The organism is Pseudomonas sp. GD03862 (genome assembly GCF_029840855.1).
In the GTDB taxonomy this organism is placed as follows: Bacteria; Pseudomonadota; Gammaproteobacteria; order Pseudomonadales; family Pseudomonadaceae; genus Aquipseudomonas; species Aquipseudomonas alloputida.
Map to the genome: position 1 here is coordinate 1 of NZ_JAOCDI010000008.1, position 57,671 is coordinate 57,671.

A 57,671-nucleotide genomic window follows, 5' to 3' on the forward strand; every position below is an offset into this window, starting at 1 on the left:
GCCTGCGGGATTCGCGCGCGAACGCCTTGGTGCCTGTCTCGATATCGCGTCGTACCAACAAGGCGGTCGCGCGCGCCTGGCACAGGAGGGACTGGCCAGAAACAAACGTAGGAGCGGGTTTACCCGCGAAGCGCCGCGCGGGCGGCGCTCGGTCTCACAGGCGCTGCAGGGGTTGTGGCGGACACATCTCACAGCCAACACCCTCTCAAACCAGTTCCTCCCCAACAGCAACAACCAACCCCAAAAATAAAGCGGGGAGGCCTGACGGCCTCCCCGCTTCATCTACTTCCCTTACAGGCTAGGGAATGCAAACTGCGACGCTTCATGGCTGGCCCGCTGCGGCCAACGCTGGGTAATGGCCTTGCGACGGGTATAGAAGCGCACACCATCCGGGCCATAGGCATGCAGATCACCAAACAGCGAACGCTTCCAGCCACCAAAGCTGTGGTAGGCCACCGGCACCGGCAGCGGTACGTTCACACCCACCATACCCACTTCGATCTCGTCGCAGAACAGACGGGCCGCTTCACCGTCACGGGTAAAGATGCAGGTGCCGTTGCCATACTCGTGATCGTTGATCAGCTGCATGGCCTGCTCCAGGCTATTCACCCGAACCACGCACAGTACCGGGCCAAAGATCTCCTCTTTATAGATGCGCATCTCTGGGGTCACATTGTCGAACAGGGTGCCACCTACAAAGTAGCCATCTTCATTACCCGCCACACGGAAGCCACGGCCATCCACCACCAGCTTGGCGCCAGCAGCAACACCGTCATCGATGTAACCCACGACCTTGTCACGCGCTGCCGCAGTCACCAGCGGGCCCATGTCCAGGCCGCACGAGGTGCCGGCACCAATCTTCAGCGCCTTGATCTGTGGCTCCAGCTTGGCAATCAGGGCATCGGCCACTTGGTCGCCCACGCAAACGGCTACCGAAATGGCCATGCAACGCTCGCCACACGAACCGTAAGCCGCGCCCATCAGTGCACTGACTGCGTTGTCCAGGTCGGCATCCGGCATCAGCACCGCGTGGTTCTTCGCGCCCCCCAGGGCTTGTACACGCTTGCCACGCTTGGTGCCTTCGGCATAGATGTACTCGGCGATCGGGGTCGAACCCACGAAGCTCAGTGCTTTGACTTCCGGCGCTTCGATCAGCGCATCCACCGCTTCCTTGTCACCGTGCACGACGTTGAGAATGCCCTTCGGCAGGCCGGCTTCCAGCAGCAACTGGGCAATGTACAGGGTCGAGCTCGGGTCACGCTCGGAAGGCTTGAGGATGAAAGCGTTGCCGCAGGCGATGGCCAGCGGGTACATCCACAGCGGCACCATGGCCGGGAAGTTGAATGGGGTGATACCGGCAACCACGCCCAGCGGCTGGAAGTCGGACCAGGCGTCGATGTTCGGACCGACGTTACGGCTGTACTCCCCCTTCAGCACTTCTGGGGCTGCACACGCAAACTCGACGTTCTCGATACCACGCTTCAGTTCGCCGGCGGCGTCTTCCAGGGTCTTGCCGTGCTCTTCGCTGATCATCTGCGAAATCTTGGCTTCGTTCTGCTCCAGCAGTTGCTTGAAGCGGAACATCACCTGGGCGCGCTTGGCCGGAGGGGTGTTGCGCCAGGCCGGGAAGGCTGCCTTGGCCGAGTCGATCGCTTCCTGCACGGTTGCGCGGCTGGCCAGTTCGACCTTGCGAACGGCCTGGCCAGTGGACGGGTTGAAGACATCGGCGGTGCGCTCACCCTTGGTAACCAGTTCGCCGTGAATCAGGTGCTGAACAATGCTCATGCAAAACTCCAGATAAACAAAGGAGAGCCAGGCGCGCGCTGCGGGCATACGCCTGGCATCAAAATCGGAAAGATCAGTCGATCAGGTTCAGGGTTTCGCCAACAGCATCGAACAAGCGGTCCAGTTCCTGCGGCTTGGTATTGAAGGTTGGGCCGAACTGCAGGGTGTCGCCACCAAAGCGTACATAGAAGCCCGCTTTCCACAGCTTCATGGCCGCTTCGTAAGGGCGAACGATGGCATCACCGTCACGGGCGGCGATCTGGATGGCGCCGGCCAGGCCGTAGTTACGGATATCGACGATATTCTTGGTGCCCTTCACGCCGTGCAGCAGCTTCTCGAAATGCGGCGCCAGTTCAGCCGCGGACTGCACCAGGTTTTCCTTCTGCAGCAGGTCCAGCGCGGCGAGACCGGCGGCACAGGCTACCGGGTGCGCCGAGTAGGTGTAGCCGTGTGGGAATTCCACGGCGTATTCCGGGGTCGGCTGGTTCATGAAGGTCTGGTAGATCTCGCTGCTGGCAATCACTGCGCCCATCGGGATGGCGCCGTTGGTCACCTGCTTGGCGATGCACATCAGGTCCGGGGTAACGCCGAAGGCTTCCGAGCCGGTCATCGCCCCCATGCGGCCGAAGCCTGTGATCACTTCGTCGAAGATCAGCAGAATGTTGTGCTGGGTGCAGATTTCACGCAGGCGCTTCAGGTAACCCTTTGGCGGCGGCAGCACACCGGCCGAACCGGCCAGCGGCTCGACGATGACTGCTGCGATGTTGGAGGCATCGTGCAGCTCGATCAGCTTGAGCATTTCGTCAGCCAGCGCGATACCGCCCTCTTCCGGCAAGCCTTTCGAGAAGGCGTTCACCGGCAATACAGTGTGAGGCAGGTGGTCGACGTCCAGCAGTTGGCCAAACATCTTGCGGTTACCGTTGACGCCACCCAGGCTGGTACCGGCGATGTTCACGCCATGGTAACCACGGGCACGGCCGATGATCTTGGTCTTGGTTGCCTGGCCTTTCAGGCGCCAGTAGGCACGCACCATCTTCAGTGCGGTATCGGCGCACTCGGAACCGGAGTTGGTATAGAAGACGTGATTCAGATTGCCCGGAACCAGCTCGGCGATCTTTTCCGCCAACTGGAACGACAGCGGGTGGCCGAACTGGAACGCTGGGGAGTAGTCCAGCGTACTCAGTTGACGGGTCACCGCGTCAGCGATTTCCTTGCGAGTGTGCCCTGCGCCGCAGGTCCACAGGCCAGACAGGGCGTCGAAGATCTTGCGCCCGTGGTCATCGACCAGGTAGTTGCCTTCGGCCGCCACGATCAGGCGTGGATCGCGCTGGAAGTTGCGGTTGGCGGTGTAGGGCATCCAGTGGGCGTCCAGCTTGAGCTGGCTGGCGATACCGGCAGGACCAGTTTCGGGCATGTTCATCGGCGGTTCCTCGGAAGACGATTAGGCAACGATGGATGTTGTTGCAGCTAAATTGGCACGGCGATAGAGTCTGAAAAAGCCTACATTTCTAACCTTCAGACAGGCCGTGACTAAACTAATGAGCCGACGCCCCGATCCACTCGCCCAAGTCAGCGATTTCGACATCCGCCTGCTGAAGATCTATCGCAGCGTCGTCGAGTGCGGTGGCTTCTCGGCTGCCGAAAACGTACTGGGCATTGGTCGCTCGGCCATCAGCCAGCAGATGAACGACCTCGAGCAACGCCTCGGCCTGCGCCTGTGTCAGCGCGGCCGCGCCGGTTTCTCGCTGACGGAGGAAGGCCGCGAGGTCTACCATTCAGCCCTGCAACTGCTCAGCGCGCTGGAAAGCTTCCGCACCGAGGTCAACGGCCTGCACCAGCATTTGCGCGGCGAGCTGAACATCGGCCTGACCGACAACCTGGTGACGTTGCCACACATGCGTATCACCCACGCCCTGGCGGAACTCAAGGATCGGGGCCCTGATGTGCGCATCCAGATCCGCATGATCGCCCCCAGCCAGGTCGAGCACGGCGTGCTCGACGGCAGCCTGCACGTTGGCGTCGTACCACAGACCAGCCCGTTATCGGGGCTTGAGTATCAACCGTTGTACAGCGAACGCTCGCTGCTGTACTGCGCGGTTGGCCACCCGCTGTTCTACGCCGACGACCAGCAGATAGACGACGAGCGCCTCAACAGCCAGGAAGCCATCACCCCCACCTTCCGCCTGCCGGCCGACATCCAGGCGCACTACCAGGCGCTGAATTGCACAGCCAGTGCTTCTGACCGCGAGGGCATGGCGTTTCTCATCCTTACCGGGCGCTATATCGGCTACCTGCCCGACCACTACGCCATGTTCTGGGTGCAGCAAGGCCGTTTGCGTGCGCTCAAACCCAAGGAGCGTTTTTATGACCTGAGCCTGAGCTGGGTTACCCGCAAAGGCCGGCGCCCCAACCTGGTGTTGGAAAGCTTCCTCGAAAGCCTGGCTGCGACACGTTGATGCCTGTCTGTGCCGCAAACGCTTGTCACTTCGGCACAGGCAGGTAATCTTGTCCCACAGCCGCAGCCACTGCACCGTACGGAATCGTCCATGACCCTAGAAGTCCCTGCGCATCGCCTCTCCGCCTCGGGCAAGCCCGCGGGCCGTATCCGCCAGAAGAACGAACAGGCCATTATCCAGGCCGCCGAAGATGAATTCGCCCGCCATGGTTTCAAGGGCACCAGCATGAACACCATCGCCCTCAAGGCGGGGTTGCCCAAGGCTAACCTGCATTACTACTTCACCAACAAGCTGGGCCTGTACATCGCCGTGCTCAGCAACATCATCGAGTTGTGGGACAGCACCTTCAACGCCTTGAGCGTCGATGACGACCCCGGTGAAGCCCTGAGCCAGTACATCCGCACCAAGATGGAGTTCTCCCGGCGCAACCCGCAAGCTTCGCGCATTTTCGCCATGGAAGTGATCAGCGGTGGCACCTGCCTGACCGAATACTTCAGTGCCGACTACCGCGAATGGTTCCGCGGCCGTGCTGCGGTATTCCAGGCCTGGATCGAAGCAGGCAAGATGGACCCGGTCGACCCCGTACACCTGATCTTCCTGCTCTGGGGCAGCACCCAGCACTACGCTGACTTCGCCACCCAGATTTGCCAGGTGACTGGCCGCAGCCGCCTGACCAAGCAGGACATGGAAGACGCGAGCAACAACCTTATCCACATCATTCTGAAGGGCTGCGGCATCAAGCCGGCTGCCTGACTGTCCTTTATGCCTTCTACCCTGCTCGACCTCTGCGAATACCGCGAGGAAATCCGCAAAAGCCGCTTCATCACCCTCGCCGGGCCGATCAGCAGCGCCGCCGAAGCGATGAGTTTCATCGAACGTCACAGCGACGTGGCCGCTACCCACAACTGCTGGGCCTGGAAACTCGGCGCGCAGTACCGCAGCAGTGACGACGGCGAACCCGGCGGCACCGCAGGGCGGCCGATCCTGGCAGCCATCGAAGCGCAGGACTGCGATCAGGTGGTGGTGCTGGTGATCCGTTGGTACGGCGGTATCCAGCTGGGTACCGGCGGCCTGGCCAGGGCTTATGGCGGCGGCGCCAACAAGTGCCTGCAACAGGCGCCCAAGCGCCTGCTGGTGCAGCGCAGCCATTTCAGCTGCAGTTGCAGTTTCAGCGAGCTGGCGCTGGTGAAGCTGCGCCTGGCCGAGGTTGACGGCCTGGTCCTGGATGAACAGTTCACCGCCAATGGTGTGGACCTGGTGATTGCCCTCGGTGACGCCCACCTGGCGCCATTGCAACAGCAACTGGCGGACCTGAGCCGCGGGCGTATTTTGCTCGAAGCACGCTGAACATTGCCCACAACAACTGTGGGCCTGCCTGTGGATAAGCTTGGGGCACTCTCTTGCAGGCTAGTGATTTCGAGGCCCCCAGAGCTTTGATCATATTTTGATCACTATTTGATGACAGTCGTAAACTGCTGAATGTGCGCGACTTATCCCCAGCGAACCGCCCATCCAAGCCGCACCCCTCTTGCTCACCTTGCACACAATAACTGTGGACCAGCTTGTGGATAACCCGTGCGCCAACGGGCGAAGCGCCCGGCCCCGCAAGGCCCAGACAAAACTGACCATTTTTTAACCAGACGCAAACCAGGCACGCGTATTCGCCGTGACGTATGCTCAATTCCTTTCTCCTACACCGATAAAGGAATGTTCCTATGGCTAATTCAAGAACTGCCCTCATCATCGGCGCCTCGCGCGGGCTTGGCCTGGGTTTGGTACAACGCCTGCACGAAGACGGCTGGCACATCACTGCCACCGTCCGTAACCCGCAGCAGCCCGGCGGCCTGGCGAACGTCCCCGGCGTGCACATCGAGCAGCTGGAAATGAACGACACCGTTCAGCTCGACAGCCTGCAGCAACGCCTGCAAGGCCAGGTGTTCGACCTGATATTCGTCAACGCCGGGGTCATGGGCCCCCTGCCGCAAGACCTGGAGGCAGTACACAACAGCGACATTGGCGATCTGTTCATGACCAACGCCGTGGCGCCGATACGCGTGGCTCGCCGCCTGGTGGGTCAAATACGCGAAGGCAGTGGTGTGCTGGCCTTCATGAGCTCGATCCTGGGAAGCGTCACTATCCCCGACGGTGGCGAAATCTGCCTGTACAAGGCCAGCAAGGCGGCACTGAACTCGATGATCAACAGCTTCTTCGTTGAGCAGCAGCGCCCGGACCTGTGCGTGCTGGCCATGCACCCGGGCTGGGTGAAAACCGACATGGGTGGCGAAAACGCCGAAATCGATGTGCTCACCAGCACCCGCGGCATGATCGAACAGATCAAGGCCCAAAGCGGCAAGGGCGGCCTGCGCTTCATCAACTACAAGGGCGAGCCCTTGGTCTGGTGATTCACCAGGTCGCAGCCCGGCTGGGCGCATTGCCCGGCCGGCCCCTGTAGAATGGCCGCAACCGTACCTGATTGAGATGAACCACTATGTATGACTGGTTGAACGCCTTGCCCAAGGCCGAACTGCACCTGCACCTGGAAGGCTCGCTGGAGCCCGAGTTGCTGTTCGCCCTGGCCGAGCGCAACAAGATCGCCTTGCCCTGGGCCGATGTGGAGACCTTGCGCGGTGCCTATGCCTTCAACAACCTGCAGGAGTTCCTCGACCTGTATTACCAGGGCGCCGACGTGCTGCGCACCGAGCAGGACTTCTACGACCTGACCTGGGCCTACCTGCAACGCTGCAAGGCCCAGAACGTGATCCACACCGAACCCTTCTTCGACCCGCAGACCCACACCGACCGCGGCATTGCTTTCGAAGTGGTGCTCAACGGCATCAGCCAGGCGCTCAAGGATGGCCGCGAGCAACTGGGCATCAGCAGCGGCCTGATCCTCAGCTTCCTGCGCCACCTCAGCGAGGATGAAGCGCAAAAAACCCTCGATCAGGCATTGCCGTTCCGCGATGCGTTCATTGCCGTAGGCCTGGACAGCTCGGAGATGGGCCACCCACCCAGCAAGTTCCAGCGGGTGTTCGACCGCGCCCGTAGCGAAGGCTTCGTCGCCGTTGCCCATGCTGGCGAAGAAGGCCCGCCCGAGTACATCTGGGAAGCCCTCGACCTGCTGAAGATCAAACGTATCGACCATGGCGTGCGCGCCATCGAGGACGAGCGCCTGATGCAGCGCATCATCGACGAGCAGATCCCGCTCACGGTGTGCCCGCTTTCCAACACCAAGCTCTGCGTGTTCGACCACATGAGCCAGCACAACATCCTCGACATGCTCGAGCGTGGTGTGAAAGTCACGGTCAACTCGGACGACCCGGCCTACTTCGGTGGCTACGTCACGGAGAACTTCCACGCTCTGCATACCCACTTGGGCATGACCGAAGACCAGGCACGTCGCCTGGCGCAGAACAGCCTGGACGCAAGGCTGGTTTGAGTAGCATGACGACGTTGCGCTCAACCGACCTGCAACGTCGCCACGCGGGCTATGCGATTGATCTGCTGGATACCCAGCGCCGAAATATGCAATGCCCGCGAGTCCTCCAACTCACGCATCCAGCCAGATTGCAGGAACAACCTGAACAAGGCCTGGCCCAGTACGCCACCCAGATGCGGGCCCTGGTCATTCCATTCGGTGCAGCGGCAGATCACGCAACCTCGTTGCTGGTGTGGCGCCAGGGCATCGATGTACACCCCGACCAAGGCCAACTGCGCCCGCCCCTCGTCACTGACCCTCAAGTGCCGTCCGCTGCCTTCCAACCAGCCAGCCACCACCATGCGATGGTACAGCTCACTGGCCAACTCCCCACCCAGGTGATCGCCACAACGGCGCGCCCGGCGCATCGACAGCGGCAGCGATGATACCGGCGTTTCGGCACGCTCTCCCCTGGCGCTTTCCAGCTGTACGCTGGCCAAGGCCTCTACCGCTGCTCCGACCTGCGGGGTAGCCAGACAGAAGTAACGTTTGCGGCCCCTGGCTTCATGCCTGAGCAAACCGGCCGACGACAGCAGCGAAAGGTGTGCGCAGGCTGACGATGAAGTCAGGCCAGTCATTATCGCGAGCTCATTGGCCAACCGTGGTGTGCCATCGATCAATGCCCACAACATGGCACTGCGCTTGGGGTCGGCCATCAGGCTGGCAATTTGACTGATACTGCTGGCTGCGTTCATGTCCTTGTAACTCCCTGCAAGTTCACGGTGGGGATGCGATGGCCAACCCTGCCAGGGAAGCGCCTCTCGCTGGCACTGGCCTGGCTCGCCAGTATAAGCCGCAGAAAAACGCCGGCCAGACGGCCAGGTGCCGTCGTACTCATGACGAAAAACCACTGGGTATGCCTACCCATTGCAAGCAGCGAAGCGGCTTCGAAAACGCCCCGGAACCAAGTCAAACAAGGCACCGGTACGCCCATACAAACGCGCTGAAACATCTTGATGAAAACAAACTTGCAGCCATTTCAGATGTGGCCCACAGCAACCTTCCACAAATAGCGCGAAACAAAGCGAAGGTTCTGCGGGTTTGCGGGCATTGCGCCCAAAGTAGGAAACACCGCCAGGGAAATGCACACACTTACCGTCAGTCAGGACGCTGAAGCCGTGTCATGGCAGGCTGGCGGGCCAGCGCTACACTTGAGCGGCTCCCCTTCCTGGAGGTATGCCGCGATGAAAATTATCGTAAGTGCGTCGAGCCGAAACCCCGCCTGCCCCTGGCAAGTCCAGCTCGATCAGCATGTGGTCAGTTTCCGCAGCGAGGCTGAGGCGCGCGCCTTCGTCGCCACGCTGGAAACCCGGCTGCAGGCACCTCACCCGCTCATGCGGGAGCCTTGGCCTGCAAACGCCGGGTCAACAGCGCAACACTGACCACCAGCGCCCCGCACAGGCTGATCACGATTGCCATGGGCACCGCACTGCCATCATGCAGCAGCCCGACCAGCGCCGCAGCACCCGCAGCTACGCTGAACTGCACACAGCCCATCAGTGCCGAGGCGCTGCCGGCACGCGCGCCCTGTCCACTCATGGCGCAGGCCGAAGCATTGGGAATGATGCAACCAAGGCTGGCGATACAGATGAACAGCGGCACCAGTAGCGGCCACAGTTGCGCAGGGCGCAACGCCGCCACGCCCAGCAGCACCAGGCCCGCAACCAGATACAGCCACACCGCACGGCCCAGCAGGAAGGCCGGCCCGCGTTTGGCCAGCAGGCGGGCGTTCACCTGCGCCACCAGAATAAAACCTGCGGCGTTGGTGCCGAACAGCCAGCCGTAGTGCTCAGCGGGCACGCCATACAGTTTGATGAACACGAAAGGTGAACCGGCGATATAGGCGAACATGCCGGCAATGGCGATACCGCCGGTCAGGGCATGTCCGAGGAAAACCCGATCAGCCAGCAGCCGCAGGTACTGGCGCAAGGCGCCAGATAGCGGTTGGCGGGGTATGTGCTCGGGCAGGCTTTCCGGCAGGCCCAGGCTTACCGCCAGCAGGCAGCCGGCACTGAACAGGCTCAGCGCAAGGAAGATCGACTGCCAGCCGGCCAGGTTCACCAGCACCCCACCCAGCATCGGTGCCAGGATTGGCGCCAAGCCCATGACCAGCATCAGTTGCGAAAACACTTTGGCTGAAGCTACCGGGTCGCACTTGTCGCTGACGATGGCCCGCGAAAGCACCATGCCGGCACAACCACCCAGTGCCTGGATGAAACGCGCCACCACCAAGGTATCGAGGTTGGGGGCGTAGGCACAGGCCAGTGATGCCAGGGTGAACAGCGTAACGCCGAACATCAGCGGTTTGCGTCGGCCAAAGCGGTCGGCAACCGGCCCATAGGCCAACTGCCCGATAGACAGGCCCAGGAAGTAGGCGGCCAACGTGGCCTGGACGTGTTTTTCATCGGTGGCGAACGCTTGCGCCATGGCCGGAAAGGCTGGCAGGTAGAAGTCGATCGCCAAGGGCCCGAACGCACTGAGTGCGCCCAGGATGAGCACCATTCGCAGGTTCATCAGGAATCCATAGCAGGCTAAGCAAGTGACTGATTCTACCTGCTGTGGACCCTGTCAATGTGAAAAGATTTGCAACACTGTTAGCGCCGGAGGGAGCAATCAGGTCTTCAGGCGAGTTCGGCCTGATACCCCTCATCCCGAATCGCAGTGAGGATCTGCTCCTGCGCCAACTCGCTCTGCACACGCACCTGTTTGCCTGCCAGATCAACTTCCACCCTGGCTGCCGCATCCTGCTCCTGCACCGCGCGGGTCACGGCTTTCACGCAATGGCCGCAGGTCATGCCTTGTACATTGAACACTTGCATGGGGGTTACCTCCTTCAGGTTTTTCACAAGTCTCAAGCTTGCCATCAGGGCAAGGTCAAGCCCTGCCTGCAACACCCGGGGTGGAAATCCGCGTCCGCGTCGGCCAAGCTGCGCCTTTGACGATCAGGCAAGCAGGAGATTTTTCATGTTCAGGGCAGCATTGGGCGTTGTCGGGCTCTTGGGCGCGCTGGCTGTGGTGCCACCGGCATTCGCCGAGGGCAACTCGGCCTACAGCGTACTGATCATTTCCCGGGAGCGCCTGGAAGTGGCCACCAGTTGCGAAATCGGCGTGTACCTCAACGACCAGCTTTCCGGGCGCGTTTTCCAGGAGCAGTCCACCTCGTTCAACCTGCCGCCTGGCCCGGTGGATGTGCGCCTGCGCCTGCTGCCTGGGCAAATGCCGGGTTGCGCCGCAGGTATAGAGGACCAGCGCAGCACGCGTTTGAATCTGCAGGCGGGCCAGATCAACAAATACCGCATCGCCATGGGGCAATATGGGCTGGAGTTGAAACGAGCCGACCTGGGCTATTGACCTTGCCTGCGTGGCAAGGTTGATGCTGGAGGCCTGTCCAAGGAGGAGAGCCATGCCCGCATCCACCACATACGACCTGCCGATCTCCGGCATGACCTGCGCCAGCTGTGCTGGCCGGGTCGAGCGCGCCCTGCGCAAGGTCACCGGCGCTGAACAGGTCAGCGTAAACCTCACCACTGAAAAAGCTCGGGTTCTGGCCCCGCCTGCCAGCCTGCCAGCCTTGGTCGAAGCCGTTCGCGAGGCCGGTTACGGGGTACCAACCCGCACCCTCGAACTGCAGATAGGCGGCATGACCTGTGCCAGTTGTGTCGGCCGAGTAGAGCGCGCCCTGGGCAAATTGGCCGGGGTCAAGCAGGTCAGCGTCAACTTGGCCAGCGAACGCGCGCACCTCGAAGTGCTTGCGGCCCTTGATGACAACCTGCTGATCGACGCTGTGCAAAAGGCAGGCTACAGCGCCAGCCTGCCGCAATCGACCAAGGACGACCAAAGCGCTGTCCAGCGCCGCCTGCGCAACGAGCGCCTGGCAGTCGGTGCAGCCTTGCTGTTGGCCCTGCCGCTGGTATTACCCATGCTGGTACAACCGTTCGGCTTGCACTGGATGCTACCCGCCTGGGCGCAGTTCCTGCTGGCCACACCCGTGCAGTTCATTCTCGGTGCCCGCTTCTACATTGCAGCCTGGAAGGCCGTGCGCGCCGGTGCCGGCAACATGGACCTGCTGGTGGCCCTGGGCACCAGCGCTGGTTATGGCCTGAGCCTGTACCAATGGGCACAGGCTCCCGCCGGTATGGCCCCGCACCTGTACTTCGAAGCCTCAGCCGTGGTGATTGCCCTGGTATTGCTGGGCAAGTACCTGGAAAGCCGCGCCAAACGCCAGACCGCCAGTGCCATCCGAGCCCTCGAAGCCCTGCGCCCGGAACGCGCCCTGCGCGTGGTCGACGGCGTGGAAGAGGACGTGGCCATCGCCCAGTTGCGCGTGGGCGACCTGGTACTGGTCAAGCCCGGCGAACGCTTCCCGGTCGACGGCGTGGTCGAAGACGGCAGCAGCCATGCCGATGAGGCCCTGATCAGCGGCGAGAGCCTGCCAGTGCCCAAGCAACCCGGCGACAGCGTCACCGGTGGCGCCATCAATGGCGAAGGCCGGCTGCTGGTGCGTACCCAGGCGCTGGGCACCGAGACCGTGCTGGCGCGCATCATCCGCCTGGTGGAAGACGCCCAGGCCGCCAAAGCGCCGATCCAGAAGCTGGTCGACCGTGTCAGCCAGGTGTTCGTCCCGGCCGTGCTGGTACTGGCGCTGATCACCCTGATTGGCTGGTGGCTGGCTGGGGTACCGCTGGAAACCGCGCTGATCAACGCCGTCGCCGTGCTGGTCATCGCCTGCCCCTGCGCCCTCGGCCTGGCCACGCCCGCCGCGATCATGGCCGGTACCGGGGTCGCCGCCCGCCACGGCATCCTGATCAAGGATGCCGAAGCCCTGGAGCGTGCCCATGCGGTCAACCGCGTAGTGTTCGACAAAACCGGCACCCTCACCTCCGGCAGCCCGCGGGTGGTTCACAGCCAGGCGCTGGACGGCAACAGCGCCGACCTTTACCGCCTGGCCGGCGCCCTGCAGCGTGGGAGTGAACACCCGCTGGCCAAGGCGGTGCTGGTGGCCTGTGCAGAGCAAGGGCTGGACGTGCCAACCGTTGCCGACAGCCAGTCGCTGACCGGGCGCGGCATTGCCGGTCGCGTTGAAGGCCGTGAACTGGCGTTGGGCAACCGCCGACTGCTTGACGAAAGCGGTCTGCAGCCCGGCGAGTTGGCCGCCCAGGCCCAGGCCTGGGAAGCTGAAGGGCGCACACTGTCGTGGCTGATCGAGCGCGGCAAGCAACCGAGAGTGGTGGGCCTGTTCGCCTTTGGTGACAGCCTCAAGCCTGGCGCCGCGCAGGCCATCGAAACCCTGCACGCCCAACACATCAGCAGCTACCTGCTGACCGGTGACAACCGTGGCAGCGCCAACGTGGTTGCCGAGGCACTGGGCATCGACGATGTGCACGCCGAAGTGCTACCGGCCGACAAGGCCGCGACCGTGGCCGCGCTCAAGCAGGATGGAGTGGTCGCCATGGTTGGCGATGGCATCAACGATGCACCGGCGCTGGCCGCGGCCGACATCGGCATTGCCATGGGTGGCGGTACCGACGTGGCCATGCAGGCCGCCGGCATCACCCTGATGCGTGGCGACCCGCGCCTGGTGCCCGCCGCGCTGGAAATCAGCCGCAAGACCTACGCGAAGATCCGCCAGAACCTGTTCTGGGCCTTCATCTACAACCTGATCGGCATTCCACTCGCCGCGCTGGGTTACCTCAACCCGGTCCTGGCAGGTGCCGCCATGGCCCTGTCCAGTGTCAGCGTCGTCAGCAATGCACTGTGGCTTAAAACGTGGAAACCCACCAGCAGCACCCAGGAGGCGCCATGAACATCGGCCAGGCCGCCCGCCGCAGCGGGCTCAGCACCAAGATGATCCGTTACTACGAGTCCATCGGCCTGCTCAAACCCGCCACTCGCAGCGACAGCGGCTACCGCCTGTACCAGGCGGAAGACTTGCACAACCTGGCCTTCATCAAACGCTCCCGCGACCTGGGCTTTTCCCTCGAAGAGGTCGGCAAGTTGCTGACCTTGTGGCAGGACCGCCAACGTGCCAGCGCCGATGTGAAGGCACTGGCCATGCACCACATCGATGAACTGAACCGGCGCATCGAGGAGCTGGTGAGCCTGCGCGACACCCTCGGCGAGCTGGTTTCGCACTGTCAGGGTGACGACCGCCCGGACTGCCCGATCCTCAAAGACCTGGCCAATGGTGCTGCAGGCAGCTGCTGTCACTGAGCTGCCACGAGCGTTTGGCATGCCATAAATGTCCAAACACGACCGATTAGTCACCAACCACGACTTTATCCAATAAATACGGGCGTTTCGGCTTCATAAAACCCGGATGCTGCCGATGTAGATGCTACCTGCCTCGTGTGTCGAAAATAACAATTCCGGGAGCGTCGATGAGCATCAAACAGAAATTGACCTGGGCATTCGCGGTCATCGCCGGCTTGCCCATCGTTCTGGTGGCCACCCTGGTGGTCATCAACCTGCGCGGCGAAGCCCGCGACGGATTCCTCGACAGCAGCAGCCGGGAAATCCGCCAGGTCAGCAACGCGATGAACATCTTCTTCCAGGGGATCAACCAGAACGTCGAGTACATGGCTTCCCAGCCAATGGTTGCCGCCACGGGCAGCGAGCTGAACAAGTACATGAGCGCAACCCCGTCCTACGAACTGGGCGAGCAGGCCAGCAAAATTCTCGACTTCATGACCCGCCTGGCCAACTCACATCCCGCCTACGCCTACCTGTCCTACGGGGTGAATGACGGCGGCTACACCGGCTGGCCGGCCGGCCAGAAGTTTGTCAATTATGACCCACGCACGCGCCCCTGGTACCAACTTGCCATGGCCAACCCTGGCAAGACACTGCGTACGGGTGCCTACTACTGGGCCGCCGACGATGCGGTGCTGGTCAGCACCGTGCGCACCGTGGCCAACCAGCTGGGCAACCCCGGCGGCGTGGTCAACATCGACGTGTCGCTCAAGGGCCTGACCGAGATCGTCAAGCAGATCAAACTGGGCGAAAGCGGCTACCTGATGCTGGTGGAAAGCAACGGCAACGTGATGGTCGACCCGCGCGACGCCACCCACAATTTCAAGCCGCTGGGAAGCTTTGGCGACGGTTATGCCAAGCTGGCCAAAGCCGGCAAAGGCCTGGTCGAGGTCGAACTCAATGGCGTGCACTACATGGCCAACGTCTACCCCGACCAGCAGCTGGGCTGGACCTTCATCGGCCTGATCGAACAAAGCGAAGTGATGCAGACCACCACCCGGCTCACCTGGCTGATCGGTGTCATCGCTGTGGTGTTGGCCGCGCTGTTCGCGGTGGTCGGTGCGGCCTTCGCCAAACTGATCGTGCGCCCGATCAACAGCGTCACCAATGGCCTGGAAGACATTGCCCAAGGTGAGGGTGACCTGACCCGCAACCTGGAAATCCGCGGCCGCGACGAAACCGCGCAACTGGCCAACTGGTTCAACCAGTTCCTCGGTGCCATTCGCAGCCTGATCCAGCACATCGGTGCTGCCGCCAGCAAGATCCTCAGCACTTCCAGCAGCTCGACCCGCGTCTCCAGCGACATGGCCGAGGCGGCCGGCCGCCAGCGCGAAGCCGTAGACATGGTTTCCACCGCATTCCACGAAATGGTCGCCACCGCCAATGAAGTGGCACGGTCCTGCAGCCAGGCGGCGCAGTCGGCCGACAGCGGTCAGCAGCAGGCCCGCGAAGGGCAGCAGCAGATCGATGCGGCGGTACACAGCGTTGATCGCCTGAGCCACGAAATCGAGCAATCGGCCCAGTCGATCCAACAGCTGGAGCGTGACAGCAACGCCATTCAGTCGATCCTCGGCACCATCCGTTCGATTGCCGAACAAACCAACCTGCTGGCCCTCAACGCCGCCATCGAGGCGGCCCGTGCCGGTGAGCAGGGCCGTGGCTTTGCCGTGGTGGCCGACGAAGTGCGGGCGCTGGCCAAGCGTACTGCCGACTCCACCGCCGAAATCGACGGTTTGCTGGGCAACCTGGCCAGCCGTACCGCCGAAGTGGCCGAGCAGATGCACGCCAGCCTGGAAGTGTCGCAGCAGTCGGTCAGCCGCATTGGTCTGGCCCGCGACAGCTTCGGGCAGATCCGTGAGTCGGTGGATGTGATCCGCGACATGAACACCCAGATCGCCACGGCAGCCGAAGAGCAGCATCAGGTGGCTGAGGACATCAACCGGCACATCAGCCAGATTCACGGGGATGCGCAGTTGGTGGCCGAGCTGGCCCAGGCGGCGCGCCAGGACTCCGAGAGCCTGGCTGGGCTGTCCAATGAGCTGGATATGCTGGTGCGCAGGTTCCGCACCTGATGATGCATGGCCTGTGCCGGCCCTTTCGCGGGTGGTAACGCGCCCTCCGTAGGCGCGGGTTTACCGCGAAGAGGCCGGCACAAGTAACCCTGAACTAAAGCTTCAACTCCCCCGGTGTCGCGCCAAATAGCTGCTTGAATGCCGCAATGTAGGCCGAGGTGGAGTCATACCCACACCCCAGCGCCGCCTCGGTCACATTCTCCCCCGCCTCCAGCAACGCCAGCGACGACAACAGCCGCATGCGCTGGCGCCAATTACGAAAGCTCAACCCGGTCTCCCGTTGAAACAACCGCATCAGCGTCTTTTCCGAACACCCCAGCTCCCGCGCCCACTGCTGCAAGGTCTGCGGCTGGTCTGGTGCAGCGATCAAGCCATTGCACAGCGCCAGCAAACCAGGGTGGCGGGGCAACGGCAGCGAAAAACCGACTTCCGGCAAGGTGCGCAACTGATCGAGCAGCACCGCTACCAGTCGCGCCTCGGCGCTGTCGTCCTCTGGGTAATCCGCCGGGAACAGGCAGAACTGCTTGATCAGCTCGCGCGCCAGCGGCGTCACTTCCAGCACCCGGCATTGTTCCGGCGCCCATGGGCAGGCATCGCGGCGCACATACAGGCTGCGCATCTCGGCTTGCATCGAGGTGACCACTTCATGCTCGGCATCGGCGGGGATCCACACCCCCCACTGCGGTGGGGCAAAGTAACTGCCGTCGCGTGTGTACACGCCGAGTACGCCGCTGATGGCGTAGGAAAACTGTACCCAGTCGTGCTGGTGGCGAGTCGTCCAGGAACCGGCGCCAAGGCTTTCGGCACGGGCGTAGAGCGGTCTGGGCAGGTGTTCCAGCGCGGGGATAGCGCGGGGGTGTCCGATGATCGGCATGGTATTTTCTTTTAGTTCTGACCAGACAAGCCTAACAGCTGGATCATGATCGAGGCACTCGCCCCCTCTGCCGTTACCCTGGAGGTACTTCAGCGCTCGACGATAACGGTCACCCCCTGCCCGCCTGCCGCACAGATCGAAATCAGCCCGCGCCCCTTACCCGCCGACGCCAGCAGCTTGGCGAGGTTGGCCAATATCCGCCCACCGGTCGCCGCGAACGGGTGCCCGGCCGCCAGCGAACTGCCCTTGACATTGAGTTTGCTGCGGTCGATCGCGCCAAGCGGCGCCTCCAGGCCCAACCGCTCACGGCAGTAATCGGCATCCTCCCAGGCCTTGAGCGTGCACAGCACCTGGGCCGCAAAGGCTTCGTGGATTTCGTAGTAGTCAAAGTCCTGCAGCGTCAGGCCATTGCGTGCCAGCAAGCGCGGCACGGCATACACCGGCGCCATCAACAACCCTTCGCGCCCCGTGACAAAATCCACCGCAGCAGTTTCGCCATCGACCAGATAGGCAAGCACCTGCAACCCCTGCTGCTGCGCCCACGCCTCGCTGCCCAACAGCACCAGCGAAGCACCATCGGTCAACGGCGTAGAATTACCCGCCGTCAACGTGCCCTGCCCGCTGCGGTCAAAGGCTGGTTTGAGTCTGGCCAACTGTTCAAGACTCAGGTCGGGGCGCAGGTTGTTGTCCCGTGCCAGCGAAAGAAACGGCGTCAACAGGTCGTCCTGCCAACCCTCGGCATAGGCAGCGGCCAGCTTCTGGTGGCTAAGCAGCGCCAATTCGTCCTGCTCGGCGCGGCCAACGCGCCAGGTGTGGGCCATGCGCTCGCAATGCTCACCCATCGACAACCCCGTACGCGGCTCGCTATTGCGTGGCAGCTCGGGTTTCAGGTGATGAGGCCGCAGCTTGAGGAAGGGCTTTAACCGTTCGCCAAGGCTTTTGCCACGGTTGGCCTGCAGCAATATGTGGCGCAAGCCTTCGTTGACGGCGATTGGCGCATCGGAGGTGCTATCGACACCGCCTGCAATACCGCAGTCGATCTGCCCCAGGGCAATCTTGTTGGCTACCAGCAGCGCAGCCTCCAGCCCGGTACCGCAGGCCTGCTGGATGTCATAGGCCGGGGTCTGCGGTGACAGGCGCGAACCCAACACGCACTCGCGGGTCAGGTTCATGTCGCGCGAGTGCTTGAGCACGGCACCGGCCACCACCTCGCCCAACCGCAGCCCGTGCAGGCGATAGCGTTCGATCAAGCCTTCAAGCGCGGCCGTGAGCATCGCCTGGTTGCTGGCCGTAGCGTAGGCGCCATTGGAGCGGGCGAAAGGGATCCGGTTGCCGCCCAGGATCGCGACCCGGCGAGTTGAACGCATGCGCGTGTTCCTCCTGAAACAATTTGTTCGGTACAGCCTAGGTGTTTTTACCGCATTCGAACGACCCTGCCGCAAAGTTGGTCCACACTTTCAAGCTTGCCTTTCGGGAGACCACTCATGAGCGATCGCTACCTCGGTTTTGCCAACTCCAATCTCGGCCGCCGCCTCGTGGATGCCCTTGGCCTGCCACGCCCGGCGCCACTGGAGCGCTGGCAGGCTGGCCGCCTGCGGCCGGTGGAAGGTGCCCTGGTACTGGGTGGCGGGCCACTGGCGACGCAGGTCGAAGCCATCGCCCCGCGCCTCACGGACGAGGTATACAGCTTCAATGCCGACAACCTGCAGGCTGAAGCCTGGGTGGCCGGCCTGGGGCCGAAAATCAAGGCCGTGGTATTCGATGCCAGTCACTTGTCCGACAGCGATGCACTGAAGCAGTTGCGTGAATTTTTCCAGCCGATGTTACGCAGCCTGGCCCCATGCGCCCATGTACTGGTGCTGGGCCGTGCACCGGAAGGCCTCGACGACCCACTGGCCAGCGTTGCACAGCGTGCCCTTGAGGGCTTCAGCCGCTCACTGGCCAAGGAACTGCGCAATGGCGCGACTGCCCAGCTGCTGTATGTCGCCCCCGGTGCCGAAGATCAGCTGGAAGGCGCCCTGCGCTTCTTCCTCTCGCCAAAGAGTGCCTTCATCTCTGGCCAGGTACTGCGCCTGCAAGCCTGCACCAGCCAGGTGGAGGACTGGACCCGCCCACTCGGCGGCCGCCGTGCGCTGGTCACGGGGGCTGCGCGCGGCATCGGCGCCGCCATTGCGGAAACCTTGGCACGGGACGGCGCCGATGTGCTGCTGCTGGATGTACCGCAGGCCAGCCAGGACCTCGACGCCCTCGCAGCACGCCTCGGCGGCAAGGCACTGCCACTGGACATATGCGCGAGCGATGCGGCAACGCAACTGCTCGCGGCCCTGCCCGACGGCATCGATATCGTGGTGCACAACGCCGGTATCACCCGCGACAAGACGCTGGCCAACATGACGCCGGAATACTGGGACGCCGTGCTGGCCGTGAACCTCAAGGCACCGCAAGTGCTCACCCAGGCGTTGTATGACAACGGCGCGCTGGGGGAAAACGCGCGCATCACCCTGCTGGCCTCGGTCAGCGGCATTGCCGGCAACCGCGGGCAGGCCAACTATGCCGCGAGCAAGGCCGGGCTGATCGGCCTGGCCCAGGCCTGGGCGCCACGGCTCGCCGAGCGTGGTGGCAGCATCAACGCCATCGCCCCCGGTTTCATCGAAACCCACATGACTGCAGCCATGCCCATGGGCCTGCGCGAGGCGGGCCGGCGCCTGAGTTCGCTGGGCCAGGGTGGGCGCCCGCAGGATGTCGCCGAAGCCATTGCGTGGCTCAGCCAGCCAGGCTCCGGGTCGGTCAACGGCCAGGTGCTGCGGGTGTGCGGCCAGGCACTGATGGGGGCTTGAACATGAGCCGACAATGGCACGACCTGCACAACCCTGCCGCCCGCGCCAGCCTGTACCTGCGCGCAGCCAGCAAACGCTCCATCAGCGGCGAACGGCTGCCGGACGATGGCCTGCGCTGTTTCATTCGGGTCCAGCCGGGCAATCTGGGTGCCTACCGAAGGCTTTGCCACTTTCCCGATGATGGCCGCCTGCCGGGGACCTATCCACATGTGATGGCGTTTGCCCTGCAATTGCAGCTGATGACGGCCGATGATTTCCCCTTCCCGCTGCTTGGCCTGGTACACCTGCACAACCGCATCGAAGTGCTGCGCCCGCTTGGTGCTGTCGAAGGTCTGCGCTTTGCGGTGTACGCGCACAACCTGCGGCGCCATGCCAAAGGTGGCACCTTCGACCTGGTCACCGAGGCTGAAGATGGTATCGGCCTGCTCTGGCGCGAGACCAGCCGCATGTTGGTGCGAGGCTTGGCCCTGGAAGGCGAGGCAAGTGAGCCCGCCGACCCTGAGCCTGATCCGTTGCCCGAGGCCACCCGCTGGTACGCCGACAGTGATATCGGCCGGCGTTATGCCAAGGTGTGCGGGGATTACAACCCTATCCACCTCAGTGCCGTCAGTGCGCGGTTGTTCGGCTTTCCCACGGCCATTGCCCATGGCATGTGGACCAAGGCCATGGCCTTGGCCGCGCTGCGCGGGCACTTGCCGCACAGTGGCTATGCCTTTGAGGTGGACTTCCGCAAGCCGGTCAGGTTGCCTTCGGAGGTGGTGCTCAGTGCCAGTGAAGCGGGCCCTTCGGGCCAACTGCGCCTGGACGGGCACGGGGACGTGCTGCATATGGTCGGCCGTTGGGAGAGCCTGTAAGGCCGGGCCTGTCCTGGCGGTATACGCTTGCTTTGCATCGGGCCTGGGCAGAAGCTATGCAGCAATAGGAGACCCCCGATGAACCTGCAAGAACTCACCCAACGCCTGCATCAGATCCGCGATACCAACGACTGGCGCGGCTTCCACAGCCCGAAGAACCTGGCCATGGCCGCCAGCGTCGAAATGGCCGAACTGGTAGAAATCTTCCAGTGGCTGAGCGAGGACGAATCGCGCCAGCTGCCTGCCGACAAACTGGCCCACGCCGGCCAGGAAATCGGTGACGTGGTGCTCTACCTGTTGCTGCTGTGCAGCGAACTGGGTCTGGACATGGACCAGGTGGTGCGTGCCAAGCTGGCCGACAGCGAGAGGCGCTTCGCCCGATGAACGACCGTCATTTCGATGAGCTGGCCACCCGCTTTGCCGAAAAGATCTATGGCGGCGCCAAGGGTGCGATCCGCCTGGCCGTGCTGCAGGCCGACCTGGCCGAAGCGCTACCCGACCGCCCGCTACGCATCCTCGACATCGGCGCCGGGTTGGGCCACATGGCCTTGTGGCTGGCCGAGCGCGGCCACCAGCTGACCCTGGCCGAACCTGCGGCGCCCATGCTCGACGGCGCCAGGGCACGCTTTGCCGAAGCCGGCCAGACCGCGATCTTCATCCAGGCGCCCTGGCAAGACCTGCTCGGCCAACTGACCGAGCGCTACGACCTGGTGCTCTGCCACGCCGTGCTCGAATGGCTGGCCGAACCCGAGAGCATCCTGCCGGTGCTGCATCAGCTCACGGCCCCCGACGGCTGGTTATCGCTGGCCTTCTACAACCGCGACGCCCTGGTCTATCGCAACCTGCTCAAGGGCCATTTCCGCAAGTTGCGCAGCAACCGGCTGGAAGGTGAAAAGCAGAGCCTGACCCCTCAGAAACCGCTTGATCCACGCGAACTCAAGGCGCAACTTGAGCCTATGTGGCTGGTTGAAAGCGAAAGCGGCGTGCGGGTGTTTCACGACTATATGCCCAAGGAATTCCAGGGCAAGGCCGAGCTGCTCGACCTGCTGGAAATGGAACTGGCCCACCGTCGCCACCCCACCTTCGCCGGGCTTGGCCGCTACCTGCACTGGGTTTGCCGCCCCCGCTAATCCGCCGCGCCGGGAGGAACACATGCCGTACCGTCTGTTGTGCCTGGCCCTGCTGCCCATTGCCCTGGCTGGCTGCCAGGGCAGCAACCCGTATGTGGCCAGCAGCCGCCCGTTACCACCGGCCCCCGCCCAGGCGGCCACCACCTTCGACGCCAGTGCTTACCCTGCGCCCGCTCGTGATTATGGGCACTACCGCAGCTGGAGCTGGCGCAACGGCCAGTTGCCCAGCGGCACTGTCGATGCCGACCCGGCGCAACTGGCCGATGCCGTCAGCGGTGCGCTCGACCAGCATGGCCTGCGCCCCTCTCGCGCAGGCCCTGGCGACTTGCTGGTGAGCGCCGATATGCGCCTGGAAAAACGCTTGCGCCAAGTGCGTGACTACGACACCTATGACCCCTACTACGGGCCGTACCCCTATGGAGGTGTCGGCTATGGCGGCTACCGCCACGGTTATGGAGGCTATGCCAGCGTGCCCATCGTGCGTACCTACGAGGTCGAAGTACTGGTGGTGCGCATCGACCTGTACGACGCCCGCAGCGGCCAGCCGGTCTGGAGCGCCAGTGCCGAAAGCAGCAGCAACAAGGACTCGCCCCGCGAACGCGAAAGTGCCTTGCGCGACTCTGTGCACAAGGCACTCAGCGGCTATCCTCCCAGTTAATAGCTAACGGAGAACCATCATGTTGCGCCGTCTCGTTCTACTGTCATTCGCGTTGTTGCTCGCAGCCTGCTCCAGCAACAACGTCCAGCAGGATTTCGATGCCAGCCGCGATTTTGCCGCCTACCGTAGCTGGGCATGGCAGGAGCCAGGCCTGCAGTACCGCCCGGATGACCCACGGATCAAGAGCGACCTCACCGAGCAGCGCATTCGCCAGGCGGTGGCAGACCAACTCGACCAGCGCGGCCTGCGCCCGGTACAAGGCGGAGCGCGGCCCGACCTGACAGTACGCACATACCTGATCGTGGAGCAGCGCCAACAACAGATCACCACCAACTACGGCGGTGGCTGGGGTGGCTACTGGGGCGGCTACTGGGGTGGCCCGATGTACAACGAAACCCGCAGTGTCGACTACAAGGTCGCCACTATCCAGGTCGACATGTTCGATGGGCGTGACGGCAAGCTGGTATGGCGCGGCAGTGCCGAGCAGATCATGAACAACTACCCGCCAAGCCCGGAAGAACGCAACAGCGCAATCCGCAACACCGTGGCCAAGGTGCTGGGCAACTACCCACCGGGCAGCAAAAAATAGCGTTGGAACGCGGCTTTTGCATGCACCGTGGCCCGGCGGGAGCGGGTTTACCCGCGAAGCAATTGGCCCGGTGCATGGCACCGGCTTCGCGGATGTTCGCGGCTGACCCCACGCCTACATAGATGGCGATTCCGAGTACGACTGCGTCACCGGCCTGGCCTGTGTCAGCTACGACAAAATCCATTCCACGCACGCCTTTTTTCCGATGCCAACCGCACTCCCCCGCACGTTCCCGTCTATCTTCTTTTAAGGAAACCTGACTGACCGGGTAGAAGTGTTCAACATTTGGGAAAGGCGACCTGCCAATGCAAAGCATTGTTCTCCTGCTGTGGCTTGCCTTGTGCTCCGAACAGGATGTGCGTCAACGCCAGATCTCCAACGTGCTGACCCTGGGGGCGGCTGGCTGCGCCCTGGCCTGGCTGTTCAGCACCGGTCACAGCTGGATAGGCGCCGAAGCCAGCGAGGCCGGTTGGGCGCTGGCCATCGTCATGCTGCTGACCCTGCCAGGCTACATGCTCGGCCGCTTCGGCGCCGACGACGTCAAGCTCATGGGCGCCCTGGCCTTGGCCACCAGCCCGCAATATGTGCTCGGCACCTTCATTGGCGCGGGTGTCACTGTACTGGTCTGGCTACTGACCCGCCGCCGCCTGTGGACTCTGCTCAACCCCAAGGTAAAGAAGCGTTTGCAGGCCCTGACCGAAGAAATGGGCGACAAGCAGGCATTCGTCCCCTATGTGTTATCAGGTTTTCTTCTAACGGCCGTATGGATCCAATAACCCTTCCAGTGGTCCGATGACTTGTACAGACCTTGTACATATTCGCTGAGTGCGACTACTTTTAAGCTGCCAGAGCGTCTGGCACGGGAGCAGGGCCGTATAAGAACAGGGAGTTGATCGTGTCCAGATCAGTGAGTGAAGTAAAGGTGTTGGTGGTTGATGACCAACCGGTCATTGTCGAACAGCTGAGTGAATTCCTTCAAACCAAGGGCTATGCCTGCGTTACAGCCCTCTCAACCGACGAAGCCATCGAGCACTATGTGGCAGACCCGACCATCGGCTTGCTCATCTGTGACCTGCACATGCCAGATCGGGATGGCATCGAGCTGGTGCGCGCCTTGAAGGAAATCAACGGCAGCCAGCGCACGTTCGAAGCCATCATGTTGACAGGGCGTGCCGAGAAACAGGACTTGATCCGGGCAATACGCGAAGGTTTTGCCGATTACTACCAGAAGCCGATGGACCTTGATGAACTGCTGGCAGGCGTCCGTCGGCAAGAAGCGGCTTTGCTGGAGCGCCAGCGCAACCTTCGTGATCTGGGTGGACTGAACCAGCGCTTGCAGGAACTGGCCGAGTCGGTGGACGAACTGTATCAGGACCTGGAAAAAGCCCGTGGCCAAGGCACCCACCGGCGTGCCAGTGATGCAGAAGAAAGCGAAAGCGAGCTGCCAGCAGCGTTCGAGAAACTGTCACCACGCCAGCTGGAAGTAGCGCGCCTGGTAGGCAAGGGCAAGACCAATTACCAGATCGCCTGCGAACTGGGCATTACCGAAAACACCGTGAAGCTGTATGTGTCTCAGGTATTGCGTTTGACGCATATGCACAACCGCACCCAGCTGGCTCTGGCGCTGACCCCCAGCTCGTCGCCCGTTCACCAGCGGTTCACGACCCATTGAGTGAATGCTCGGCTTACCATCTGGAGCGGCCTCGTGCTGCAAAGGCTGCTCCTGCAAGCCCATAGTTGCCTGCTACAACTGGATCGCCAGGTTCAACGACAGCCGAGGCCCACGGTCCAGGCTATCCAGCGCCACATCCGCCAACGGCTTGGCCACTTCCAGCGCCACATTGAACACATGCCCACCCCCTAACCGCACACCCAGCGCCACCGAAGCCAGATGGGCGTCCTCCACCGGTCCCCGGTTGTGCCAGGCCTGAGCGGTATCCATCACCGCATAGGGCTGAACCTGCGCAAGCCAGCTACTGCGCACGCTGTAGTTGAGCTCGTAAGCCACACCCCAGCCCTTGTCACCGTCCGCCTGATCGCGCGGGTAACCGCGCCCGAAATTCTGCCCGCCAAACCCCGCCCGCTCGCTGTCGGGCAAGCGATCATCACTCCAGTACAACGCCCCGGACACCACCCCCTGCCAGTTATCCAACAGGGTGTCGCTCTGCAAACCGGAAAGCCGCACGCGCAGGAAGTCGAGATCGTAGTCAGCATCGCTGCGTGCCCCCAGGTAGTCCAGCCCCTGATGGACCCCGGCACTGACGATACGCAAACGCCCCTGCTCCACCTTGCGCCAGTCACCTTCGAATGACAGCGCCCGCACATAGGTGTCGTATTTGCGAGACGTTGGCTGCTCGGCCATCCGGTCTTCATCATGCTCACTGACCGAGTACAGGTGGCCCTGCACCGCCAGCCACTCATTCGGCCTGACAACCACCGGCTGACGCAGGCCGATCGCATAGCGCTCACTGTCGTGCTCGCGGGTGATATCGCGGCCATCGTCCAAACGTATTCGCGTGCCGGGCTCGCTGCGGTAGCGCGACGCCGACAGCAGCAGTTGGCTACCGGCGGCGTCCAGGTACTGGCTGTAATCGAGACGCTGGTAATAGACCCGGTCATTGCCAGGGGGCAGCAGCCAGCTGGCCGTGACGCGTTCGCCATGGCGGGTCTGGGCATCGCTGGCTACGGTGATCAGGGCCTGTGCAGCATCACGGCTGGAGTCGGCCACGGTCACAGCGGCGCTGAACGGCTTGCGCCGCGCATGCACCGTCAGCCGGGCGACACCATCGGCAGCCCGTGCCATTGCCAGTTCGGCCTCTACCACGACCCCTGGCATGCGCGTAGCCAGGCCCAGATAGCGCTCCAGCGTTTCGCGGCTCAGTGGGCGCTCGGCCTCAATACGCGCCAGCAACTGCTGCAAATACTCATTGGCCGGTCCAATATCGCCGTCCACGTGGTAATCACGTACGTAACCTTCGACCAGCACCACGTCGACCCTGCCATCGGCCACATCCTGAGGAGGCAGGTAGGCATACGACAGCAAGTAGCCCTTCTGCCGGTAGCGTTGGGTCAGGCGCTGGGTGTATTGCTGCAATTCACCCAACGTGGTTTCGCGCCCGATCAGCGGCTGATAGTGTTCGCGCAGGTCGCCCAAGGGGAACACCGTGCCGCCCTCGAAGCGCACTTTTTGCAGCACCAGCCGGGTGTTGGCCGGGGCCCAGTCGGGGTTGTCGATAGCCGCCCCTGCCAACCGTATGCGGGGGCTCACAGGGGCGTAGTCCGTCATCGGCAGGTTGGCGCTGGGCAGACGCCGCTCGTACTCATGGCTGTCGAGAAACCCCGGCAACGGGTCGGCGTGGGCAGCAAGTGCCCAAAGCAGCAACATCAGGGGCACGACCAGAGGACGCATAGGGCACTCCATGTTCCCATGGGTTGCGGGGCACCAGCCGGTCACACCCGTCACTTGCAAGCGTAGGTGCTGGCCCGGCTGTCGTCGAACACCTACTCACTGACCTGGAACGCCACCCGCGCCGTCTGACCGCTTTCGTCCAGCGCGCTGAGTTCGGCCTGCCCGACCTGTGGCAAACGCAGCAACAAGCTGTCCTGCCCCTGGGTTTCACCCAACGGCTGGCCGTCGAGGAACCACCAGCGCCGTCCACCACCACCCAAGGCAGATACCTGCAATTGCAACGGCTCAGTGCTGGTGGCCGGGCGGCGCAGATTGTCGCCTGGGCGCACGCCGACGATCGACAGCGGTGGTGCACTGGCCGGCGCCTGCGGCGGGCAGGCCGGGTCGATGGCCGGCAAACGCGCCATGCGCCGCTCGACACGGGGTAGCCAAGGCTCCAGCGGCGCCGGCCACAGGGCGATGTCACGCGCCTTGGCGCCCGGGCAGCTGCCATCGACCCGCAAGCCCTGCTCGTTGACCCATACTTTTTCGCGCAAACCCAGGCCCAGCGGCTGGTCGGCTGCCTGCAAGGTTGGCGGCGTGGTGCCGTCCAGGGTCCATGCAAAGCGCTGACGCCGACAGTTGGTGTCCTGCTTGCTCATCGGCTGGCCCAGCGGCCAACAGATCGCCGCAACGTCGATATTCGCAGGTACCGGCGCTATCGGGACGCTGATGCCGCGTTGGCTGTCGCGATTGCTCAACAGATCGTGCACCTGCAACATCAGCGGCGCCGCCGACGCCAGGCCGAACTGCCCAGGCACCGGTGTACCGTCGGGGCGGCCAATCCATACGCCGATCAGGTAGCGCGGCCCCACGCCAATCGACCAGGCATCGCGGAAGCCGTAGCTGGTGCCGGTTTTCCAGGCCAGTAGCGGGCGCTGCACCAGTTCGGCGTGCGGGTCGCGGTCCGGGCGCGCCTGGCCGCTGAGGATACGCCGGATGATCCACGCCGCCCCCGGTGACAGCAACCGGTGCTCCACCAGAGGGGCCTGTGGCTGCAAGCGCACCTGCGCACTGTTGCCACCCCGCGCCAGTGCCGCGTAGCCCCCGACCAGGTCCTCCAGCCGGCTGCCGGCACCGCCCAGGATCAACGACAGGTTGGGCTCGGCAAGGGGGGGCAGTATCAACGGCATGCCCGCCATGCGCAGTTGCGCGGCAAAACGTTTCGGGCCGTAGGCCTCCAGCAATTGCACGGCGGGCAGGTTGAGCGACAGGGCCAACGCCGAGCTGGCCGACACCGGCCCGCTGAACCCCATGGAGAAGTTGCCAGGGCGATAGTCGCCATAGCGTCGCGGAACATCCTGCAACAGCGATTCGGAATGGATCAGGCCATCGTCCAGCGCCATGCCGTAAAGAAACGGTTTGAGGGTGGAGCCGGGCGAACGTAGCGAGCGCACCATATCGACATGGCCAAAGCGGCGCTCATCAGACAAATCTATCGAGCCCAGGTACGCGCGCACCGCCATGCTCTGCGCTTCGACCACCAGAATGGCGGCCGAGGTACGCTCCGGCAGCCGTGCGCGCCAGCCCAGCAGCAAGTCTTCGAGGCGCCGCTGAAGCGCGGCGTCAAGCGTGGTACGGATCAGCGGCGGGCTGTCAGCGCTGTTCAGGCGCCGGGCCAGCAATGGCGCCAGGGCCGGCTCCTGGCGTGGCGCCAACACCAGCGGCTCCTCGGCCGCCTCGCGAATTTGCTGGGCCGGCCACACCTGGTATTCAGCCAGGCGCTGCAGCACCTTGTCCCGGGCACGCTGGGCACGCTCGGGGTGGCGGTCCGGGCGCAGCCGGCTGGGTGCCTGGGGCAGCACGGCCAGCAGTGCCGCTTCGGCAGGTGTCAAGTGCAGGGGCGACTTGCCCAGGTACGCCCAGCTGGCTGCCGCCACGCCCTGAAGCGTGCCGCCGAACGGTGCGCGGTTCAGGTAGATCTGCAGGATGTCGCGCTTGGACAAGTGCCATTCCAGCTGCAAGGTGCGCCATAGCTGGCGCAGTTTGCCGACCAGGGTACGGTCGTGCGGGTCGAGCAGGCGTGCCACCTGCATCGACAATGTGCTGCCGCCCGACACGACACGCCCCCCGCGCAGGTTCAGCCAGGCCGCCCGGGCCAATGCCAGCGGGTTGACCCCTGGGTGGTTGTAGAACCAACGGTCCTCGTAAGTCAGCAAAGCCTGCAGGTAAAGCGGCGAAACCTCTTCAGGGCTTACGGGGTAGCGCCACACGCCATCAGCATCGGCAAAGCGCCACAACGGCGTGCCGTCTTCGGCCAGCACTACCCGGGCCAGGTCGTCACCCGGCAGCGGCAACGGCCAGACACGGTCAGCCAGCCAGAACAGGCCGCCGAGCACCAGCAGACTGATCAGCGTGGCACGCAACAACCTGCCCGCTCGGCAGCGTGGTCGCGCTAAGCTTGGCATCGGGAACCGACCTGGCCAGGTAATGGCCAAAGGCTTTGGGACGACAACCTCGCCGATTTTTTCATCAGGAAGCAACTATGCATGTAGAAGGTTTTTTCGAGTGGCTGGGCCAGGCACTGGGGTCGTTGATCCGCTTCATCGTCGACGCATTGAGCGGGCTGTTCAACCTGCTGGCCAATGCCGGTGGCAACTTCATCGATGGCCTGTCGCGCACCTTGGGCATGGACACCTCGCTGCTGAGCATCCTGGCCCTGATCATCGGCCTGATGCTGCTGTACTCGGCAATCCGCGCATTCATGCGCGCCTCGATCATCCTCGGGATCATCTGGCTGGTGCTGGGGCTGTGGGTGATGAGCTGGGTGATCCACTGATCTGCGCGGTCTTTGTGGGAGCGGCCTTGCGTCGCGATAGGGCTGCACAGCAGCCCCAGGATTTCAGCTTCGCCGCTTGAATTGTCGGGGCCGCTTTGCGGCCCGATCGCGACGCAAGGCCGCTCCCACATTGTCCGCGTAGAGCGGGTCTCTAGCGGGCTTTCACGGTCATCTCCCCTTGCCCATCGCCCACGGCCTGCAGGTTCGGCCGGTACATCGATTCGACCTGCGGCGGCGGCACGCGATAAGTGCCCGGGGTCACTGCTCGCGCCAGGTACAGCAGGTGGGTGGTGCCATAGCCGTCAAGCTTGAGCGCGGCAACATAACGGTCATCACGGTACTCCTGATGCACCACGCTGGCGTTCTGCATCGACTCGCGCCACGCCTTCACTGCACTGCTGGCGTTGTCCAGGCTGGCGGCGCTTTGAGCCAGGTTCTGGTTTTCCAGCTCCAGGCCTGCCGGCAGCAGGTCCACCACCAACGCATCCGGCACGCGGTCCTCAGCCTTGAGCGCCAGGTGCACGAGCACAAGGTCGCCACTGCGCAGGTTGTGCAGGTCCAGCGGCTGGCCATTCATACCCAGGTACTCTCTGCGAATCTGCAGGCCGTTGCCGCCAGCAGCAGGCGCCTGCCGTGGGTAGCCCGACAAGGTCAGCTGCTGGTACAGCGTCTCGTTGCCTTCATTCTGCACGCTCAGTGGCGAGGCCAGTAACGGACCTTCCAGCTTCATACCGGCGTCGGCATTGTTCAACTCGCGCACTTCACCCGCGCTGTCCAGGCGTGCCTGCCACTGGCCTTCCGGCTTGCCCAGCAGGCCACGGCCAGCGAGGAACAGTGCATTGCGCTCTTGGGTCGACAGCCAACGGTTGGCTGCCAGTTCATCCGACAAGGCGAACAGGCGCTGATCGACCTGGCTGCTGGCCAGGTTGCTTTCCTGCAGCAGCGCCAGGATCAGCGCCTGGTCACGCAGGGCGCTGCCGTAATCGGCCAGCCAGCCTTTGCCACGGCTGATGCCCAGGCCCGCCTGCAAGGCTTGCTCGGCACGCGGTTTGTCGCCCATTTTGTCCAGCGCCACTGCCAGTTGTACCAGCGGCAGACCGGAGCGGGCATCGGCGCGACGTTCGAACAGCCCGCGCAGGGCACCCAACGGCGCCTGCTGGCTGCGCGACAGCACCAGCGCCGCATAGGCCTGCACGGCAAAGCGCGTATGGTCGGCATTTTCGCTGTAGTCGACTTCGATCAGGTTGCGCTCCTGCAGGTAACGCAGCAGGCGCTCACTGGCCTTCTTCAGTGCCTCGGCGGGCACGCCGTAACCTTGGTCACGGGCACGCAGCAGGAAGTCGGTCACATAGGCGGTCAACCAGTACTCTTCCTCACTGTCCGAACTCCACAGGCCAAAGCTGCCGTTGTAGCGCTGCATCCCCAGCAAGTGCTCGATGCCCATTTCGATCTTGCGCTTGCGCACATCCGCCGGCTCGCCCTTGATGCCCAGGCGCTTGAGGCTGTCGGCATCGGCGTACAGCGAGGGGTACAGGCCACTGGTGGTCTGTTCGAGGCAGCCGTAGGGGTAGGCTTGCAGCGCGCGAATCTGCTCGGCAAGGTTCAGCGGCGGCCGGCTCGACAAGGCCAGGCTGGCTTCCAGGCCAGCGGGCTCGAAGGCGGCCAGGTCTGCTTCGGGCAGGGTCCACGGCTGGTCCTTCAAGGCCACGCGGTAGTGCTTGAGCATTGCCGGGTAGGCCGGGCGCACGCCCAGCGTCCACTCACGTTCGAACGCCTTGACCGGCTCGTTCGGCAGTTGCAGGCCCGTCACCCGGACATGCACCTTGCCCTGCCCCAGGCCTCCCTGGGCCTGCACCGGAATCATCAGCGTCGAGCGCTGCCCTTCGGCCAGGTTAATGCTCTGCACGGCGTTGGCCGCCAGGCTCAGTTGCCCATCCGTGGTGATTTCGACGCTCAGTTGCTGGGCGCGGCCGGACAGGTTGGCCAGGTCCAGTGCCAGGCTGGTACGGTCGCCACCGGCCAGGAAGCGCGGGGCCGAAAGCTCGGCAATCAACGGCGCGGCGACCACGGTCTTGCCTTCGGCCATGCCGAAGTGCTCTTCGGTCCAGGCCTGGGCCATCAGCCGCAGTTCACCGTTGAAGTCGGGGATGTCGACCGTGGCCTGGCCCTCACCCTTGTCGTCCAGTGTCACCGGCAGGCTCTGCTGGGCGACGATGGTTACCGTAGTGTTGGGGCGCTTGCCCCCCTTGGCCATCGCTGCGTCACCACCGAACGCCAAGCTGGCCAGGCGGCCTTGGCCGGCCTCTATCAACTGGCCGTAGATGTCCAGTTGATCGGCACCATAGGCCTTGCGCCCGAACAGGCTGGCGAACGGGTCGGGAGTTTTGAAATCGGTGATGTTGAGGATGCCCACGTCCACCGCCGACAACAGCACATGCACCTGCTTGGGCACACTGCCATCAGCGTTGGCGGCCTTTACCTTCACTGTCAACGGCTGTTTCGGGCGCATTTTTTCCGGTGCCTGCAGGCTCAGCGCAAGCTTGCGCTCGGCGCGGTCCAGCGGCAGGTGCAGCACGCCCACGGCGCGCTTGGGCGTGGCATTGGCCTTGCGCTCACCAGGGCGGATAACCAACGCGCTGATGTACAGGTCGTGACGGGCCCAGGCCTTGTCCAGTTGCACGTCAAAGGTCTTGCCCTCGGCGGGCACATCGATCTCCTGCCACCACAGCGGGCCATCGCTGGACTCGATCATCAGGTAACCGCTGCCCGCAGCGGGCGGAGTGACGGTGACCTTGGCGGTAGAGCCATCGGCGTAGGAGGGTTTGTCCAGCGCCAGCTTGACCTGGTCCGGCCGTACCGCGCCGCCCTCAGCGTTGTCCTGGGCACGATAGCCGGCCCAGAAGCGCTCACTGGATACCAGACCGGTCTGCGGGTCTTCGACTTCGACGCGGTACGGGCCCCATTCAACCTGGAAGCTGAGCTTGGCGGTGGAACCTGCCTTGACGCTGATCGTCTCTTCGTTCTGGGTCAGGAACTTCTCGTTGTAGGCGTAGCTCCAGCCGTCGCTTTGCGAGTAATTCCAGTAGTAATCGCGGCGTTCGCGAACAAGGCGCACCTTGAGCGCGTCGGCCGCCAGTTTGTTACCGTCGCGGTCGGCCACCAGGAACTCGAATTCCACCGGCCCGTTGCTATCAGTTTCCTCACCTTCGAACAGGCCTCGCAGGCCCGGCAGGCGCTCAGCAGGCCAGATAGGCTGCTCCAGGCGCCGGGTGATCGGCCGGCCACCCGACTCCTGCAGACTGGCCTGCACGGTAAGTTGCAGCGGAGAGCGGGCCTCGGCCCAACGGCTTTCGATATCGACCACCGCCTTGCCGGCCTGGTCAAGGGTGACTTCGTCCAGTTCCAGGTCCTGGTTCAGATCGGTTTCGGTGACCGAGCCGAACTGGTAGCCAGGCAACGCCGGTACGGCCTCGCGCAGCGGGCGTACATAGGCCTGACCGCTCAGGCGGTTGCCGGCGGCCGGCGCACCATAGAGGTAACGGCCATTGACCTGGATACGCGCATCTTCATCCGGCGAAAGCGGTGTGCTGCTGCCCTTGAGCTCCAGCGCCAGGCGCTCGGGCAGGAAGTCTTCAACGAGGAATTCATAGACCTGCTTGCGCCCGCCACCCAGGTCGAGCAGCAGTTGCCAACGGCCAGTCGGGGCCTCGGTGGCCAGTTGCAACTGGTATTGGTACAAGCCATTGCTGTCGGCTTCCCAGACGAACTTGCGGCTCACCTGTTCATCCGGGCGACGCACTTCCACGCTCACCGGCTGGGCTTTGACCGGCTTGCCGTCCTGGTCGCGCAGCAGGCCGTTGAGCAGCACCGTCTCACCCGGGCGGTACAGGTCACGCGGGCCGAAGATGAAGAACTGCAGCGGGTTGGCCTGAGGCCCGGTGATGTCGAATTCGGCCAGGTCCAGGGCTGCGGTGTTCAGGCGCAGCAGCGTGGTATGCACGCCCTGGGTGGCAATCAGGGTATCGGCCTTGGGCGTGATCGGCAGCTGGGCATGCCCCTTGCCATCGCTGGTGGCCTGGGCCAGCAGCTTGCCCTTTTCGTCATGGATTTCCAGGTTGACGCCGCTCAGCGCCTTGCCGCCTTCCAGGGCTTGAGCAAACACGTCGATGCGATCGCGGTAGCGGTGGGCCGACACGCCGATGTCGCTAAGGGTGAACAGGGTTGCCGGCTGAGAATAATCGTAGGTACCCGAGGCGCGCATCACTGCCAGGTACACGCCTGGCGCCTGCAACGGCTTGATGCCGGCAATCGGCAGCAACACGGTCTCGCGCGTGTTGCGCGCCGGGTTTAGATCGAAGCGGCCGCTGTAGACCAGCTCGGCCATGTCCAGGGTTTCCTTGGACTGGTAGTAGTACAGGCTGCTGTTGCGTCCCCAGTTGGCCAGGAAGGTCGAGAGCATGTCTGGCTTGACGCGGAAGAACTCGACATCCACTTTGTCGACGTTCAGGGCAATCACCGGCAGGCCTTCGGCCAGGCGCGTAGGCAGCAAAGAGCCGCGGCTGGCAAAGCCGATGGTCGGCTGCATGTCGCGGGTTTCCAGGCGGGTGATCGACTCGCTGTCCAGCTGCTTGCCGTTGACTGCCAGCAGGCCCTTGTCGACGGTCAGCACCAGCTTGCGCTGCGGCTCCAGGTGGCGCAAGCGCAGCTCCATCTGGTTGTCGGAGAGTTCCCAGGCACCGTCGAGCTTGCCTTTGACGGTGTCTACCAGGTGCACCTTGGTGGTGAAGTCCTGCTTGGCATCCAGCGGTACGGAGAAGCTGATCGACAGCGTTGCCGCGCCATCGAGCTGCACTTCCGATACGTCCAGCACCGTGAGTTCGCGGCCCTCGTAGCGCTTGGCGAGCACGGTCGGGTCCTCACGCTTGGGGGCGGAGGCTTCGGCGGGCGCGGGTGCCACTGACTTCTCGACCGGTGCTGGTTTACCCGGCGTGGAAGAGTCACAGGCACTGAGCAACGCCAGCGCGCAGGCCAGCAACAATCCTTTGTTGAACATGAGATAGGAACTCTTGGGCAGCGTGTACGTGAGGGCAGCAACTATAGCGCAACGTCAGGTGCAGCACCCGGCGTTGCGCGCCAGGTCAGACCATGGTCGCGCTAAATGGTTGCCTGGTCGGTACACTGTGGCCATTCGTTAAAAGGGGGCCGCGTTGCGCCCCTTCGCGGGCTCGCCCGCTCCCACGGGTTTGGCGCCGGCCACCAGAGCAACACTTTCCTGTGGGGGCGGAAGCCCGCGAAGGGGCACACAGCGGCCCCAAAATCTCATGGAATGCACATGCCCCAACTCGCTGCCGACTGGCGCCACCGCCCCACCCACCGCAAGGTCTGGGCGTTGGCCGCGCCGATGATCCTGTCCAACATCTCGGTACCGCTGGTGGCGCTGGTCGACAGCACGGTCATCGGTCATCTCCCGCACGCCCACCAACTGGGCGCGGTAGCTGTGGGCGCCACCTTGTTCACCTTCATGGTCGGCCTGATGGGCTTCCTGCGCATGGGTTCCACCGGCTTCGCTGCTCAGGCCGCCGGCCGGGGCGACGGTGCAGCGCTACGCCAGGTCCTGGTGCAAGGGCTGCTGCTGGCGGTCGGCTTCGCCCTGTTGATCGGCCTGCTGGCCCTGCCCTTCAGCCAGCTGGCACTCCATGCGATGCAACCCAGCGCAGCCCTGCAGCAATCCACCGAAGACTTCTTCCACACCCGCCTGCTTGGCCTGCCTGCGGCGCTGGCCAGTTACGCGCTGGTCGGCTGGTTCCTCGGCACGCAGAACGCCAGGGCTCCACTGGCCATCCTGCTGACCACCAACCTGCTGAACATCGCCTTGAACCTGTGGTTCGTGCTGGGCCTGGACTGGGGTGTACTGGGCTCGGCGCGGGCGTCGGTGATTGCCGAATGGACTGCCGCCCTGCTCGGCCTGGCCCTGACCCGCCCGGCCCTGCGGGCCTACCCGGGGCAGATCGTGTGGGCAGCGCTCAAGCGCTGGCAGGCCTGGAGGCCACTGCTGGCGGTGAACCGCGACATCTTCCTGCGTAGCCTGGCGCTGCAACTGGTGTTCCTGCTGATTACCGTGCAAGGCGCACGCCTGGGCGAAGCGACCGTGGCGGCCAACGCCCTGTTGCTCAATGGCCTGCTGCTGACGGCCTATGCGCTGGATGGGCTGGCCCATGCGGTGGAGGCCTTGTGCGGCCATGCCATTGGTGCCCGTGACCGCGACACCTTGCGCCGCTCGCTGGTGGTCGCTTGTGCTTGGTCACTGATCACCAGCCTGGGCTTTGCCGGGCTGTTCCTGCTGGGTGGGCACCTGTTCATCGACTTGCAGACCGACATCGACAGTGTGCGGGCGGCGGCTTATCCGTATTTGCCCTACCTGGCGTTGCTGCCGCTGATCGCGGTGTGGAGTTACTTGCTGGATGGCTTGTTCATCGGCGCGACCCGGGCGCGGGAAATGCGAAATGCAATGCTGGTTTCGGTGTTGATTGCGCTGCCGGTGGCAGTGGCCATGAGCGGGTTGGGCAACCATGGGTTGTGGATGGCGTTTCTTGGGTTCATGGGGTTGCGGGCGGTGACGTTGGGGTGGGTTGGATGGAAACTGAAACTGGAGGGCAAGTGGGTCACAGGGCCCGGAAACACAATATGAAAAATATGCTCGATTGACTGCTTCCAAGCCTCTGGCCGATAAAAGCAGAACCCATGGAGGGGGCTCACACCAACGGCCTATGAGCAAGGAGCCATCATGTACCCTCCAGCCGCGCCATCAGGTGTCTCAGTACTTAGCAACATGCACGCTGCAAGCAAAGAGCGTAACTACTTTAAAAATGGCGGCAGTGCTTTTCTAGTGTCGTGGTTCTATTCGAAGGTTCGTAATCGAGGCGAGTGGGATTACAAGCAACAGGGAAGGCAATATGAGGCTTTAGGTAATTTCAATTATGGCGCAACTGGAACTGCTGCTGGCCTTTCGGAGGAATTCCTGTTGAGGGGGGGCGGGATGGGCACAGAGCCGCGCGGGGACCAGTAATTCAGCACTTGGATCATGGTGGGGCAGTTCCCCTTATGGCGACGACCCCGAGGATCAGGAATGGATCAAGAAAGGGATCGAATATGCCAAGTCATACGGGTATTAGATGGCTGATTGCTTGCCTGCTTCTGCTTATCCTCGGTCAAACCCTATGGATCTTCTCCAGAGATGCAAGGCCTGTGTTGACCAAGATTGTTTCTGAAACTCCAATTGGCAAGCAGAGTGCCATTTATGAGGTGCTCAGCGATGCTGGTGGGGCGACAGTGCCGCTGATCTACTTGTACTTTGTGGCTGAAAAACAACAGCACGATGATCAGGTCTTGAAGGGCCTTGAAAGGCTGACGCCTTTCCTGGTCACTCGACAATCGGGCGCCGTGCTGCACGTGGAGGGCCTGAAAATAACGGCGCGGACTGAGGAGCAGGTCTACAGCTATTCGAGTACCACTCTTCTCGAAGAGGGTGGCGCAGTATTGCCTATTACAATCGAACTCACCGCGACGTCTCACCGAGAGTGATAGTCAAAGGGGCCGCGCAACGGCCCCTTTGCATTTCAGGAGGACAGGTACGAAGACCGGGTCAAGCCCAGGCGCAAGGCATCCAGATACTGGGTCCGCTCACGCGCAGTGATCTTGGCGCTGGCAACCTTGTCGCGGTAATGCGTCATCAACTCTTCCGGCGACAGGTGCACGTAGCGCAGCATGTCTTCGATGGTGTCGTGGGTTTCGATACCGGCGTGGTACACGCTGCCGTCGGCATTCTGGTAGATGTTCACCGAATCGGTGTCACCGAACAGGTTGTGCATGTCACCCAGGATTTCCTGGTAGGCACCCACCAGGAACACGCCCAGCAGGTAATCCTCACCCTCCTTCACCGCATGCACCGGCATGCTGGTTTCGATGCTCTGCTCGTCAACGTACTGGTTGATCTTGCCGTCGGAATCGCAAGTCAGGTCCTGCAATACCGCACGCCGCATCGGCTCTTCGTCCAGGCGGTGCAGCGGGATGATCGGCAGGACCTGGCCGATGGCCCAGGTGTCTGGCAGGCTCTGGAACACCGAGAAGTTGCAGATGTACTTGTCGGCCAGCTTGTCGTTCAGCTCGTCCAGCACCTGGCGGTGCGAGCGCTGGCGGGCTTTCAGCGAGTTGTGCAGGCGGCGGCACACGGCGAAATAGCACTGCTCGGCCAGGGCCTTCTCGCCCAGGCTCAGCTTGCCATCGGCGTACTGCGCGGCCACATCACCCATGTAGTGGGTGGCGCGCCAGTAGGTCTCGGTGACCATCTCGATGTCGGTCGGGCCAAGCAGGTCGACCAGCCACTGCACGGTCTCGGGCAGGGCTTCCTTGTTCTCGATGGTCGGTACGTCGTCGTTGTGTTTCTCGACGTCGGTTACCTGGATCACCAGCATGGCGTGGTGCGCGGTCAGCGAACGGCCACTCTCGGAGAAGATGTGCGGGTGCGGCAAGCCCTGCGCGTCGCAGAACTCCTTGAGCATGCCCACCACCACGCCGGCGTAGTCGTCCATGTCGTAGTTGATCGAGCTGGCATTGCGCGAGTGGGTACCGTCGTAGTCCACACCCAGGCCGCCACCCACGTCGATGTGGTCGACCGGCAGGCCCAGCGCACGCAGTTCGCCGTAATAACGGATGGCTTCCTTGAAACCGTGCTGGTAGTCGGCCAGGTTGGCAATCTGCGAACCCATGTGGAAGTGCAGCAGGCGGATGCCCTGATCCAGGCCCGCATCGCGGAAGCGCTGCACCACCGAAAGCAACTGGGCGGCGGACAAACCGAACTTGGACTTCTCGCCACCGGTGTCGGCCCACTTGCTCGAGGCCAACGACGACAGGCGAACGCGCAGGCCAACCTGTGGTTTCACCTTGAGCTCGGCGGCCTCTTCGATCACCAGGGCCACTTCCGACTCTTTCTCGATGACGATGAACACATTGTGGCCAAGCTTCTGACCCATCAGCGCCAGGCGAATGAACTCACGGTCCTTGTAGCCGTTGCAGACGATGGTACCGCCCTTCGGCGCCAGCGCCAGCACTGCCAGCAACTCGGGTTTGGAGCCGGCTTCCAGGCCGATGGAAACGTTTTGCGTGGCGATGATGTTTTCCACCACCGCTTCCTGCTGGTTGACCTTGATCGGGTACAGCGCGGTGTACTGGCTCTGGTATTCCAGGCGCGCGATGTTGGCGTCGAAGGCACCGGTCAGCTGGCGCACACGGTCCTGCAAAATGTCAGGGAAGCGCACCAGCAAGGGCAGCGACAAGCCGCTCTGGCGCAGTTCGTCGACCTGTTCGAACAGGTCGATCGGAGCGCTTTGAGGGCCGTTGGGGCGTACTTCGACGCGCCCGGCTTCATTGATGGCGAAATAGCCAGCGCCCCAATGGCGGATACCATAAACACTGCGGCTGTCGGCCACGGTCCATTGGCTACCATCGTCTTTGCGTGTGCGTCGTACGGACATTCAAGTCCCCTATAGATAAGTCGAAGACACTGCCCGCAGGCAGCGGGGCGAGTGTAAAAGCTGAAAATGACGATTCATCCGTGCTCAGGCATAGACTCTGACCACGGGAACGAGTTTAGAAAGCGCTGGGCAAAAAATCGCGCGATGGCCTCAGCCGCCGGACTTTTTCGCCTTGAAACCCTGTTTGGTCAGCTCGCCGATCAACAGCTCGACATGGTCGCCCTGGATCTCGATAACCCCGTCCTTCAAGGCGCCGCCGGTACCGCAGCGGCGCTTGAGCGTGGTCGCCAGCTCTTTGAGCTGGTCGGGCGGCAGCGGCACGCCGGTGACAGTGGTCACGGTCTTGCCGCCACGGCCTTTGCTTTCGCGGCGCACGCGGGCAATGCCGTCGCCTTCGGGGATGATTTGCTGCTTGCAGGTGCAGGCGTCCACCGGCTGGCCACAGTCGGGGCAGTGCCGACCGGCGTCGGTGGAGTACACGAGACCGCCAAGGGCGGAAAAGGAAGAAGCTTTCTTGGCCACTTTTGTTCCTCGGTGCTGAGGACAAAAACTGGTCGTGCCTTGGGGTTGAGGCCGACCGCGAAGCCCCACTCTGGCAGGGGCGGCGCTACTGCTGCAAGAATTGCGGCAGCCCGAAAAGGGCGCGCAGTGTAACGATAAATACGCCGGTTGTGTAGGAGCGGGTTTACCCGCGAACAAGGGCAAAGCCCTTGCCCTGCGAAACGGGTGTCTGGGCCGGTATTTCGCTGGCAAACCCGAGCCTACAAAGTGGCCTTGTAGCGCTGCAACGCCGCCAACGAGTCCGGGCAATAAGGCTTGCTCAGGCTTTCCTGCTCAGCCTGTTCCAGACCGATGAAGCGCGCTTCAATAACCTCTTCCGGCTGCAACCGCAACGGCGCATCCGACACCGCCGAATACACCGCGCACCACAAGCGGTTATCCGGCTGGTCGAAATAGAACCGCTCGTGAAAGCGCAGCTCGGCGCCCTCGATGCCCAGCTCTTCGGCCAGCTCGCGCGCGGCCGACTCGGCATACGCTTCCCCAGCCGTGACCATGCCGCCCGCCGCCACATCCCAATACCCGGGGTACAGCGCCTTGCTCAAGGTACGCCGGTGTACACACAATTCACCGGCACTGTTGAACAGCAGAATGAACGTGCAGCGACCAATCAGGCCACGCTCGCGCAGCTCGGCACGGGGCAAGGCGCCCAGTACCTGGTCGGTTTCGTCCACCCAGGTGACCAGCTCGCGGTCGGAAGCCGCCCGATGGGCGGCCTCGGTTGGGCTGATAGCCATCATCAACCCTGCGACAGCAGCTGACGCAGATCGATAACCGCAGCGTTGGCCCGGGAAATATAGTTGGCCATGACCAACGAGTGGTTGGCCCACATGCCGAAGCCACTGCCGTTGAGCACCATCGGGCTCCACAGCGGCTCTTGCGAGGCCTCCAGCTCACGGATGATCTGACGCACGCTGACGGTGGCATTCTTCTTCGCCAGCACGTCGGCGAAGTCCACCTCGATGGCACGCAGCAGGTGCGACAGCGCCCAGGCTTGGCCACGGGCTTCATAGAACACGTTGTCGATCTGCAGCCATGGGGTTTCCACCAGCTCCTCATCCACCTGCGGCGCCTGGCCGGCAACGACCGACTCGGTCTTCAGCGTGGTGTTGAGCTTGACCCGGCCAACGCTGGCCGACAGGCGCTGCGACAGCGAGCCCAGGCGGGTGGCGACGTCACCCAGCCAGTTGTTCAGGTTGTCGGCGCGGGTATAGAAGATAGCGCCCTTGTCGCCGGCAGCCAGACGGGTCTGGTAGCGGGTCAGCGACTTGATGCCCTCTTCGAACTCCGACTCGCTCGATGGCAGGATCCAGCTCTTGTTGTCGAAGTTGAAGCGCGGCTCGGCCTTGGCCAGGTCGGCGTCTTCGGTGGACTGCGACTGCGAACGGGCGAAGTCTTTACGCAGGGCACGGGACAGGTCGCGGACCTGGACCAGCACGCCATATTCCCAGCTTGGCATGTTGTCCATCCACAGCCCTGGCGGGAAGCGGTCGTTGGAAATGTAGCCGCCCGGCTTGTTCAGCAAGGTGCCGGCCACGGTCTTGAGGGTTTCGACGGTGGTATAGCCCACCACCATCTGCTGGCCAGTACGTTCGGCTGCGGCCTGGGCGTTTTGCTGCACCGGGAACAGAGCAGGCTCCTGGCTCCAGTACCAGCCCAGGCCGATACACACCAGCAGGTACAACCCGATCAGGGTCCCCAGGGCACGGCTCCAAAGGCCGCCAAGGTAGCTACGGGCGGCAGCGCCGCGCCCGTCGACACGCTCACGGGGCTCGGCTTTGGCCTCGCGGTTTTTCCAGTCCAGCATGGCTTTGTCCTTATCAGTCACGACGGTTCAGGGGCTTTGACCACAGGCCTGCGCTAGCGTGCCACGGGAAGCCCGAATGGCTGCACTATAAAGCAGACACCACCGTACGCATAAGCGACCATTCAGTCAGCAACTGAATATTCGTTCTGCCCGCTTTGTTGACGCAGGGCACTCACGCACGTGAAAAGAGCTGCTAGCATAGAGCCATCATTGCCCCTGCACATCCCAACCTATAAGTAGCCAGGACATGAGCCAAGCAGTCGAGCCGAGCCCGCAGTGCCCCGTCCAACAGTTGACGCGTAACGGCCTGCGCAAGGACGACCCGCTCGACCAACTGCTGCTGCCCGTGCGCAAACCGGTGTACATCCTGCTGCAGGACCACGAGCGCGCCCAGCGCCTGGCCCAGCAACTGGAATTCTTTGGTCTGGTGGTGCAGGCGTTGCCCAGCGCCGCAGCGTTTCTCGCCTCGATCAGCGAGTACCCGCCGTCGGCCATCATCATGGATGTCGACTTCACCGGCGCCGGCCTGGGCTTGCTGCTGGCCGCTCAGGTGCAGCAGGGCCTGGCACGCTCCATTCCGTTGCTGTTCTTCAGCCATCACGAAGCCGACACCCCTACCCGCCTTGCCGCAGTGCGCGCCGGCGGTCAGGACTTTCTCACCGGCAGCCTGGAAGCTTCCAGCTTGCTGGAAAAGGTCGAACTGCTGACCAACACCGCCCCGCACGACCCGTTGCGCGTGCTGATCATCGACGATTCGCGCACACAGGCCATGTACACCGAGCGTGTACTGGCCGGCGCCGGCATGCTCACCCGCAGCCTGACCGACCCGATCCGCACCATGGCCGAGCTTGCCGACTTCCAGCCCGACCTGATCATCCTCGACCTGTACATGCCGGCCTGCACCGGCCCGGAGCTGGCCAAGGTAATCCGCCACAGTGACCGTTATGTGAGTGTGCCGATCATCTACCTGTCTGCCGAGGACGACCTGGACAAACAACTGGATGCCATGAGCGAAGGCGGTGATGACTTTTTGACCAAGCCGTTTCGTTCACGCCACCTGATCACTACCGTGCGCAACCGCGCCGCCCGCGCCCGCCATTTGAAGGCGCGCATGGTCCGCGACAGCCTGACCGGGCTGTACAACCACACCCATATCCTGCAGCTGCTGGAAGACTGCAGCTTCCGCGCCCGCCGTGAGCAGCAGCCGTTGAGCTTTGCCATGCTCGACATCGACCACTTCAAGAAGATCAACGACCGCCACGGCCACCCCATGGGCGACCGAGTGATCAAGAGCCTTGCCCTATTCCTCAAGCAGCGTTTGCGCAAGACCGACTTCATTGGCCGCTACGGTGGCGAGGAGTTCGCCATCGTCATGCCCAATACCGCGCTGGATGCCGCACACAAGGTACTGGACGAAATTCGCCGGCGCTTTGCCGAAATTCTCTACCCGGCGCAGCCGCGGGATTTGCAGTGCACCTTCAGTGCCGGGGTGGTGCAACTGGATGAGGGGCTGGATGCACTGACCATGGCCAGTGCAGCGGACGAGGCGCTGTACCGGGCCAAGCATGCGGGGCGCAATTGCGTCGTTCGTGTAGAGCCCTGAAATTCGCACTCTCTGTGCCGGCTTCTTCACAGACTCGCCCGCTTCCCCAGGCATTTCACACACCTCAAATCTGGAGGTAAACCTGTGGGAGCGGGCAAGCCCGCGAAGAGGCCAGTGCCGGCCACACCAACGGAGGCACTGTGCCACTTTTTTTATGACACCAAGCCCCTGGCGTCATCACCCCGTCACAAAATCGCAATAACTTCAGGCGCCTACCTCTCCCCTGCGCAGGAAGTTCGCGGCTATGCGCCTGAAGTGGCTGACCAATTTCAACACGCTGTTGCTGGTGACCGTGTGTATCGCCTTGGGCGCCACCCTGTGGTGGTCACAGCGCGCCCTCGAGCGCCCCTACCAGCTGATGGAGCGCTATCTGGGCCTGTCCCAGCAGTTCCAGAACCAGGCGGCGCGCAATATCCAGGCTTACCTGGGCAGCGGCGACGCCCTGCGCCAGGCCGCCGCCATGGAGGCGAACCAACAGTTGCAGGCCGCACTGACGGACTGGCCGGTAGAGCTGGCCGAGAAGTTGCGCCCCAGCCTGGATAGCCTGCAGGCCTTCACCGCCAACGAACTGCTGGCCGCCGGCAAGCTGGCCGGCGACCCACAAGCCCTGCTGCTGCAAGCCGAGCGGGAGCTGGGGGCGAACTTCAAGCAGATGGCCAGCTACGCCCGCGACAGTGGCAACGCCGAGGCCAATCGCTACTTGCTGCCCTTGCTCGACGCCACCCTGCATCTGGGGCGGCTGTCATTGGCTCGCGACAAGCTGGTCAGCAGCGGCCGCCCAGAGCTGGCCGACGAGGTCGAGCGCGAGCTGCAACTGATCCGCGCCCAGGCCCAGACGGTCGACGGCCTGCCACTGCTCGGCGTAACCCGCACGGCCGAATCCGGAGCCGACGACTTCGCGGCGATGATGGGCCTGGAATCCCAGAGCAGCGCCCAGCAGGAAGACATTGCCGTGGGCCTCAAGCGTGAATTGCAAAGCCTGCTCAACCGCTACCCGGCCGAACTGCAACGCACCCGTGAACAGATTGAGCGCCGCGCCGAACTGGCTGCCACCACCGGCCAGCGCCTGGAAGCCGTACAACAGGCCATCGCCGCGCTGGAACCCGAAGTACGCGGCCAGCATGCGAAAATCGCTGCCGAGGTGCGCATCATCCAAGGCCTGATGATCGGCCTGATCCTGCTGATCGCCCTATTGATCGATACGCTGCAACGGCGCCTGGCCCGTACCCTGACCGGACTCGCCCCGGCCCTGTCCCGCTGGGCCGAGGGCGACTTCGCCCAAGCCATCGCCCTGGGCAAGACCAACCGCGAACTGCACGACATCCAGGAGTCGCTCAACCGCCTGCGTCAGTACCTGGTGGAGCTGGTCGGCACCATCCGTCATAACGCCGAGCAGGTGGCCGGCAGCAGCCATGCCCTGGCCGGCATGAGCGCTGCGCTGCACGGCGGCGCCGAGCGACAGGCCGGCGATACAGGGCAGATCCGCGATGCCTTGGGCGAGCTGGAAGCGACCATTCAACAAGTGGCTGGTGATGCCAGCGCAGCCGCCGAGGCCAGCCGAGATGCCGGGCGTGCGGTTGAACAAGGCCAGGCGGTAATCGGCCAGAGCCTGTCGGGCTTGCGTGAACTGGTCGATGAAGTGCAAGGCAACGCCCGCATGATCGAACAATTGGCGGAAGAGTCGGCCACCATTGGCGGGGTACTGACGGTGATCCGCTCGATTGCCGAGCAGACCAACCTGCTGGCACTGAATGCCGCGATCGAAGCGGCCCGTGCCGGCGAGATGGGCCGTGGCTTTGCCGTGGTCGCCGATGAGGTGCGCTCACTGGCTCAGCGCACCACGGGGGCTACCGGCGAGATCCAGGCGTTGATCGACCGCCTGCAGCAGGCCGCCAGAAGTTCGGTGGCAGGGATGCGCGCGCAACTGGAGCATGCCGAGGCCACGGCCAACCAAGCCCAGGCGGCGGATGGGGCGCTGGATGAGATTGTCTGTGCCATTCGCACCATTTCCGATACAGCGGTGCGGATTGCCGATGTCACGGCACAGCAGAGTGGCGCGGTGAGCGAGATTCGTGACCACAGCGAGCGGATTCACGAACTGGGTGAAGACAACCTGCAGCGCATTGGCGAGGGGCGTGAACAGGGTGAACAGCTGCTGAGCCTGGGCGGTGAGCTGAACCGGGCGGTGCGAGCGTTCAGGGTCTGAGTCGGCGGGTGGTCGTCAGGACAGGTGTAGCAGTTGAAGAGGGTTTGACGTGACATGTGTTGCGTCTGGGAGATCGAGCGCCGCCCGCGCGGCGCTTCGCGGGTAAACCCGCTCCTACGTTTGTTTCGGGCCAATTATTCCTGCGCATCCGTTATCATGCCGGGCACGTTCCACCTCGCGAGTCCGCCATGCGCCGCCTGTTTTTCATGCTGTTCCTGCTGCTGGCCAGCCCGGCCTTCGCCACAGGCCTGCTCGACAACCGCCCCAGCGCCACCCTTGGCGCCGCTTCGCTGGCCAACAACGCCGACTTCCTGCCGGTACACGAGGCCTTCAAGCTCAACCTGGTCCAGGCCGATGCGCAAACCATCAAGCTGCGCTTCGTTGCCACCGATGGCTACTACCTTTACCGCCACCGCTTCCAGTTCCGCACGGAACCGGCCGATATCACCCTGGGCACACCGAACATCCCCAAGGGTGAGGCCAAGCACGATGAATTCTTCGGCGACGTCGAGGTGTACCACGGCGTGCTCGATATCGAGTTGCCACGTAAAGACCCGCGCGCCTTCACCCTGCTGGTGGGCTACCAGGGTTGCGCCGACAAGGGCTTGTGCTACCCGCCGGAAACCGCACGCCTGAGTATCGATGGCGAAGGCGTTGCAAACACGCCAGCCACCCGCGAACACGGCTGGAACTGGAAGTCGCTGCTGCTGTTCTTCCTCGCTGGGGTCGGCCTGACCTTCACCCCCTGCGTGCTGCCGATGTTGCCGATCCTTTCCGGTGTCGTGCTGCGCGGCCAGGTTGGCGGCGTGCGCGGCCTGGCGCTGTCGCTGGCCTACGTGCTGCCAATGGCCGCCAGCTTCGCGGTGCTCGGCGCACTGATGGGCCTGTTCGGCGCAAGCCTGAACCTGCAGGCGCGCCTGCAGTCGGCCTGGGTGCTGGTACCTTTCGCGCTGTTTTTCGTGGTATTCGCCCTGGCCATGTTCGGCCTCTTCGAACTGAGGCTGCCCCAGGCCCTGAGCAACCGCCTGAACAACGTCGCCAACCACACCCGCGGCGGCTCGCTGCTGGGCGCAGCTGTGCTCGGTGTGCTCTCCAGCTTGCTGGTTTCTCCGTGTGTATCGGCGCCCCTGGCCGGTGCCTTGCTCTATATCAGCGCCAGCGGCGATGCCCTGGGTGGCGCACTAAAGCTGTTCGCCCTGGGTTTGGGCATGGGTGCACCGCTGCTGCTGGTGGCCACCGGTGGCGCGGCCTGGCTGCCCAAAAGCGGCCCGTGGATGAATACGGTAAAAAACGCCATTGGCGTACTGCTGCTGGGGCTGGCCATCGGCTTGCTCAGCCGTGTACTGCCGGGCCCTGCGACCTTGCTGCTGGTCGGTTTCCTCGCTGCGGGTGTGGCACTGTTCCTCGGTGCGCTGGAATTCGTCGTCAAGACGACGGCCCAGCGCCTGGCGCAACTGCTCGGTCTGGCCTTGCTGGTGTACGCGCTGGCTTGCTGGTACGGCGCCCTCACTGGCCAGGGCGACCCACTGCGCCCACTGCCGGGTGCGTCACTGGCCGCCAGCGGCGGCCTGCCGGCAGCAAAAGCCGATGCCTGGCAGACCATCACCACACCTGATGCCATGGACGCAGCCCTGGCGCAAGCCAAGGCCGCCGGCCAGCCAGTGCTGCTGGACTGGTACGCCGACTGGTGCATCAGCTGCAAGGTGATCGAGCATGAGGTGCTCAATGCACCGCAGGTGCAAACACAGCTGGCCGGCTTCAAACTGCTGCGGTTCGACATCACCGAAAGTAATGCCGAGCAACGCAAGCTGCTCGACCGCTATCAGCTGTTCGGCCCACCCGCCCTGCTGTTTTTTGCTGCGAACGGCAGCGAAATTACCGCTGATCGGGTGATTGGCGAGATAAATGCCGGTGAATTCGCGCAGATTCTGACGCGCGTGCGCGGCAAAGTCGGTCTATAACTTCCCGCGAGCTCGGAAAAATCCTGAAATGAGTGACCGGATTTAATTATCCGGTCACATACTTCGCGCGAACCTCGGACATCGTGCTGGCTATTGCCGGGAACTGGACACTTGCCGTTGCTTTACGGCACACTCGCCGCGCTGTGTCGAATTGCCCTACAAATCCAAGGAATCCGCAGATGGCAACGCTACTGGTGCTCCACGGCCCAAACCTCAACCTGCTCGGTACTCGCGAGCCAGGCCACTACGGCGCCGTGACCCTGGCTCAGATCAACCAGGACCTGGAGCAACGTGCCCGCGCCGCAGGCCACCATCTGCTGTACCTGCAGAGCAATGCCGAATACGAACTGATCGACCGCATTCACGCCGCACGCAACGAGGGTGTGGACTTCATCCTGATCAATCCGGCTGCTTTCACCCACACAAGCGTCGCATTACGTGACGCATTGCTTGCGGTGAGCATCCCATTCATCGAAGTGCACCTGTCCAACGTGCACAAACGCGAACCGTTCCGTCACCACTCCTACTTTTCCGATGTTGCCGTAGGGGTGATCTGCGGTCTGGGCGCCAGCGGTTATCGCCTGGCCCTGGAGTCCGCGCTGGAACAACTGGCTGCCAACGCACAGCCCAAATGATGAAAACCCTGGCCTAAGTGGGCCGGGGTTCGAGAGAAACGTTTCAGATACGTTTTTTGTATTTCGCCCCCTGACCGAACCTTTGGGAGTTGATGATTAATGGATATCCGTAAAGTCAAGAAACTGATCGAGCTGCTGGAAGAGTCTGGCATCGACGAACTGGAGATCAAGGAAGGCGAAGAGTCGGTCCGTATCAGCCGTCACAGCAAGACCCCAGCTGCCCAGCAGTTCTACGCACCGGCGCCTATGGCCGCCGCCCCTGCCGCTGCGCCGGTTGCCGCTGCTGCGCCAGCCGCCGAAGCCACTGCTGCCGCCCCGGCCCTGAAAGGCACCGTGGTCCGTTCGCCAATGGTAGGTACCTTCTACCGCAAGCCTTCGCCGACCTCGCCTAACTTCGCTGAAGTTGGCCAGTCCGTGAAGAAAGGCGACACCCTGTGCATCGTCGAAGCCATGAAGATGATGAACCACATCGAAGCCGATATTGGCGGTGTCATCGACGCCATCCTGGTAGAAGACGGCCAGCCGGTTGAGTTCGACCAGCCGCTGTTCACCATCGTTTGAATCGCGGAGAGCCAACGATGTCTGGGAAGCTCGAAAAAGTCCTGATCGCCAACCGCGGGGAAATTGCCCTGCGGATCCTGCGTGCCTGCAAAGAGCTGGGTATCAAGACCGTCGCCGTGCACTCCACTGCCGACCGTGAACTGATGCACCTGGGCCTGGCAGACGAGTCGGTCTGCATCGGCCCTGCATCGTCCAAGGATTCCTACCTGCATATCCCGGCGATCATCGCTGCCGCCGAAGTGACTGGCGCCACTGCGATTCACCCGGGTTACGGCTTCCTGGCGGAAAACGCCGACTTCGCCGAACAGGTGGAAAAATCCGGTTTCGCCTTCATCGGCCCGAAAGCCGACACCATTCGCCTGATGGGCGACAAGGTTTCGGCCAAGGACGCGATGATCAAGTCGGGCGTACCGACCGTACCGGGCTCCGATGGCCCACTGCCAGAAGACGAAGAAGTTGCCCTGGCGATTGCCCGTGACGTCGGCTACCCGGTGATCATCAAGGCCGCCGGTGGCGGTGGTGGTCGCGGCATGCGCGTGGTGCACAAGGAAGAGGACCTGATTTCCTCGGCCAAGCTCACCCGTACCGAAGCCGGTGCTGCCTTCGGCAACCCGATGGTTTACTTGGAGAAGTTCCTGACCAACCCACGTCACGTGGAAGTGCAGGTACTGTCCGACGGCCAGGGCAACGCCATTCACCTGGGCGACCGCGACTGCTCGCTGCAGCGCCGTCACCAGAAAGTACTGGAAGAAGCACCAGCACCGGGCATCGATGAGAAAGCCCGTCAGGAAGTGTTCAAGCGCTGCGTCGATGCGTGCATCGAGATCGGCTACCGTGGTGCCGGTACTTTCGAGTTCCTGTACGAAAACGGCCGCTTCTACTTCATCGAGATGAACACCCGCGTGCAGGTTGAGCACCCGGTATCGGAGATGGTCACTGGCATCGACATCGTCAAGGAGATGCTGAGCATCGCCGCTGGCAACAAGCTGTCGTTCCGCCAGGAAGACGTGGTGATCCGTGGCCACTCGCTGGAGTGCCGGATCAACGCCGAAGACCCGAAGAAGTTCATCCCGAGCCCAGGCAAGGTGAAGCACTTCCACGCCCCGGGCGGCAACGGCGTACGCGTCGATTCGCACCTGTACAGCGGTTATTCGGTTCCGCCGAACTACGACTCGCTGATCGGCAAGCTGATCACCTACGGCAAGGACCGCGACGAAGCCATGGCGCGCATGCGCAATGCCCTGGACGAGATCGTCGTCGACGGCATCAAGACCAACATTCCGCTGCACCGCGACCTGGTGCGTGATGAAGGCTTCTGCAAAGGCGGCGTCAACATTCACTACCTCGAGCACAAACTGGCCAACCAGGAGTGATCGTGTAGTGTGATGTACCAGAACCCCGGCCCTGTGCCGGGGTTTTTTATTGCCTGCCAGAATCTGGGGCCGCGTTGCGGCCCCAGGGCTCTACCCCTTCATCCGCGGCATGTCGATGCGGTGCTCATGCACTCGCCGATAAAGCGTCGCCCGCGAAATGCCCAAAGCCCGTGCCGCATCAGCCGGCTTCCAGCGATGGCGGATCAGCGCGTCCAGCAACAGCTGCCGGGCCGGGCACGACACCCCGCTTTCAGCCGAGCCAACCGCTTCACCGCGCACCTCCTGCGGCAGATCCTGCAGCCGCACCTGCCCGCCCTCACTCACCGCACAGGCATACCGCAACACCTGCCGCAGCTGGCGCAAATTGCCCGGCCAGCGATAAACCAGCAGCGCCTGCAGCGCGTCATCCGCCAACACCACCTCCACCCCGCAGGCCGCCGCCTCTTCGGCCAGCAACTGGTGAATCAGCCCCAGCCGGTCATCACGCTCACGCAAGGGGGGAAGCTCGAAACGGGCATTGGCCAGGCGGAAGTACAAGTCTTCACGAAATCGCCCGTCCTCCACCATCGCCGCCAGATCGCGATGGGTCGCACAGATCACCTGAATATCCACCCGCTCCCGCCGCGCGGCCCCCAGCGGCGCCACCTCCCCCTCCGCCAGCACCCGTAGCAGGCGGGTCTGCAGGTTCAGCGGCATGTCCCCGATCTCGTCGAGGAACAGCGTGCCGCCATCGGCCTGCTGCAACAGCCCTTGCATGCCTTTACTGGAAGCCCCGGTGAAGGCCCCGGCCACATAGCCGAACAACTCGCTCTCGATCAGGGTTTCCGGAATGGCCGCGCAGTTCAGGGTAACGAACGGGCCATCACAGCGCTGGCTTTGCTGGTGCAGCTGGCGGGCGAATACCTCCTTGCCGGCCCCGGTCTCACCCAGTACCAGCACCGCCAGGTTGCAGTCCTTGACCCGCGTGGCCAGCCGCAGGTGTTGCTCGATACGGGTGTCCTGGGCCTGGCGCACAGGCTGCGCACGCTGGCGTTGCTGCGGTGCACTGACCCGGCCATACAAACCACCCAGACCGGGCAGGCGCTGGGCGGACGACGCGCTCACCCGGCGCAGTTGGTCGATGTCGAACAGTTCGCCTATATGCTCGGGCAAGCGCCCCAGGCGTTCCACCAAGCGTTGCCGCGCCAGGCTGTTGATCGCCTGCAAGCGGCCATCGGCATCCCAGGCCAGCAGGTAGTCGGGCTGGCTCTCCACATAGCCCGGCGTACCATGGGCGCGCATCACCCAGTGGCCTTGGGCGCTGTGCATGAAGAAGGCGTTTTCGATCTCGCGGGCCGTTTGCTCGACCAACTGGCGGATCAGGTGCTGGCTGCGCCGATCGTCCGGCGACTGCAAGGCCGACACATCGACCACGCCCAACAACTCGCCCAACGGGTCGAACACCGGCGCCGCTGTGCAGGTCAGGCCGATGAAGGCGGCGCGAAAGTGATCGCGCTTGTGCACCGTGACCGGGGCCTTGCTGGTCAGCACCGCCGCCACACCGCATGTGCCCTCCTCGCCTTCCGACCAGCAGGTTCCCAGATACAGCCCGGCCTTGCGACAGTCGTTGCGGATGGCCGACTCGACCCGGTAATCGATGGTGCGCCCCTGGGCATCGGTAAGCAGCACACAGTAGTCAGCGCCGCGCACCCGCTCATGCAAGCGCGCCACGGCATCGCTGGCGATGCGCAGGAACAGCTCGGCGCGTTCGCGGCATTCGTTGAGCAGGCTTTGGGAAAGGATACGCGGCCCCTGCTGGGAACCGGGGTCGAGGCGGTACACATCCATGGAGCGGCGCCATGAATCGAGGATCAGCGGTGGTACCGGCGCCTGCGGCAGGCGGTCGGCATTCTTCAACACCCTGCTGACGCAGTCCACATGGGCTCGGGAGTTCGCGGCAAGCATTCAGGCCCTCCGGTTCTCGTTACTGTTTTTATCGTTGTCCGGCCATTAAGCGCCTCTGGGCATGCCCCGACAAGCACTGTGTGATTACCGGCTGGCTTGAGACGCAGCGTCTCAGTGTCTCGGCAACGCAGGCCCGGCGCTGGCACCCGGCGTCTCGCCACCCTACCCGTGTAGACCTCCCCGAACACGACCAGAGCCCTCTAGCCCGGGCACTTCAGCTATTGCGAAGAAAGCTGGCACCCCGCTTGCTCCTGCCCTTGCAAACAAAAATACGAGGTGCGCCATGCCGCTACCCGCCCCGATTGTCGGGATCATTGCCAACCCTGCCTCTGGCCGCGACCTGCGCCGCCTGACCGCCAATGCCGGGCTCTATTCGAGCACCGACAAGGCCTCGGCTATCCAGCGCCTGCTGGCCGCTTTCGGCGCCACCGGCATTGGCCAGGTGTTGTTGCCCAGCGACATGACCGGCATCGCTGCTGCAGTGCTCAAGGCCAGCCAGGGCCCGGGGGCCCGTGACCAGCACTGGCCGGCCATCGAGATCCTCGACCTGCCACTGAGCCAGACCGTGGCCGATACCCGCCTGGCTACCCGGCGCATGGTCGAGCGCGGCGTGGCGATGATCGCCGTGCTGGGCGGTGATGGCACCCACAAGGCGGTCGCCGCCGAGGCCGGTGACGTGCCGCTGCTGACCCTGTCCACCGGCACCAATAACGCCTTCCCCGAACTTCGTGAAGCCACCAGCGCAGGCCTGGCCGGTGGCCTGCTTGCCAGTGGCCGGGTACCGGCCAGCATCGGCTTGCGCCGCAACAAACGCTTACTGGTGAACGTGCCGGAACAACAGCTGGCCGAGTGGGCCTTGGTCGAGGTGGCCGTATCGCCGCAGCGTTTCATCGGTGCCCGTGCACTCAGCCGCAGCGAGGACCTCTGCGAAGTCTTCGCCTGCTTCGCCGAGCCCCACGCCATCGGCCTGTCGGCCCTGTGCGGTCTGTGGTGCCCGGTGTCACGGCAAGATCCGCACGGCGCCTGGGTACGCCTGGCCCCCGACGCCGAACAGGCGCTGTTGGCGCCGTTGGCGCCCGGCCTGCTGCAAGCCTGCGGCATCACTGCCTGCGGTCCGCTGACACCCGGCGTCGCCCAGCGCCTGAGCCTGGCCAGCGGCACCTTGGCGCTGGATGGCGAACGCGAAATCGAATTTGCCGAGCATGACACCCCCACCATCACCCTCGACCACCAAGGCCCACTCAGCGTGGACGTCGAGGCCGTGCTGGCGCATGCCGCCCGCCACCACCTGCTGGCCGTCCCGCGCGGCCACCGGCTGCACCCTGCAAACCCGTGTTGAGACAACCCCGGAGAACAACAAGATGTCCAATCAACTCAGTACTGAACAACTGCTGCATGCCTATGAAGTCATGCGGACCATCCGCGCCTTCGAAGAACGCCTGCATGTAGAGTTCGCCACCGGCGAAATTCCCGGCTTCGTCCACCTGTATGCCGGCGAAGAAGCCTCTGCCGCCGGGGTCATGGCCCACTTGCGCGACAGCGACTGCATCGCCTCGACCCACCGCGGCCATGGCCACTGCATCGCCAAAGGCGTGGACGTGTACGGCATGATGGCCGAGATCTACGGCAAGAAGACCGGCGTGTGCGGTGGCAAAGGCGGCTCGATGCACATTGCCGACCTGGAAAAGGGCATGCTCGGTGCCAACGGTATCGTCGGCGCCGGCGCACCACTGGTGGCCGGGGCGGCGCTGGCGGCCAAGCTCAAGGGCCGTGATGACGTGTCGGTAGCCTTCTTCGGCGATGGGGCATCCAACGAGGGCGCCGTGTTCGAGGCCATGAACATGGCGTCGATCATGAACCTGCCCTGCATCTTCGTGGCCGAGAACAACGGCTACGCCGAGGCCACTGCCTCCAACTGGTCCGTAGCCTGCGACCACATTGCCGACCGCGCTGCCGGCTTCGGCATGCCAGGCGTCACCATCGACGGCTTTGACTTCTTTGCCGTATACGAGGCCGCCGGCGCTGCTATCGAGCGCGCCCGCTCCGGGCAAGGGCCGTCGCTGATCGAGGTCAAGCTCAGCCGTTACTACGGCCATTTCGAAGGCGATGCGCAAACCTACCGCGCCCCTGATGAAGTGAAGAACCTGCGCGAATCCCGCGACTGCCTCATGCAATTTCGCAACAAGACCACCCGCGCCGGCCTGCTCACGGCCGAGCAACTGGACGCCATCGACGCCCGCGTCGAGGACCTGATCGAAGACGCCGTTCGCCGCGCCAAATCCGATCCCAAGCCACAGCCCGCCGACCTGCTCACCGACGTCTACGTCGCCTACCCCTGAGCCGCGGATTACAAGAACAACAGGAGAACCACCATGGCAAGAAAGATCAGCTACCAGCAGGCCATCAACGAGGCCCTGGCCCAGGAAATGCGCCGCGACAGCACAGTGTTCATCATTGGCGAAGACGTCGCCGGCGGTGCCGGTGCGCCCGGCGAGGATGACGCCTGGGGTGGCGTGTTGGGCGTGACCAAAGGCCTGTATCACCAATTCCCCGGCCGCGTGCTTGACGCGCCGCTGTCGGAAATCGGCTACGTCGGCGCGGCCGTCGGTGCTGCCACCCAGGGCCTGCGCCCGGTGTGCGAACTGATGTTCGTCGACTTCGCCGGCTGCTGCCTGGACCAGATCCTCAACCAGGCCGCCAAGTTCCGCTACATGTTCGGCGGCAAGGCAGTAACCCCGCTGGTGATGCGCACCATGTATGGCGCCGGCCTGCGCGCAGCCGCCCAGCACTCGCAGATGCTCACCTCGCTATGGACGCACATCCCCGGCCTGAAAGTGGTGTGCCCATCCTCGCCTTACGATGCCAAGGGCCTGTTGATCCAGGCGATCCGCGACAACGACCCGGTGATCTTCTGCGAACACAAACTGCTGTACAGCATGCAGGGCGAGGTGCCGGAAGAGGTGTACACCGTACCGTTCGGCGAAGCCAACTTCTTGCGCGATGGCGACGACGTGACCCTCGTTACCTACGGGCGCATGGTGCATGTGGCGCTGGAGGCCGCCAACAACCTGGCCCGCCAGGGCATCGACTGCGAAGTGCTGGACCTGCGCACTACCAGCCCACTGGACGAGGACAGCATTCTGGAAAGTGTGGAGAAGACCGGCCGCCTGGTGGTGATCGATGAAGCCAACCCGCGCTGCTCGATGGCCACCGACATCAGCGCGCTGGTGGCACAGAAGGCTTTTGGCGCACTCAAGGGACCGATCGAGATGGTCACCGCGCCGCATACCCCGGTGCCGTTCTCCGACGCCCTGGAAGACCTGTACATCCCTGACGCGGCGAAGATCGAAGCCGCCGTGCGCAAGGTGATCGAAGCCGCAAGGAGTGCCGCATGAGCCAGATCCATACCCTGACCATGCCCAAGTGGGGCCTGTCGATGACCGAGGGCCGGGTGGACACCTGGCTCAAGCAGGAAGGTGACGAAATCAGCAAGGGCGACGAGGTGCTGGACGTCGAGACCGACAAGATCAGCAGCAGCGTCGAAGCGCCGTTCAGCGGCGTGCTGCGCCGCCAGGTAGCCAAGCCGGATGAAACCCTGCCCGTCGGCGCACTGCTGGCGGTGGTGGTCGAAGGCGAAGCAGAGGAGGCCGAGATCGATGCCGTGGTACAGCGCTTCCAGGCCGAGTTCGTCGCCGAAGGTGGCGCCGACCAAAGCCAGGGGCCGGCCCCTCAGAAGGCGGAAGTAGGCGGGCGCCTGCTGCGCTGGTTCGAGCTGGGTGAAGGCGGCACACCGCTGGTGCTGGTGCACGGCTTTGGCGGTGACCTCAACAACTGGCTGTTCAACCACCCGGCGCTGGCTGCCGAGCGTCGGGTCATCGCCCTCGACCTGCCGGGCCACGGCGAGTCGGCCAAGGCCCTGCTGCGGGGCGACCTGGATGAGTTGAGCGAAACCGTGCTCGCCCTGCTCGACCACCTGGACATCGCCAAGGCCCACCTGGCCGGCCATTCCATGGGCGGTGCCGTCAGCCTCAACGTGGCGCGCCTGGCCCCGCAGCGGGTGGCCAGCCTGAGCCTGGTGGCCAGCGCCGGCCTGGGCGAAGCGATCAACGGGCAGTACTTGCAAGGTTTCGTCACTGCGGCCAACCGCAATGCACTCAAACCGCAGATGGTGCAGTTGTTTGCCGACCCGGCGCTGGTCACCCGGCAAATGCTGGAGGACATGCTCAAGTTCAAGCGCCTGGAAGGTGTGGACCAGGCCCTGCAGCAGCTGGCAGGGGCGCTCGCCGACGGCGACCGGCAGCGCCATGACTTGCGCGGAGTACTTGGCAATCACCCGGCACTGGTGGTGTGGGGTGGCAAGGATGCGATCATCCCGGCCAGCCATGCCGAGGGCCTGGAAGCCGAAGTGCAGGTGCTGCCAGAGGCCGGCCACATGGTGCAGATGGAGGCGGCCGAACAGGTCAACCAGCAACTGCTCGCATTCCTGCGCAAGCACTAAGCCCTTTTCGTGAGCCTGGAGAACAACAATGAATGACCTGAGCCACACCCACATGCGCGCGGCCGTCTGGCATGGCCGCCACGATATTCGTGTCGAACAGGTACCTTTGCCGGCCGACCCTGCGCCTGGCTGGGTGCAGATCAAGGTGGACTGGTGCGGCATCTGCGGCTCCGACCTGCACGAATATGTTGCCGGCCCGGTGTTCATCCCGGTAGAGGCCCCGCACCCGCTGACCGGCATTCAGGGCCAGTGCATCCTCGGCCATGAATTCTGCGGCCACATCGCCAAGCTTGGCGAAGGCGTGGAAGGCTATGCCGTAGGCGACCCGGTGGCGGCAGACGCCTGCCAGCATTGCGGCACCTGCTATTACTGCACCCATGGCCTGTACAACATCTGCGAACGCCTGGCGTTCACCGGCCTGATGAACAACGGTGCCTTCGCCGAGCTGGTCAACGTGCCCGCCAACCTGCTCTACCGGCTGCCGCAGGGCTTCCCCGCCGAAGCCGGGGCACTGATCGAGCCGCTGGCGGTGGGTATGCACGCGGTGAAAAAGGCCGGCAGCCTGCTTGGGCAAACCGTTGTAGTGGTGGGGGCCGGCACCATCGGCCTTTGCACCATCATGTGTGCCAAAGCCGCGGGCGCAGCGCAGGTTATCGCCCTGGAAATGTCCTCAGCACGCAAAGCCAAGGCCAAAGAGGTAGGCGCCAACGTGGTGCTGGACCCCAGCCAGTGCGATGCCCTGGCGGAAATCCGCGCACTGACTGCAGGGCTGGGCGCCGATGTGAGCTTTGAGTGCATTGGCAACAAACATACGGCCAAGCTGGCCATCGACACCATCCGCAAAGCAGGCAAGTGCGTGCTGGTGGGTATTTTCGAAGAGCCCAGCGAGTTCAACTTCTTCGAGCTGGTGTCCACCGAGAAACAGGTGCTGGGGGCGTTGGCGTACAACGGCGAGTTTGCCGACGTGATTGCCTTCATTGCTGATGGTCGGCTGGATATTCGCCCGCTGGTAACCGGCCGGATCGGATTGGAGCAGATTGTCGAACTGGGCTTCGAGGAACTGGTGAACAACAAAGAGGAGAACGTGAAGATCATCGTTTCACCAGGTGTGCGCTGATTGCACCTTGAAGGCAACGTGGCACCTGTGGGAGCGGGTGGGCCTGCGAACAATGCAACACAGTGGAGGGCACCGGCTTTGCCGGTGTTCGCGGCTGAAGCCGCTCCTACAGGGTACGCGCAAGGTTCAAAGGCTGTGCGCTGGCACAGGGGCTCGCTGTCTCAGGATCCCATTCTGCGTCATACTCGGCAGACCTATTGCCCGGTCCTCGCCATGCGTCCACTGCTCCCCATTACCCTGGTCCTGCTGCTCGCCGCCTGTGGCGATGGCGAATCGCTGCTCCCGCCCGACGCACGGCTGCCTGACGGTGGGCGTTACCGGGGGCAGGTGGTCGATGGCCTGCTGCAGGGTGAGGGCCGGATCGACTACCCCAACGGCAGCTGGTACGCCGGCAGCTTCAAGGATGGCCAGTGGCACGGCCAGGGCGAATGGCATGGGCAGAACGGCGAGGTCTACCGTGGCCAGTTCGCCGAGGGGCTGTTTCAGGGCCTGGGTGACCTGATCACCCCAGGCAGCCACTATAGCGGCACCTTCCGCCACGGCCGCCGCGACGGCGAGGGCACCCTCAAGCAAGCCGACCAGACATACCGCGGTCAGTTCAAGGACGACCTGTACGACGGTGCAGGCCAACTGGAACTGGCCGACGGCAGTCGCTACCAAGGCCTGTTCGCC

The 57,671-nt window shown here is 63.5% G+C and carries 50 protein-coding genes (1 of these 50 running past the window's edge); 35 read left to right on the top strand and 15 right to left on the bottom strand.

The annotated features are described in order from the left end of the window. Positions 1-250 (top strand): hypothetical protein (locus tag N5D53_RS07470; protein WP_279840182.1); only part of this gene is annotated, 250 nt, incomplete at its 5' end. Between the two features lie 41 nt (positions 251-291). Here N5D53_RS07470 and N5D53_RS07475 read toward each other — a convergent pair. Together N5D53_RS07475 and N5D53_RS07480 are read right to left on the bottom strand one after the other, a co-directional pair. Continuing rightward, a complete protein-coding gene (locus N5D53_RS07475; RefSeq protein ID WP_064493232.1) occupies positions 292-1,785 on the bottom strand; it encodes a CoA-acylating methylmalonate-semialdehyde dehydrogenase in 1,494 nt (497 codons plus the stop codon). Between the two features lie 73 nt (positions 1,786-1,858). Further along, positions 1,859-3,205 (bottom strand): aspartate aminotransferase family protein, encoded by a 1,347-nt coding sequence (locus N5D53_RS07480; RefSeq protein WP_010951866.1) that lies wholly within the window; start codon positions 3,203-3,205, stop codon positions 1,859-1,861. Positions 3,206-3,323: 118 nt separating this feature from the next. Between N5D53_RS07480 and N5D53_RS07485 the strand changes: the two genes are divergently transcribed. From N5D53_RS07485 to N5D53_RS07505, 5 genes are all read left to right on the top strand, one after another. Next, on the top strand, positions 3,324-4,241 hold the full coding sequence (locus N5D53_RS07485; RefSeq protein ID WP_014755221.1) for a LysR family transcriptional regulator: 918 nt from the start codon (positions 3,324-3,326) through the stop codon (positions 4,239-4,241). Between the two features lie 90 nt (positions 4,242-4,331). Beyond that, positions 4,332-4,994 carry a TetR/AcrR family transcriptional regulator gene (locus tag N5D53_RS07490; protein ID WP_003255279.1) on the top strand — a complete coding sequence of 221 codons (663 nt, stop codon included), beginning with the start codon at positions 4,332-4,334 and terminating at the stop codon, positions 4,992-4,994. A 9-nt stretch (positions 4,995-5,003) separates the two neighbouring features. Further along, a complete protein-coding gene (locus N5D53_RS07495; protein WP_104960729.1) occupies positions 5,004-5,588 on the top strand; it encodes a YigZ family protein in 585 nt (194 codons plus the stop codon). Between the two features lie 368 nt (positions 5,589-5,956). Then, positions 5,957-6,643: an SDR family oxidoreductase gene (locus N5D53_RS07500; RefSeq protein ID WP_010951863.1), complete on the top strand. Its 687-nt coding sequence runs from the start codon at positions 5,957-5,959 to the stop codon at positions 6,641-6,643. Positions 6,644-6,729: 86 nt separating this feature from the next. Further along, positions 6,730-7,677: an adenosine deaminase gene (locus N5D53_RS07505; protein WP_010951862.1), complete on the top strand. Its 948-nt coding sequence runs from the start codon at positions 6,730-6,732 to the stop codon at positions 7,675-7,677. 20 nt (positions 7,678-7,697) lie between these two features. Here N5D53_RS07505 and N5D53_RS07510 read toward each other — a convergent pair whose 3' ends face one another. Further along, the gene (locus N5D53_RS07510; protein ID WP_053868202.1) at positions 7,698-8,411 is read right to left on the bottom strand and encodes a helix-turn-helix transcriptional regulator; all 714 of its coding nucleotides are present in this window, start codon (positions 8,409-8,411) and stop codon (positions 7,698-7,700) included. Between the two features lie 489 nt (positions 8,412-8,900). Between N5D53_RS07510 and N5D53_RS07515 the strand changes: the two genes are divergently transcribed. Further along, the gene (locus N5D53_RS07515; RefSeq protein ID WP_003255284.1) at positions 8,901-9,098 is read left to right on the top strand and encodes a hypothetical protein; all 198 of its coding nucleotides are present in this window, start codon (positions 8,901-8,903) and stop codon (positions 9,096-9,098) included. Here N5D53_RS07515 and N5D53_RS07520 read toward each other — a convergent pair. Both N5D53_RS07520 and N5D53_RS07525 read right to left on the bottom strand, forming a co-directional pair. Next, a complete protein-coding gene (locus tag N5D53_RS07520) occupies positions 9,049-10,230 on the bottom strand; it encodes a multidrug effflux MFS transporter (protein ID WP_003255285.1) in 1,182 nt (393 codons plus the stop codon). The two genes, N5D53_RS07515 and N5D53_RS07520, sit on opposite strands and share 50 nt — an antisense overlap. A gap of 107 nt (positions 10,231-10,337) precedes the next feature. Then, a complete protein-coding gene (locus N5D53_RS07525) occupies positions 10,338-10,535 on the bottom strand; it encodes a cation transporter (RefSeq protein WP_014589568.1) in 198 nt (65 codons plus the stop codon). Between the two features lie 145 nt (positions 10,536-10,680). Here N5D53_RS07525 and N5D53_RS07530 point away from each other — a divergent pair, with 145 nt between their 5' ends. The 4 genes from N5D53_RS07530 to N5D53_RS07545 all read left to right on the top strand — a co-directional run bounded on the left by N5D53_RS07530 (position 10,681) and on the right by N5D53_RS07545 (position 16,037). Next, positions 10,681-11,067 carry a hypothetical protein gene (locus tag N5D53_RS07530; protein ID WP_003255287.1) on the top strand — a complete coding sequence of 129 codons (387 nt, stop codon included), beginning with the start codon at positions 10,681-10,683 and terminating at the stop codon, positions 11,065-11,067. A 52-nt stretch (positions 11,068-11,119) separates the two neighbouring features. After that, on the top strand, positions 11,120-13,519 hold the full coding sequence (locus tag N5D53_RS07535; protein WP_104960728.1) for a heavy metal translocating P-type ATPase: 2,400 nt from the start codon (positions 11,120-11,122) through the stop codon (positions 13,517-13,519). Then, complete coding sequence (gene cueR, locus N5D53_RS07540) at positions 13,516-13,926, top strand: Cu(I)-responsive transcriptional regulator (RefSeq protein WP_104960727.1); 411 nt, start codon at positions 13,516-13,518, stop codon at positions 13,924-13,926. Before N5D53_RS07535 ends, cueR begins: the two co-directional genes overlap by 4 nt. 167 nt (positions 13,927-14,093) lie before the next feature. Continuing rightward, on the top strand, positions 14,094-16,037 hold the full coding sequence (locus N5D53_RS07545) for a methyl-accepting chemotaxis protein (protein WP_104960726.1): 1,944 nt from the start codon (positions 14,094-14,096) through the stop codon (positions 16,035-16,037). Positions 16,038-16,131: 94 nt separating this feature from the next. Here the strand turns inward: N5D53_RS07545 and N5D53_RS07550 are convergent, their stop codons facing one another. Next, positions 16,132-16,911 (bottom strand): helix-turn-helix transcriptional regulator, encoded by a 780-nt coding sequence (locus N5D53_RS07550; RefSeq protein ID WP_020193139.1) that lies wholly within the window; start codon positions 16,909-16,911, stop codon positions 16,132-16,134. An 89-nt stretch (positions 16,912-17,000) separates the two neighbouring features. Beyond that, positions 17,001-18,278 (bottom strand): acetyl-CoA C-acetyltransferase, encoded by a 1,278-nt coding sequence (locus tag N5D53_RS07555; RefSeq protein ID WP_104960725.1) that lies wholly within the window; start codon positions 18,276-18,278, stop codon positions 17,001-17,003. Between the two features lie 117 nt (positions 18,279-18,395). Between N5D53_RS07555 and N5D53_RS07560 the strand changes: the two genes are divergently transcribed. The 8 genes from N5D53_RS07560 (at position 18,396) to N5D53_RS07595 (ending at position 24,651) form a co-directional block, all read left to right on the top strand. Next, a complete protein-coding gene (locus N5D53_RS07560) occupies positions 18,396-19,748 on the top strand; it encodes a 3-oxoacyl-ACP reductase (RefSeq protein WP_190869726.1) in 1,353 nt (450 codons plus the stop codon). A gap of 2 nt (positions 19,749-19,750) precedes the next feature. Further along, the gene (locus N5D53_RS07565) at positions 19,751-20,602 is read left to right on the top strand and encodes a MaoC/PaaZ C-terminal domain-containing protein (protein ID WP_190869727.1); all 852 of its coding nucleotides are present in this window, start codon (positions 19,751-19,753) and stop codon (positions 20,600-20,602) included. A gap of 78 nt (positions 20,603-20,680) precedes the next feature. Further along, positions 20,681-20,986 carry a MazG-like family protein gene (locus N5D53_RS07570; RefSeq protein ID WP_003255298.1) on the top strand — a complete coding sequence of 102 codons (306 nt, stop codon included), beginning with the start codon at positions 20,681-20,683 and terminating at the stop codon, positions 20,984-20,986. Further along, positions 20,983-21,732, top strand: coding sequence for a methyltransferase domain-containing protein (locus N5D53_RS07575; RefSeq protein ID WP_190869728.1), 750 nt, complete (start codon positions 20,983-20,985; stop codon positions 21,730-21,732). Before N5D53_RS07570 ends, N5D53_RS07575 begins: the two co-directional genes overlap by 4 nt. A 22-nt stretch (positions 21,733-21,754) precedes the next feature. Continuing rightward, positions 21,755-22,390 carry a DUF4136 domain-containing protein gene (locus tag N5D53_RS07580; protein ID WP_049587205.1) on the top strand — a complete coding sequence of 212 codons (636 nt, stop codon included), beginning with the start codon at positions 21,755-21,757 and terminating at the stop codon, positions 22,388-22,390. A gap of 19 nt (positions 22,391-22,409) precedes the next feature. Next, a complete protein-coding gene (locus N5D53_RS07585) occupies positions 22,410-22,979 on the top strand; it encodes a DUF4136 domain-containing protein (RefSeq protein ID WP_010951849.1) in 570 nt (189 codons plus the stop codon). A 305-nt stretch (positions 22,980-23,284) separates the two neighbouring features. Then, a complete protein-coding gene (locus N5D53_RS07590; protein ID WP_010951848.1) occupies positions 23,285-23,755 on the top strand; it encodes an A24 family peptidase in 471 nt (156 codons plus the stop codon). Positions 23,756-23,874: 119 nt separating this feature from the next. Next, entirely contained in the window at positions 23,875-24,651 is a 777-nt protein-coding gene (locus N5D53_RS07595; RefSeq protein WP_190869729.1) for a response regulator transcription factor, read from the top strand. Positions 24,652-24,723: 72 nt separating this feature from the next. On the opposite strand, the gene N5D53_RS07600 is transcribed toward N5D53_RS07595, so the two are convergent. Beyond that, positions 24,724-26,388 (bottom strand): ShlB/FhaC/HecB family hemolysin secretion/activation protein, encoded by a 1,665-nt coding sequence (locus N5D53_RS07600; RefSeq protein ID WP_190869730.1) that lies wholly within the window; start codon positions 26,386-26,388, stop codon positions 24,724-24,726. Between the two features lie 92 nt (positions 26,389-26,480). Further along, the gene (pbpC, locus tag N5D53_RS07605; RefSeq protein ID WP_266023400.1) at positions 26,481-28,835 is read right to left on the bottom strand and encodes a peptidoglycan glycosyltransferase PbpC; all 2,355 of its coding nucleotides are present in this window, start codon (positions 28,833-28,835) and stop codon (positions 26,481-26,483) included. A 77-nt stretch (positions 28,836-28,912) separates the two neighbouring features. On the opposite strand from pbpC, the gene N5D53_RS07610 reads away from it, so the two are divergent. Then, entirely contained in the window at positions 28,913-29,206 is a 294-nt protein-coding gene (locus tag N5D53_RS07610; protein WP_004577004.1) for a hypothetical protein, read from the top strand. Between the two features lie 151 nt (positions 29,207-29,357). On the opposite strand, the gene N5D53_RS07615 is transcribed toward N5D53_RS07610, so the two are convergent. After that, on the bottom strand, positions 29,358-34,259 hold the full coding sequence (locus N5D53_RS07615) for an alpha-2-macroglobulin (RefSeq protein ID WP_266023398.1): 4,902 nt from the start codon (positions 34,257-34,259) through the stop codon (positions 29,358-29,360). 279 nt (positions 34,260-34,538) lie between these two features. On the opposite strand from N5D53_RS07615, the gene N5D53_RS07620 reads away from it, so the two are divergent. From N5D53_RS07620 to N5D53_RS07630, 3 genes are all read left to right on the top strand, one after another. Then, complete coding sequence (locus N5D53_RS07620) at positions 34,539-35,894, top strand: MATE family efflux transporter (protein WP_190869731.1); 1,356 nt, start codon at positions 34,539-34,541, stop codon at positions 35,892-35,894. A 96-nt stretch (positions 35,895-35,990) separates the two neighbouring features. Beyond that, positions 35,991-36,272 (top strand): polymorphic toxin type 44 domain-containing protein, encoded by a 282-nt coding sequence (locus N5D53_RS07625; protein WP_223843567.1) that lies wholly within the window; start codon positions 35,991-35,993, stop codon positions 36,270-36,272. Positions 36,273-36,355: 83 nt separating this feature from the next. Further along, entirely contained in the window at positions 36,356-36,787 is a 432-nt protein-coding gene (locus N5D53_RS07630) for a hypothetical protein (protein WP_021783966.1), read from the top strand. A gap of 35 nt (positions 36,788-36,822) precedes the next feature. On the opposite strand, the gene speA is transcribed toward N5D53_RS07630, so the two are convergent. From speA to N5D53_RS07650, 4 genes are all read right to left on the bottom strand, one after another. Further along, a complete protein-coding gene (gene speA / locus N5D53_RS07635; RefSeq protein WP_010951840.1) occupies positions 36,823-38,736 on the bottom strand; it encodes an arginine decarboxylase in 1,914 nt (637 codons plus the stop codon). 150 nt (positions 38,737-38,886) lie between these two features. Next, on the bottom strand, positions 38,887-39,258 hold the full coding sequence (locus N5D53_RS07640; protein ID WP_003255318.1) for a translation initiation factor Sui1: 372 nt from the start codon (positions 39,256-39,258) through the stop codon (positions 38,887-38,889). Between the two features lie 239 nt (positions 39,259-39,497). Next, the gene (locus N5D53_RS07645; protein WP_003255319.1) at positions 39,498-40,031 is read right to left on the bottom strand and encodes an NUDIX hydrolase; all 534 of its coding nucleotides are present in this window, start codon (positions 40,029-40,031) and stop codon (positions 39,498-39,500) included. 2 nt (positions 40,032-40,033) lie between these two features. Further along, positions 40,034-41,101 (bottom strand): DUF2333 family protein, encoded by a 1,068-nt coding sequence (locus N5D53_RS07650; RefSeq protein ID WP_003255321.1) that lies wholly within the window; start codon positions 41,099-41,101, stop codon positions 40,034-40,036. Between the two features lie 247 nt (positions 41,102-41,348). Between N5D53_RS07650 and N5D53_RS07655 the strand changes: the two genes are divergently transcribed. The 6 genes from N5D53_RS07655 to accC all read left to right on the top strand — a co-directional run bounded on the left by N5D53_RS07655 (position 41,349) and on the right by accC (position 49,440). After that, a complete protein-coding gene (locus N5D53_RS07655) occupies positions 41,349-42,704 on the top strand; it encodes a diguanylate cyclase (protein ID WP_010951837.1) in 1,356 nt (451 codons plus the stop codon). Between the two features lie 244 nt (positions 42,705-42,948). After that, positions 42,949-44,910, top strand: coding sequence for a methyl-accepting chemotaxis protein (locus N5D53_RS07660; protein ID WP_190869732.1), 1,962 nt, complete (start codon positions 42,949-42,951; stop codon positions 44,908-44,910). A gap of 188 nt (positions 44,911-45,098) precedes the next feature. Then, entirely contained in the window at positions 45,099-46,871 is a 1,773-nt protein-coding gene (locus N5D53_RS07665; RefSeq protein WP_104960716.1) for a protein-disulfide reductase DsbD, read from the top strand. A 179-nt stretch (positions 46,872-47,050) separates the two neighbouring features. Then, on the top strand, positions 47,051-47,506 hold the full coding sequence (gene aroQ / locus N5D53_RS07670) for a type II 3-dehydroquinate dehydratase (RefSeq protein ID WP_010951834.1): 456 nt from the start codon (positions 47,051-47,053) through the stop codon (positions 47,504-47,506). A gap of 99 nt (positions 47,507-47,605) precedes the next feature. Then, positions 47,606-48,067 carry an acetyl-CoA carboxylase biotin carboxyl carrier protein gene (gene accB / locus N5D53_RS07675; protein ID WP_010951833.1) on the top strand — a complete coding sequence of 154 codons (462 nt, stop codon included), beginning with the start codon at positions 47,606-47,608 and terminating at the stop codon, positions 48,065-48,067. A gap of 17 nt (positions 48,068-48,084) precedes the next feature. After that, positions 48,085-49,440 carry an acetyl-CoA carboxylase biotin carboxylase subunit gene (accC, locus tag N5D53_RS07680; RefSeq protein WP_003255333.1) on the top strand — a complete coding sequence of 452 codons (1,356 nt, stop codon included), beginning with the start codon at positions 48,085-48,087 and terminating at the stop codon, positions 49,438-49,440. Between the two features lie 90 nt (positions 49,441-49,530). On the opposite strand, the gene N5D53_RS07685 is transcribed toward accC, so the two are convergent. Then, the gene (locus N5D53_RS07685; protein WP_064492936.1) at positions 49,531-51,384 is read right to left on the bottom strand and encodes a sigma-54-dependent Fis family transcriptional regulator; all 1,854 of its coding nucleotides are present in this window, start codon (positions 51,382-51,384) and stop codon (positions 49,531-49,533) included. A gap of 283 nt (positions 51,385-51,667) precedes the next feature. Between N5D53_RS07685 and N5D53_RS07690 the strand changes: the two genes are divergently transcribed. The 6 genes from N5D53_RS07690 to N5D53_RS07715 all read left to right on the top strand — a co-directional run. Beyond that, on the top strand, positions 51,668-52,723 hold the full coding sequence (locus tag N5D53_RS07690) for an NAD(+)/NADH kinase (RefSeq protein ID WP_108191695.1): 1,056 nt from the start codon (positions 51,668-51,670) through the stop codon (positions 52,721-52,723). A gap of 22 nt (positions 52,724-52,745) precedes the next feature. Continuing rightward, positions 52,746-53,723 (top strand): thiamine pyrophosphate-dependent dehydrogenase E1 component subunit alpha, encoded by a 978-nt coding sequence (locus N5D53_RS07695; protein ID WP_010951830.1) that lies wholly within the window; start codon positions 52,746-52,748, stop codon positions 53,721-53,723. 33 nt (positions 53,724-53,756) lie between these two features. After that, positions 53,757-54,779 carry an alpha-ketoacid dehydrogenase subunit beta gene (locus N5D53_RS07700; protein ID WP_010951829.1) on the top strand — a complete coding sequence of 341 codons (1,023 nt, stop codon included), beginning with the start codon at positions 53,757-53,759 and terminating at the stop codon, positions 54,777-54,779. Next, entirely contained in the window at positions 54,776-55,882 is a 1,107-nt protein-coding gene (locus N5D53_RS07705) for an acetoin dehydrogenase dihydrolipoyllysine-residue acetyltransferase subunit (RefSeq protein ID WP_266023382.1), read from the top strand. Before N5D53_RS07700 ends, N5D53_RS07705 begins: the two co-directional genes overlap by 4 nt. Positions 55,883-55,934: 52 nt before the next feature. After that, positions 55,935-56,999 carry a 2,3-butanediol dehydrogenase gene (locus tag N5D53_RS07710; RefSeq protein ID WP_223843612.1) on the top strand — a complete coding sequence of 355 codons (1,065 nt, stop codon included), beginning with the start codon at positions 55,935-55,937 and terminating at the stop codon, positions 56,997-56,999. Between the two features lie 213 nt (positions 57,000-57,212). Beyond that, positions 57,213-57,671, top strand: the start of a protein-coding gene (locus N5D53_RS07715; RefSeq protein WP_190869733.1) for a C13 family peptidase. The gene runs 1,275 nt beyond the window's last position; the window shows 459 of its 1,734 coding nt (coding positions 1-459); it begins with the start codon at positions 57,213-57,215; its stop codon lies off the right edge, out of view.

Coding starts and splice junctions, on each gene's coding strand:
- N5D53_RS07475 (WP_064493232.1), bottom strand. CDS start 1,785: ATGAGCATTGTTCAGCACCTGATTCACGGCGAACTGGTTACCAAGGGT.
- N5D53_RS07480 (WP_010951866.1), bottom strand. CDS start 3,205: ATGAACATGCCCGAAACTGGTCCTGCCGGTATCGCCAGCCAGCTCAAG.
- N5D53_RS07485 (WP_014755221.1), top strand. CDS start 3,324: ATGAGCCGACGCCCCGATCCACTCGCCCAAGTCAGCGATTTCGACATC.
- N5D53_RS07490 (WP_003255279.1), top strand. CDS start 4,332: ATGACCCTAGAAGTCCCTGCGCATCGCCTCTCCGCCTCGGGCAAGCCC.
- N5D53_RS07495 (WP_104960729.1), top strand. CDS start 5,004: ATGCCTTCTACCCTGCTCGACCTCTGCGAATACCGCGAGGAAATCCGC.
- N5D53_RS07500 (WP_010951863.1), top strand. CDS start 5,957: ATGGCTAATTCAAGAACTGCCCTCATCATCGGCGCCTCGCGCGGGCTT.
- N5D53_RS07505 (WP_010951862.1), top strand. CDS start 6,730: ATGTATGACTGGTTGAACGCCTTGCCCAAGGCCGAACTGCACCTGCAC.
- N5D53_RS07510 (WP_053868202.1), bottom strand. CDS start 8,411: ATGAACGCAGCCAGCAGTATCAGTCAAATTGCCAGCCTGATGGCCGAC.
- N5D53_RS07515 (WP_003255284.1), top strand. CDS start 8,901: ATGAAAATTATCGTAAGTGCGTCGAGCCGAAACCCCGCCTGCCCCTGG.
- N5D53_RS07520 (WP_003255285.1), bottom strand. CDS start 10,230: ATGAACCTGCGAATGGTGCTCATCCTGGGCGCACTCAGTGCGTTCGGG.
- N5D53_RS07525 (WP_014589568.1), bottom strand. CDS start 10,535: ATGCAAGTGTTCAATGTACAAGGCATGACCTGCGGCCATTGCGTGAAA.
- N5D53_RS07530 (WP_003255287.1), top strand. CDS start 10,681: ATGTTCAGGGCAGCATTGGGCGTTGTCGGGCTCTTGGGCGCGCTGGCT.
- N5D53_RS07535 (WP_104960728.1), top strand. CDS start 11,120: ATGCCCGCATCCACCACATACGACCTGCCGATCTCCGGCATGACCTGC.
- cueR (WP_104960727.1), top strand. CDS start 13,516: ATGAACATCGGCCAGGCCGCCCGCCGCAGCGGGCTCAGCACCAAGATG.
- N5D53_RS07545 (WP_104960726.1), top strand. CDS start 14,094: ATGAGCATCAAACAGAAATTGACCTGGGCATTCGCGGTCATCGCCGGC.
- N5D53_RS07550 (WP_020193139.1), bottom strand. CDS start 16,911: ATGCCGATCATCGGACACCCCCGCGCTATCCCCGCGCTGGAACACCTG.
- N5D53_RS07555 (WP_104960725.1), bottom strand. CDS start 18,278: ATGCGTTCAACTCGCCGGGTCGCGATCCTGGGCGGCAACCGGATCCCT.
- N5D53_RS07560 (WP_190869726.1), top strand. CDS start 18,396: ATGAGCGATCGCTACCTCGGTTTTGCCAACTCCAATCTCGGCCGCCGC.
- N5D53_RS07565 (WP_190869727.1), top strand. CDS start 19,751: ATGAGCCGACAATGGCACGACCTGCACAACCCTGCCGCCCGCGCCAGC.
- N5D53_RS07570 (WP_003255298.1), top strand. CDS start 20,681: ATGAACCTGCAAGAACTCACCCAACGCCTGCATCAGATCCGCGATACC.
- N5D53_RS07575 (WP_190869728.1), top strand. CDS start 20,983: ATGAACGACCGTCATTTCGATGAGCTGGCCACCCGCTTTGCCGAAAAG.
- N5D53_RS07580 (WP_049587205.1), top strand. CDS start 21,755: ATGCCGTACCGTCTGTTGTGCCTGGCCCTGCTGCCCATTGCCCTGGCT.
- N5D53_RS07585 (WP_010951849.1), top strand. CDS start 22,410: ATGTTGCGCCGTCTCGTTCTACTGTCATTCGCGTTGTTGCTCGCAGCC.
- N5D53_RS07590 (WP_010951848.1), top strand. CDS start 23,285: ATGCAAAGCATTGTTCTCCTGCTGTGGCTTGCCTTGTGCTCCGAACAG.
- N5D53_RS07600 (WP_190869730.1), bottom strand. CDS start 26,388: ATGCGTCCTCTGGTCGTGCCCCTGATGTTGCTGCTTTGGGCACTTGCT.
- pbpC (WP_266023400.1), bottom strand. CDS start 28,835: ATGCCAAGCTTAGCGCGACCACGCTGCCGAGCGGGCAGGTTGTTGCGT.
- N5D53_RS07610 (WP_004577004.1), top strand. CDS start 28,913: ATGCATGTAGAAGGTTTTTTCGAGTGGCTGGGCCAGGCACTGGGGTCG.
- N5D53_RS07615 (WP_266023398.1), bottom strand. CDS start 34,259: ATGTTCAACAAAGGATTGTTGCTGGCCTGCGCGCTGGCGTTGCTCAGT.
- N5D53_RS07620 (WP_190869731.1), top strand. CDS start 34,539: ATGCCCCAACTCGCTGCCGACTGGCGCCACCGCCCCACCCACCGCAAG.
- N5D53_RS07625 (WP_223843567.1), top strand. CDS start 35,991: ATGTACCCTCCAGCCGCGCCATCAGGTGTCTCAGTACTTAGCAACATG.
- N5D53_RS07630 (WP_021783966.1), top strand. CDS start 36,356: ATGCCAAGTCATACGGGTATTAGATGGCTGATTGCTTGCCTGCTTCTG.
- speA (WP_010951840.1), bottom strand. CDS start 38,736: ATGTCCGTACGACGCACACGCAAAGACGATGGTAGCCAATGGACCGTG.
- N5D53_RS07645 (WP_003255319.1), bottom strand. CDS start 40,031: ATGGCTATCAGCCCAACCGAGGCCGCCCATCGGGCGGCTTCCGACCGC.
- N5D53_RS07650 (WP_003255321.1), bottom strand. CDS start 41,101: ATGCTGGACTGGAAAAACCGCGAGGCCAAAGCCGAGCCCCGTGAGCGT.
- N5D53_RS07655 (WP_010951837.1), top strand. CDS start 41,349: ATGAGCCAAGCAGTCGAGCCGAGCCCGCAGTGCCCCGTCCAACAGTTG.
- N5D53_RS07660 (WP_190869732.1), top strand. CDS start 42,949: ATGCGCCTGAAGTGGCTGACCAATTTCAACACGCTGTTGCTGGTGACC.
- N5D53_RS07665 (WP_104960716.1), top strand. CDS start 45,099: ATGCGCCGCCTGTTTTTCATGCTGTTCCTGCTGCTGGCCAGCCCGGCC.
- aroQ (WP_010951834.1), top strand. CDS start 47,051: ATGGCAACGCTACTGGTGCTCCACGGCCCAAACCTCAACCTGCTCGGT.
- accB (WP_010951833.1), top strand. CDS start 47,606: ATGGATATCCGTAAAGTCAAGAAACTGATCGAGCTGCTGGAAGAGTCT.
- accC (WP_003255333.1), top strand. CDS start 48,085: ATGTCTGGGAAGCTCGAAAAAGTCCTGATCGCCAACCGCGGGGAAATT.
- N5D53_RS07685 (WP_064492936.1), bottom strand. CDS start 51,384: ATGCTTGCCGCGAACTCCCGAGCCCATGTGGACTGCGTCAGCAGGGTG.
- N5D53_RS07690 (WP_108191695.1), top strand. CDS start 51,668: ATGCCGCTACCCGCCCCGATTGTCGGGATCATTGCCAACCCTGCCTCT.
- N5D53_RS07695 (WP_010951830.1), top strand. CDS start 52,746: ATGTCCAATCAACTCAGTACTGAACAACTGCTGCATGCCTATGAAGTC.
- N5D53_RS07700 (WP_010951829.1), top strand. CDS start 53,757: ATGGCAAGAAAGATCAGCTACCAGCAGGCCATCAACGAGGCCCTGGCC.
- N5D53_RS07705 (WP_266023382.1), top strand. CDS start 54,776: ATGAGCCAGATCCATACCCTGACCATGCCCAAGTGGGGCCTGTCGATG.
- N5D53_RS07710 (WP_223843612.1), top strand. CDS start 55,935: ATGCGCGCGGCCGTCTGGCATGGCCGCCACGATATTCGTGTCGAACAG.